Annotated in this window: 50 protein-coding genes and 3 tRNA genes (1 of these 53 only partly in view); 27 read left to right on the top strand and 26 right to left on the bottom strand. The window is 68.6% G+C overall.

The window, feature by feature from the left end; all coding sequences use genetic code 11:
- Positions 1 to 515 carry the 3' portion of an AAA family ATPase gene (locus T333_RS03155; protein WP_357245692.1) on the top strand. The gene continues 466 nt to the left of window position 1, outside the view, so only the last 515 of its 981 coding nucleotides appear in the window; its start codon lies off the left edge, out of view; the stop codon is at positions 513 to 515.
- Positions 516 to 517: 2 nt separating this feature from the next.
- On the top strand, positions 518 to 1,804 hold the full coding sequence (locus T333_RS03150) for a DUF58 domain-containing protein (RefSeq protein WP_496423620.1): 1,287 nt from the start codon (positions 518 to 520) through the stop codon (positions 1,802 to 1,804).
- Between the two features lie 651 nt (positions 1,805 to 2,455).
- Here the strand turns inward: T333_RS03150 and T333_RS03145 are convergent.
- The gene (locus tag T333_RS03145; RefSeq protein WP_354998254.1) at positions 2,456 to 3,232 is read right to left on the bottom strand and encodes an RDD family protein; all 777 of its coding nucleotides are present in this window, start codon (positions 3,230 to 3,232) and stop codon (positions 2,456 to 2,458) included.
- A gap of 44 nt (positions 3,233 to 3,276) precedes the next feature.
- On the opposite strand from T333_RS03145, the gene T333_RS03140 reads away from it, so the two are divergent.
- Positions 3,277 to 4,287, top strand: coding sequence for a stage II sporulation protein M (locus tag T333_RS03140; RefSeq protein ID WP_496423619.1), 1,011 nt, complete (start codon positions 3,277 to 3,279; stop codon positions 4,285 to 4,287).
- Between the two features lie 755 nt (positions 4,288 to 5,042).
- On the opposite strand, the gene T333_RS03135 is transcribed toward T333_RS03140, so the two are convergent.
- Entirely contained in the window at positions 5,043 to 7,223 is a 2,181-nt protein-coding gene (locus tag T333_RS03135) for an MMPL family transporter (protein WP_496423618.1), read from the bottom strand.
- Positions 7,224 to 7,290: 67 nt separating this feature from the next.
- On the opposite strand from T333_RS03135, the gene T333_RS03130 reads away from it, so the two are divergent.
- Positions 7,291 to 7,959, top strand: coding sequence for a TetR/AcrR family transcriptional regulator (locus T333_RS03130; protein ID WP_357245680.1), 669 nt, complete (start codon positions 7,291 to 7,293; stop codon positions 7,957 to 7,959).
- A gap of 303 nt (positions 7,960 to 8,262) precedes the next feature.
- Here the strand turns inward: T333_RS03130 and T333_RS03125 are convergent, their stop codons facing one another.
- The 3 genes from T333_RS03125 to T333_RS03115 all read right to left on the bottom strand — a co-directional run bounded on the left by T333_RS03125 (position 8,263) and on the right by T333_RS03115 (position 10,931).
- Positions 8,263 to 9,693 carry a hypothetical protein gene (locus T333_RS03125; RefSeq protein ID WP_496423617.1) on the bottom strand — a complete coding sequence of 477 codons (1,431 nt, stop codon included), beginning with the start codon at positions 9,691 to 9,693 and terminating at the stop codon, positions 8,263 to 8,265.
- Positions 9,694 to 9,736: 43 nt separating this feature from the next.
- Positions 9,737 to 10,504 (bottom strand): SDR family NAD(P)-dependent oxidoreductase, encoded by a 768-nt coding sequence (locus T333_RS03120; RefSeq protein WP_354998259.1) that lies wholly within the window; start codon positions 10,502 to 10,504, stop codon positions 9,737 to 9,739.
- 344 nt (positions 10,505 to 10,848) lie between these two features.
- Positions 10,849 to 10,931: transfer RNA gene (locus tag T333_RS03115), tRNA-Leu, on the bottom strand.
- A gap of 236 nt (positions 10,932 to 11,167) precedes the next feature.
- Between T333_RS03115 and T333_RS03110 the strand changes: the two genes are divergently transcribed.
- From T333_RS03110 to T333_RS03075, 8 genes are all read left to right on the top strand, one after another.
- Positions 11,168 to 12,589, top strand: coding sequence for an FHA domain-containing protein (locus T333_RS03110; RefSeq protein ID WP_354998260.1), 1,422 nt, complete (start codon positions 11,168 to 11,170; stop codon positions 12,587 to 12,589).
- Between the two features lie 204 nt (positions 12,590 to 12,793).
- On the top strand, positions 12,794 to 13,261 hold the full coding sequence (locus T333_RS03105; protein WP_067786390.1) for an FHA domain-containing protein FhaB/FipA: 468 nt from the start codon (positions 12,794 to 12,796) through the stop codon (positions 13,259 to 13,261).
- A complete protein-coding gene (locus T333_RS03100; protein ID WP_354998261.1) occupies positions 13,258 to 14,751 on the top strand; it encodes a PP2C family protein-serine/threonine phosphatase in 1,494 nt (497 codons plus the stop codon). Before T333_RS03105 ends, T333_RS03100 begins: the two co-directional genes overlap by 4 nt.
- Entirely contained in the window at positions 14,751 to 16,223 is a 1,473-nt protein-coding gene (locus T333_RS03095) for an FtsW/RodA/SpoVE family cell cycle protein (protein WP_354998262.1), read from the top strand. Before T333_RS03100 ends, T333_RS03095 begins: the two co-directional genes overlap by 1 nt.
- Positions 16,220 to 17,686, top strand: coding sequence for a peptidoglycan D,D-transpeptidase FtsI family protein (locus tag T333_RS03090; protein WP_354998263.1), 1,467 nt, complete (start codon positions 16,220 to 16,222; stop codon positions 17,684 to 17,686). The genes T333_RS03095 and T333_RS03090 overlap by 4 nt, the downstream gene beginning before the upstream one ends.
- Before the next feature lie 37 nt (positions 17,687 to 17,723).
- Positions 17,724 to 19,232: a protein kinase domain-containing protein gene (locus T333_RS03085; protein WP_354998264.1), complete on the top strand. Its 1,509-nt coding sequence runs from the start codon at positions 17,724 to 17,726 to the stop codon at positions 19,230 to 19,232.
- Complete coding sequence (gene pknB, locus T333_RS03080) at positions 19,229 to 21,136, top strand: Stk1 family PASTA domain-containing Ser/Thr kinase (RefSeq protein WP_496423616.1); 1,908 nt, start codon at positions 19,229 to 19,231, stop codon at positions 21,134 to 21,136. The genes T333_RS03085 and pknB overlap by 4 nt, the downstream gene beginning before the upstream one ends.
- Before the next feature lie 115 nt (positions 21,137 to 21,251).
- Positions 21,252 to 21,671 carry a CBS domain-containing protein gene (locus T333_RS03075; protein WP_354998266.1) on the top strand — a complete coding sequence of 140 codons (420 nt, stop codon included), beginning with the start codon at positions 21,252 to 21,254 and terminating at the stop codon, positions 21,669 to 21,671.
- Positions 21,672 to 21,792: 121 nt separating this feature from the next.
- Here the strand turns inward: T333_RS03075 and T333_RS03070 are convergent, their stop codons facing one another.
- From T333_RS03070 to T333_RS03060, 3 genes are all read right to left on the bottom strand, one after another.
- Positions 21,793 to 22,260, bottom strand: coding sequence for a deaminase (locus T333_RS03070; RefSeq protein ID WP_354998267.1), 468 nt, complete (start codon positions 22,258 to 22,260; stop codon positions 21,793 to 21,795).
- 142 nt (positions 22,261 to 22,402) lie between these two features.
- Complete coding sequence (locus T333_RS03065) at positions 22,403 to 23,089, bottom strand: RibD family protein (protein WP_496423615.1); 687 nt, start codon at positions 23,087 to 23,089, stop codon at positions 22,403 to 22,405.
- On the bottom strand, positions 23,086 to 23,730 hold the full coding sequence (locus tag T333_RS03060; protein ID WP_354998269.1) for an aminodeoxychorismate/anthranilate synthase component II: 645 nt from the start codon (positions 23,728 to 23,730) through the stop codon (positions 23,086 to 23,088). Before T333_RS03060 ends, T333_RS03065 begins: the two co-directional genes overlap by 4 nt.
- Before the next feature lie 198 nt (positions 23,731 to 23,928).
- On the opposite strand from T333_RS03060, the gene crgA reads away from it, so the two are divergent.
- A complete protein-coding gene (gene crgA / locus T333_RS03055; RefSeq protein WP_067786371.1) occupies positions 23,929 to 24,192 on the top strand; it encodes a cell division protein CrgA in 264 nt (87 codons plus the stop codon).
- Positions 24,193 to 24,283: 91 nt separating this feature from the next.
- Positions 24,284 to 24,748: a PH domain-containing protein gene (locus T333_RS03050; protein ID WP_496423614.1), complete on the top strand. Its 465-nt coding sequence runs from the start codon at positions 24,284 to 24,286 to the stop codon at positions 24,746 to 24,748.
- 52 nt (positions 24,749 to 24,800) lie between these two features.
- Here T333_RS03050 and T333_RS03045 read toward each other — a convergent pair whose 3' ends face one another.
- Positions 24,801 to 25,670 (bottom strand): rhomboid family intramembrane serine protease, encoded by an 870-nt coding sequence (locus T333_RS03045; protein WP_354998271.1) that lies wholly within the window; start codon positions 25,668 to 25,670, stop codon positions 24,801 to 24,803.
- Positions 25,671 to 25,674: 4 nt separating this feature from the next.
- On the bottom strand, positions 25,675 to 26,202 hold the full coding sequence (locus T333_RS03040; protein WP_354998272.1) for a peptidylprolyl isomerase: 528 nt from the start codon (positions 26,200 to 26,202) through the stop codon (positions 25,675 to 25,677).
- Between the two features lie 188 nt (positions 26,203 to 26,390).
- On the opposite strand from T333_RS03040, the gene T333_RS03035 reads away from it, so the two are divergent.
- Positions 26,391 to 26,603 carry a hypothetical protein gene (locus T333_RS03035; RefSeq protein WP_354998273.1) on the top strand — a complete coding sequence of 71 codons (213 nt, stop codon included), beginning with the start codon at positions 26,391 to 26,393 and terminating at the stop codon, positions 26,601 to 26,603.
- Positions 26,604 to 26,609: 6 nt separating this feature from the next.
- Here the strand turns inward: T333_RS03035 and T333_RS03030 are convergent, their stop codons facing one another.
- The 4 genes from T333_RS03030 to T333_RS03015 form a co-directional block, all read right to left on the bottom strand.
- Entirely contained in the window at positions 26,610 to 27,428 is an 819-nt protein-coding gene (locus T333_RS03030; RefSeq protein ID WP_357246577.1) for an ABC transporter permease, read from the bottom strand.
- Positions 27,429 to 27,463: 35 nt separating this feature from the next.
- The gene (locus tag T333_RS03025; RefSeq protein WP_354998274.1) at positions 27,464 to 28,516 is read right to left on the bottom strand and encodes an ATP-binding cassette domain-containing protein; all 1,053 of its coding nucleotides are present in this window, start codon (positions 28,514 to 28,516) and stop codon (positions 27,464 to 27,466) included.
- A gap of 837 nt (positions 28,517 to 29,353) precedes the next feature.
- Positions 29,354 to 30,280 carry an acyl-CoA dehydrogenase family protein gene (locus T333_RS03020; RefSeq protein ID WP_357245659.1) on the bottom strand — a complete coding sequence of 309 codons (927 nt, stop codon included), beginning with the start codon at positions 30,278 to 30,280 and terminating at the stop codon, positions 29,354 to 29,356.
- 143 nt (positions 30,281 to 30,423) lie between these two features.
- Complete coding sequence (locus T333_RS03015; protein ID WP_496423613.1) at positions 30,424 to 30,921, bottom strand: pyridoxamine 5'-phosphate oxidase family protein; 498 nt, start codon at positions 30,919 to 30,921, stop codon at positions 30,424 to 30,426.
- 79 nt (positions 30,922 to 31,000) lie between these two features.
- Between T333_RS03015 and T333_RS03010 the strand changes: the two genes are divergently transcribed.
- The 3 genes from T333_RS03010 to T333_RS03000 all read left to right on the top strand — a co-directional run bounded on the left by T333_RS03010 (position 31,001) and on the right by T333_RS03000 (position 33,847).
- Positions 31,001 to 31,426: a winged helix-turn-helix transcriptional regulator gene (locus tag T333_RS03010; RefSeq protein ID WP_354998277.1), complete on the top strand. Its 426-nt coding sequence runs from the start codon at positions 31,001 to 31,003 to the stop codon at positions 31,424 to 31,426.
- A 296-nt stretch (positions 31,427 to 31,722) separates the two neighbouring features.
- Positions 31,723 to 32,457 (top strand): YoaK family protein, encoded by a 735-nt coding sequence (locus T333_RS03005; RefSeq protein WP_354998278.1) that lies wholly within the window; start codon positions 31,723 to 31,725, stop codon positions 32,455 to 32,457.
- A gap of 37 nt (positions 32,458 to 32,494) precedes the next feature.
- Positions 32,495 to 33,847 (top strand): TIGR01777 family oxidoreductase, encoded by a 1,353-nt coding sequence (locus T333_RS03000; protein WP_496423612.1) that lies wholly within the window; start codon positions 32,495 to 32,497, stop codon positions 33,845 to 33,847.
- Positions 33,848 to 33,975: 128 nt separating this feature from the next.
- Here the strand turns inward: T333_RS03000 and T333_RS02995 are convergent, their stop codons facing one another.
- Positions 33,976 to 34,812 (bottom strand): MerR family transcriptional regulator, encoded by an 837-nt coding sequence (locus T333_RS02995; protein WP_496423611.1) that lies wholly within the window; start codon positions 34,810 to 34,812, stop codon positions 33,976 to 33,978.
- A 135-nt stretch (positions 34,813 to 34,947) separates the two neighbouring features.
- Between T333_RS02995 and T333_RS02990 the strand changes: the two genes are divergently transcribed.
- The 3 genes from T333_RS02990 to T333_RS02980 all read left to right on the top strand — a co-directional run bounded on the left by T333_RS02990 (position 34,948) and on the right by T333_RS02980 (position 38,230).
- The gene (locus tag T333_RS02990; protein WP_496423610.1) at positions 34,948 to 35,547 is read left to right on the top strand and encodes a lipocalin family protein; all 600 of its coding nucleotides are present in this window, start codon (positions 34,948 to 34,950) and stop codon (positions 35,545 to 35,547) included.
- A gap of 136 nt (positions 35,548 to 35,683) precedes the next feature.
- Positions 35,684 to 36,997 (top strand): cryptochrome/photolyase family protein, encoded by a 1,314-nt coding sequence (locus T333_RS02985; protein ID WP_496423609.1) that lies wholly within the window; start codon positions 35,684 to 35,686, stop codon positions 36,995 to 36,997.
- 45 nt (positions 36,998 to 37,042) lie between these two features.
- Positions 37,043 to 38,230 carry a DUF1444 domain-containing protein gene (locus T333_RS02980; RefSeq protein WP_496423608.1) on the top strand — a complete coding sequence of 396 codons (1,188 nt, stop codon included), beginning with the start codon at positions 37,043 to 37,045 and terminating at the stop codon, positions 38,228 to 38,230.
- A gap of 52 nt (positions 38,231 to 38,282) precedes the next feature.
- Here T333_RS02980 and T333_RS02975 read toward each other — a convergent pair.
- The 11 genes from T333_RS02975 to dnaA all read right to left on the bottom strand — a co-directional run bounded on the left by T333_RS02975 (position 38,283) and on the right by dnaA (position 52,245).
- Positions 38,283 to 38,355: transfer RNA gene (locus T333_RS02975), tRNA-Ala, on the bottom strand.
- A gap of 24 nt (positions 38,356 to 38,379) precedes the next feature.
- Entirely contained in the window at positions 38,380 to 38,487 is a 108-nt protein-coding gene (locus T333_RS02970) for a DLW-39 family protein (RefSeq protein WP_218018413.1), read from the bottom strand.
- 29 nt (positions 38,488 to 38,516) lie between these two features.
- Positions 38,517 to 38,590, bottom strand: a tRNA-Ile gene (locus T333_RS02965).
- Positions 38,591 to 38,875: 285 nt separating this feature from the next.
- Complete coding sequence (locus T333_RS02960; RefSeq protein ID WP_496423607.1) at positions 38,876 to 39,979, bottom strand: DUF3566 domain-containing protein; 1,104 nt, start codon at positions 39,977 to 39,979, stop codon at positions 38,876 to 38,878.
- Between the two features lie 40 nt (positions 39,980 to 40,019).
- The gene (gene gyrA / locus T333_RS02955; RefSeq protein WP_357245638.1) at positions 40,020 to 42,533 is read right to left on the bottom strand and encodes a DNA gyrase subunit A; all 2,514 of its coding nucleotides are present in this window, start codon (positions 42,531 to 42,533) and stop codon (positions 40,020 to 40,022) included.
- Between the two features lie 55 nt (positions 42,534 to 42,588).
- A complete protein-coding gene (gene gyrB / locus T333_RS02950) occupies positions 42,589 to 44,640 on the bottom strand; it encodes a DNA topoisomerase (ATP-hydrolyzing) subunit B (protein WP_357245636.1) in 2,052 nt (683 codons plus the stop codon).
- A 299-nt stretch (positions 44,641 to 44,939) separates the two neighbouring features.
- Positions 44,940 to 45,848, bottom strand: a complete 909-nt coding sequence (locus T333_RS02945) for an alpha/beta fold hydrolase (RefSeq protein WP_496423606.1) — start codon at positions 45,846 to 45,848, stop codon at positions 44,940 to 44,942.
- Positions 45,849 to 46,030: 182 nt separating this feature from the next.
- Positions 46,031 to 46,594 carry a DUF721 family protein gene (locus tag T333_RS02940; RefSeq protein WP_354998288.1) on the bottom strand — a complete coding sequence of 188 codons (564 nt, stop codon included), beginning with the start codon at positions 46,592 to 46,594 and terminating at the stop codon, positions 46,031 to 46,033.
- A gap of 379 nt (positions 46,595 to 46,973) precedes the next feature.
- Positions 46,974 to 48,155: a DNA replication/repair protein RecF gene (recF, locus tag T333_RS02935; protein WP_496423605.1), complete on the bottom strand. Its 1,182-nt coding sequence runs from the start codon at positions 48,153 to 48,155 to the stop codon at positions 46,974 to 46,976.
- 54 nt (positions 48,156 to 48,209) lie between these two features.
- On the bottom strand, positions 48,210 to 49,385 hold the full coding sequence (gene dnaN / locus T333_RS02930) for a DNA polymerase III subunit beta (protein ID WP_067786332.1): 1,176 nt from the start codon (positions 49,383 to 49,385) through the stop codon (positions 48,210 to 48,212).
- 832 nt (positions 49,386 to 50,217) lie between these two features.
- Positions 50,218 to 52,245: a chromosomal replication initiator protein DnaA gene (dnaA, locus tag T333_RS02925; RefSeq protein ID WP_354998290.1), complete on the bottom strand. Its 2,028-nt coding sequence runs from the start codon at positions 52,243 to 52,245 to the stop codon at positions 50,218 to 50,220.
- Positions 52,246 to 52,848: 603 nt separating this feature from the next.
- Here dnaA and rpmH point away from each other — a divergent pair.
- The 6 genes from rpmH (at position 52,849) to rsmG (ending at position 56,575) form a co-directional block, all read left to right on the top strand.
- Positions 52,849 to 52,992 carry a 50S ribosomal protein L34 gene (gene rpmH, locus T333_RS02920; RefSeq protein ID WP_005516618.1) on the top strand — a complete coding sequence of 48 codons (144 nt, stop codon included), beginning with the start codon at positions 52,849 to 52,851 and terminating at the stop codon, positions 52,990 to 52,992.
- 21 nt (positions 52,993 to 53,013) lie between these two features.
- Positions 53,014 to 53,478: a ribonuclease P protein component gene (gene rnpA, locus T333_RS02915; protein WP_496423604.1), complete on the top strand. Its 465-nt coding sequence runs from the start codon at positions 53,014 to 53,016 to the stop codon at positions 53,476 to 53,478.
- Positions 53,475 to 53,828, top strand: coding sequence for a membrane protein insertion efficiency factor YidD (gene yidD, locus T333_RS02910; protein WP_354998292.1), 354 nt, complete (start codon positions 53,475 to 53,477; stop codon positions 53,826 to 53,828). Before rnpA ends, yidD begins: the two co-directional genes overlap by 4 nt.
- 4 nt (positions 53,829 to 53,832) lie before the next feature.
- Positions 53,833 to 54,915, top strand: a complete 1,083-nt coding sequence (gene yidC / locus T333_RS02905) for a membrane protein insertase YidC (protein WP_496423603.1) — start codon at positions 53,833 to 53,835, stop codon at positions 54,913 to 54,915.
- Between the two features lie 79 nt (positions 54,916 to 54,994).
- Entirely contained in the window at positions 54,995 to 55,546 is a 552-nt protein-coding gene (locus tag T333_RS02900; RefSeq protein WP_354998293.1) for a Jag family protein, read from the top strand.
- Positions 55,547 to 55,780: 234 nt separating this feature from the next.
- Entirely contained in the window at positions 55,781 to 56,575 is a 795-nt protein-coding gene (gene rsmG, locus T333_RS02895; protein WP_496423602.1) for a 16S rRNA (guanine(527)-N(7))-methyltransferase RsmG, read from the top strand.
- Positions 56,576 to 57,671: the final 1,096 nt, after the last annotated feature.

The raw sequence follows: 57,671 nt of genomic DNA, 5'->3' as shown, positions 1-57,671 counted from the left end.
CCCAGAACCCGATCGAGCAGGAGGGCACCTACCCGCTGCCGGAGGCGCAGCTGGACCGGTTCCTTTTCAAGGTCGACATCCAATTGCCCAGCCGCGACGACGAATTCCGCGTGCTGCAACGGCACGCGGCCGGTTTCGATCCGCGCGATCTCACGGCGGCCGGATTGCGACCGGTGGCCGGGCCCGCGCACATCACCGCGGCGAGGGCCGCCATCGCCGACGTGACGATCAGCCCCGAGGTGCTGGCCTACACCGTCGACTTGTGCCGGGCCACCCGCACCGCGCCCGCCGTGCAGCACGGCGCCTCGACGCGCGGCGCGACCGCGCTGATGGCGGCCTCGCGGGCGTTCGCGTGGCTGAACGGGCGCGGTTTCGTCACGCCCGACGACGTGAAGTTCGTGGCGGTGGCGGTGTTGCGGCACCGGCTGCACCTGCGGCCGGAGGCCGAGCTGGACGGCGTCACCACCGAAGGCGTCATGTCCGCGCTGCTCGGCTCGGTCCCGGTTCCGGTCTAGCCGTGGTCGTCACCGGTCGTCTGGTCGCCGTCGCCGCGGCGCTCGGGTTGTTCGTCGCGGTCGTGCTGCCGTCCTGGTACGGGGTCGCGCTGGCGTGCGTCGTGCTCGCGGTCGCGATACTCGTCGACCTGGCCGTGGCGGGTGCGGCGGGCGACCTGACTTTGACCAGGCCGGAATTGACCACCGTGCGCCAAGGCCGCACCGCCGAGGTGGAACTCACCGTCGTGAACACCGGCGCGCGGACCGTGCGCGGTCTGCTCTGGGACGACTGGCCGCGCAGCGCGCGCACCGAGAACCGCAGGCACACGCTGGAACTCGCGCCCAACACCAAAGTCCGGCTGCGCACCTCGCTGCGTCCGGTGTATCGGGGCGACCGGGTCGCCGGTCCGGTGACGCTGCGGCTGCTCGGTCCGCTCGGCATGGCGGGCAGGCAGACCAGGCGCACCGTGCCCGCCCGGGTGCGCGCGCTGCCCGCGTTCCGCAGCGAGCGGCTGATGCGCTCCAAAGTGAAGCGGCTGCAACACCTCGAGGGACGCAACGTCGCCAACACCCGCGGCCAAGGCAGCGAATTCGATTCGTTCCGCGAGTACGTCGCGGGCGACGACGTGCGGTCCATCGACTGGCGCGCCACCGCCCGCGCCACCGACGTGCTCGTCCGCACCTGGCGCCCGGAGCGCAACCGGCACGTGCTGATGCTGCTGGACACCGGGCGGGTCAGCGCGGGCCGGGTCGGCGAGGGCACCCGTCTGGACGCCGCCATCGAGGCCGCGCTGCTGCTCGGCGGATTGGCCGCGGCGGCGGGCGACGGCGTCGACCTGCTCGCCTACGACCGCACCGTGCGCACCGAGGTACGCGGCGTGCGCGGCAACCGCCTGCAACTCCAGCTCATGCATGCGCTGGCGGGCGTCACCCCGGCGCTGGTCGACACCGATAGCGCGGGTCTGGTGCGCGCCACCATCGAACGCGCCCGCCGTCGCAGTCTGGTGGTCTGGTTCACCAGCCTGGACGGCGCCGCCGTCGAGGAGAACCTGCTCCCGGTACTGCCCGTGCTCGCGCACCGCCACCGCGTCCTCATCGTCTCGGTGATCGACCCCGACATCGCCGCGGCCGCCACCACCCGCGACGACGTCTACGCCGCGGCCGCCGCGGAAACCGTCCTCGCCGAACGCGCCCTCGTCCAGGAATCCTTGCGCCGCAAGGGCATCGCGGTGGTCTCCGCCCCTCCCGACCGCCTCCCCGAGGCCCTGGCCGACGAATACCTCGAACTCAAACAGTCCGGCTCCCTGTGAGTTTCGAAGTCCGCCTATCGCATACACGCCCCGCAGGGGTTCGAGGCCTGCGAGGCGTCGTGACCGCCGAGGACCGAGTCGGGAACGCCTGGGCGGCGCGGACGGCCCCGGTGCGGGCGGATACGTGTGAAGCGGCCATGCGACGCAACGAGGTTCAGCGCGAACGGCTGCGCACCCGACGGCTGCGCCGTGCACGAGGCGCGGCCGGGGCAGTTGCGTGTGAAGCGACTATGCGACGTGCACCAGGCCCGGCGAGCGACTGCGTGCGGGCAACTACGCGACGCCAACGAGACCCGGCGCGAGCGGCTGTATCACGCGCGACCACGCCGCCCGAGCGAGGCCCGGCGCGAGCGGCAACGTGCGGCGCTCTGCGACACGAACGAGCTCACACATCCTGTGCACGCCTCACATAGGCGGTGCCTATGTGAGGCGTGCGGTAGGGGTGTGGGGCATCACCCCTGCGCGAGGGCTGCGACGCGGATGAACCCCGGCGTGGCGATCGAATGTGAAGCGACTACGCGAACAATGAGCCAGCGCGAGCGGCTGCGTGAGAGCGACTGGCGACACGAACGAGAGGCCCGACACAAGCGGCGCATAAGAGCGACTACGCCATGCGGACGAGGCACGGGGCGGGGCGGCGCGTGAGAGCGATTACGCCACGCGGACGAGACCCTGGGCGGGCGGAGTGAGGGCGCGGCGTTGGCGTTCGGCGACAATCGCGCCGAGGATCTGCACCGGCGGGTAGCCCTGGGGTGGGGGGACGCGCAGCTGAGCGCAGAGCGCGGTGACGAGTGCGTGGCCGAGACTCGCCTCGGCGGCCGGGGTCAGGGTGCGCAGCCGGGTCAGGTACTGGCGGATGGCGAGGGCCAGATCCTCCGGAATGCCGGAGAGGTCGAGGCGAGCGGCCCAACCCGCCAGCCAAGGCGGCGCGAAAGCCAGTGCGGGGGCTGGCAGGCCGCGCTGGGCGTGCACGACGACGGTGCCCGCGAGCACGTCACCGACGCGGCGGGCGTTCGGCGAACACATCGAGGTGATCACCGCGATCGCGCCGAAACCGCCGAGCATCCAGAAGTCGACGATGGCGCCCGCCAGTCCGCGCGTCATGGCGTGCCGGAAATCGATGGGTCCGCCGTCGGTGCGCACGACCCGCAGCCCGAGCGCCAGCTTGCCGAGCGAACGGCCGCGGCTGAGCGTCTCCCACGCGACCGGGTAGCCGACGAGCACAACGACGACCGTCGCCAGCATGATCGCGTCCACCCATGCCGAGTCGGCGTCCGCGCGCACGACGACGAGGCCCGCCAGCGCCATCAGCAGCACGCCGAGGGTCAGTTGCGCCACCAGGTCGATGAGGAACGCGGTGGCGCGTGTCGGTATCCGCGCGATCGGAAGCTCGAGGGCGACCGCTTCGCCGGTGGTGAACTCAGCCATCTCGATAGCATTCTTGCGACCGGCGGTAGTGGGAGGCAACCGATATGGACGTAGACGCATACAGTTACGCGCACCGGCGGTCGTGGGACCGGCTCGACCAGCTGTCGCGCAGGCGCAAGCTGACCGGCGCCGAGTCCGACGAACTGGTGGCGCTGTACCGGCGCACGTCTCAGCAGCTGGCCCGGTTGCAATCGCACACCCCCGACCCGGAACTCATCGCCGGGCTCAGCGCCCTGCTGGCCAGGGCGCGCGGACGGGTGCTCGGCACCAAAGCCGACACCTGGGGCGAGATCGCCCATTTCTTCACCCACCGGTTCCCCGCCGCCGTCTACCGCGCGTGGCCCTGGTGGGCTTCGGTGGCCGCGCTTTTCGTGGTGGTCTCGGCCGGGTTGGCGATCTGGATCGAGGGTTCGGGCCGCGCCCGCGAGCTACTGGGCATCAGCGGTGACAATTCCGCGATCACCGCGCCGGGCGGCGCGTTCGAGACGTACTACACCGAACACCCGAACGATGCGTTCGCCGCGCAGGTGTGGACCAACAACGCGTGGGTGGCGGCGATCGCGCTGTTCACCGGCGTGCTGATCCTGCCTGCGGTGTATCTGCTCTTCATGAACGCGTTGAACGTCGGCATCACCGCCGGTTTGATGGCCGAGGCCGATCGGCTCGATTCGTTCTTCGGTTTCATCCTCCCGCACGGAACCCTGGAGCTGACCGCGGTTTTCGTCGCGGGCGGCGCGGGACTGAAGCTGGGCTGGACGCTGGTCGACCCCGGTCGGCTGAGCCGGATCGAGGCGGTCGCGAGGCAGGGCAGGGCCACTGCGACGATCGCGCTCGGGCTGGTCGGCGTGCTGTTCGTTTCCGGCCTGCTGGAGGGTTTCGTGACCCCGAGCCCGCTTCCGGCCCCGGTGCGGATCGGAATCGGCTTCGCGGCGGAGGCGCTGTTCTTCGCGTACGTGTTCGGCGCGGGACGGCGCGCGGCGCTCGCGCAGGACGCGGCGCGAACCTTGCCGATCGAGGAATCGGAACGGTGGCAGACAACCCCGGGCACACGCTGACTGGAAAGGCTTCGGACAATCGGCAGCAACGCCATGTCACGGAACGGTTGCGATATCCCCCATTTGAGTTCCGCTGGCCGCAGCGAGTCGTGCTCGAGCTGCGGCCAGCGTTACCGCCAACTGTACACAATCGTTATGCCCGCGCAACCCTCCGCGCCGGTGTCGCGCGTATAAAGCAGCGCGTCAGCAAACCCCTCTGACCACCCACTTTTTCACACCAACAGCTAACTCATGGCTGACGCTCGGGCGGTCGGTTTTCCTCCCTTCCAAGATCCCCCGCGGCGAAGTTGAAAACCACTACTGAAACCCGTCCGCGAACCGAACAATTGGCTGCGTAATGGTTAGCCGAAGCGCCTGTCGCGCATCGGTATGTATTCCGCCCGACGCATCTACCAGGCGTTTTGTCAACTCGTTTTCGGGTTGCCGCACGTTCTTGAAGCTAAAAGCGACCCAAGGTCTGTTTATAGCCGACTAAACAAGATTCCCACCCCGCCGGGACGGCATGTGGTGTACACGCATCAAGCCGATCCGGATGATTGCCAGACGCGCAATTGGCCACCCGGGCCCGAACATCACGCGATACCCCAGCACCGAAACCGCAACCGAAAGCGCCTCTGTGATCTTCGCCTCACCGTCTCGCTCAGCGGGGCGAAAGCCCAGGACGGTGCCGGTTTCCGGTATTGAAACGACAGCGTCCGGCCGAGCTCGAAAACTCGACCGGACACATCAGTCGGCGCCGAATAAAGTGGCCTGGATCACGCTTCCGCGAGACCGAGCCGCGCGTGCACCAGCCGCAGCGGGCGCGGTGCGAACCAGGCCGCCGGACCGAGCAGCCGCATCGCCACCGGAACCAGCACCCCGCGCACCAGCGTGGCGTCGATCAGGATGGCCAAACCGGCGCCGAGACCGAAGAACTGGATGAACCGCACGTCGCTGGTGACGAACGCGAGGAAGCTGATCGAGATCAGCGCGGCGGCCGTGGTCACCAGCCGGCCCGTGCGTGCGAGCCCCTCGACGACGGCGTCCCGGTTGGAGGCGCCCTTGTCGTGCATCTCCTTGATCCGGCTGACCACGAAAACCTCGTAGTCCATGGACAACCCGAAGGTGATGCAGAACAAGAGCAGCAGCATCGACACGTCCAGCGGCGCGGGCGTGAAGCCGAGCAGTCCCGACAGGTGCCCGTCCTGGAAGACGAAGACCATCAACCCGAGCGTGGCCGCGAGACTCAACACGTTCGACAGCAGCGCCCGCAGCGGCTGCACGATGCTGCCGGTGAACAGGAAGAGCAACACGAAGGTGGTGAGCACGATCCACGCCACCGCCACCGGTAGCCGCGACCCGATCGAGGCCAGACTGTCGCGCAGCTCGGCCACCTGACCGCCGACCAGCGCCGTCGCGGGCGCGGGCACGTCGCGCACCCGGTCGACCAGTTCGCGCGCCTCGGCCGAGTTGCGGTCGAGATCGGTGAGCACCGTGAGTCGCTGCGCGTCCGGCTTGGCGAACCTGGCGTCCGCGGGCGAACTCGCGGTGCGCTCGCCCCGCACGAAAGTGCCCACGCTGGAATCGACCTGAGTGACGTGGGTCACGCGCGAGAGCGCCGCCGCGTACTCGGCGAGCGGACCCGCCTCGACGCCGGAGGTGGTGACCACGGAAAGCGCGTTGCTGTCGCCGCCGCCGAAATCCTCGCGCAGCGCGTCGCCGACCTGGCGAACCTCGGTGCTCGTCGGCAGCACGCGATCGTCGGGCGTGCCGAACTGGACGTTCAGCAGCGGAGCCGCCGCGAGCAGCAGCGCCGCCACCACGGGGACGCCGGTGAGCAGCGGCCGCCGCATCGCGAAGCCCGCGACTCCCGCCCAGAACGGCGCCGAGTCACCGCGAATGCCGCGCACACCCGGCACTTTCCACGCGTCGGCCTTGGCGCCGAGCGCGACGAGCAGCGCGGGCAGCGTGATCACGGCGGCCGCCGCCGAGATGGCGACGACGCCGATGCCCGCGTAGGCGAACGAACGCAGGAAGTACTGCGGGAAGATCACCAGCGAGGAGAGCGCCGCCGCGACGGTCGCCGCGCTGAACACGATGGTGCGCCCGGCCGTGGCGACCGCGCCGACCACCGCGTCGTCGGGCGACGCGCCTGCCGCGCGCCGCTCCCGGAAACGGCTGACCATGAGCAACCCGTAGTCGACGGCGAGGCCGAGGCCGAGCGCGGTCGTCAGGTTCACCGCGTAGACCGACACGTCGGTCACCGAGCCGAGAATCGAGAGTTCGGTGAAGGTGCCGAGAATCGCGACGCCGCCCACCACCATCGTGAGCAGCGCGGCGATCACATTGCCGAAGGCGAGCACCAGCAGCGCGAGGATGAGCGGCACCGCGATGCCTTCGGCGATGCCGAGATCCTTGCCGATCTGTTCGGTGACGGCCTGGAAGATCGCGTTGCTGCCGCCGATCTGGACGTCGGCTACCGGCCCGTCCGAGCGATATTCGGCGACGATCTCCTCGGCGATCTCGGTTTCCTTGGTCGGGTCCCGCTCGGCGCCGCCCGCCAGGACGACCGCGGCCGTACCGTCCGCGGACCGCATCGCCGGAGAGCCGGTGTCCCAGTAAGAGACGACATTGGTGAGCCGGTCGTCGGCGGCCAGTCTGCGCGCGAGATCCCTGCCGAACCCGGCGGTCGCCTCGGCGTCGACGCCGCCCTGCTCGGCTCGGATCAGGAAGACGTAGTCGGTGTCGGCGCCGAACTTGTCGGCGAGTTGGACGGTCGCGGTGCTGGATTCCGCGTTCGGGTCCTCCTGCCCGCCGGGTTGCATCTTGCTGAACGCGGTGACGCCGAGCGCGCCGCCCGCGATCAGGGCGAGCACGCTCGCCACGAGTATCCAGCGAGCGTGTCGGGCCACGAAGCGGCCGAGTTGTTCGAACATGTCGAGCCTCCAGTCGAGCATGTTGGCATGTGTAAACTTTATGGGCGTTAACTTGCCATCGATGTGTGCGAGTGTCAACATCGAACGGATGACGAAATCCGAGCGGGAAGGGCCGTATCACCACGGCGACCTGCGCAATGCCCTGGTGCGCGCGGCCGCCGCACTCGCCGAGACCGGTGGACCCGAGGCGGTCACCGTGCGGGCCGCCGCGCGCCGAGTCGGCGTCACGCCCACCGCCGCCTATCGGCACTTCACCAATCACGAGCAGTTGCTCGGCGCCGCGCAGGAGCAGGCGCAGCAGAGCCTGTTCGGCGCGATGGCCGAGACCATCCGGACATTCCCGCCCGACGCCGACGCGGTGACCCGGCTGTTCGCGGTCGGACGCGGGTACATCGTCTTCGCGCTGCGCGAGCCGGGCCTGTTCCGCACCGCGTTCTGCAACCGCGAGGAGGACGACCCCGAGAACTGGAACTCCCCCGCCTTCGATCTGCTCTCGGATCTGCTCGACGAGCTCGTAGAGATCGGTTTCACCGATCCCGCCGACCGGCCGGACGCCGAGTACGCGGCGTGGTCGGCGGTGCACGGGATGGCGTCGCTGCTGGTCGAACGCGCGCTACCCGACACGGGCCCGCGAGCCAGGGATCTGGCTATCGACCGCACCCTCGCCGTGATCTCGCGCGGACTGGCGACCGGACCGAACGCCGCGGATTTCGGCCGCGATGCGCGGCGAGCAGCAATGCCGGACGCTGCGGACTGAGCGGCGCGGTGCGCACAGCCTGTGGATAAATGCGCGGAAGTCGTTGTGAGCGGGCGTTGTTCCGTGTTCCGCGTGTGTCGCGGACCGGATATCCACAGGCCGGGCACGGAATCGGCTATTCGAGAATCGGCTCTCTACCAGCCGAAATGACGCGTAGACGCGAGGCGGCCATGGCACTCGCGTTGGCGCGCAAGGATTTTCACGAACGGCGGTGGCAGTTGTCCACAGCTCGCCGCACATCCCCTGCGCCGCACACGTTTTCCACAGGAAGGGCCGGACTATCCACAGGTTCGTGCGAGGTTGTCAGCCGACCCGCAAAACGCCGGTAACCGTGCCTTGCAGCACCCGCCCGCTCGCGGTGACGAGCGGCGACATCTGGAGCGGATCGTCCACGATGGTGCCGGGCAGCGGCGAGTTCGAGACCACCGCGCCGGTGCCGGGATCGATGACGGTGAACGCGTAGCCGTCCAGCGGTGTCGTGACGTCCACACCGCGCCGGGTCACCGTGTAGACGTAGCCGTCCGCGGTGGACAGGTGCGGGACCGCCGCGCTGCGGACGGTGTTCTCCCATACCGTGCGGCAACCGCCCGCGTCATCGATGTCCACGCGGGTCATCCCGCCGACGAACGGCGCGTTCGGCGGCACCGCCGGGCCCGCGTCCTCCGGCACCGCCGGATACGGGTAGCCGTAGGTGCTCGCCACGATAACCGACCTGCCGATGCCGACCGGCGAATTCTCGCTGCCCGCACCGCCTTTCGTCAGTACCGGCTGCGAACACACCAGCTGCCCGGTGCCCGAGGCGTAGACGAGCACCCGCACCTGACCGTCGGCGTTGTCGACGATGGTCAAGTAGTCGGCGCCGGTGCGCGGGCCGAAGTAGGTCGGTGTGGAGCCGGTGCCCCAGCTCAGCTGTCCCGGTTTGCGCGCGGAGCCGCGGTCGTAGGTCGCGCGCCAGATCACCTCCGGGCGCCCGGCCGTGTCGGCGCGCAGTTCGTAGAGCGCGTGCGTGGTCGCCACGGCGATCCGTCCGCTCGGCGCCGCCGAGATGCTGTTGGCCACCAGCTCACCTGCGGGCAGCGGCGCCGTCGCTGTCGCGCCCGCGGGCGTCACCAGGCCGACGAGCCCTTTGCCCGTGGCGAACCAGACATTTCCCGACCAGTCCGGCACCAGGCCGGTCACGTTGTCGTCCGCCGGGATCGCGCCGGAAAGGTCGGTGCTGGTGTCGACCCGCAGCTGCCACCTGCCCCGTGAGTTCTCGGCGTGCGCGACGCGCAGCAGGGCGCGTTCACCGTCGACCACCACCAGGCGATCGGCGTTGTCGAGATAGGCGTACACGCCGCCGAGCAGGCTGCCCTTGGCCAGTTCCAGCGAGGCGAGCGAGTGACCGACCGGCCCGGCGCCCGGATCGAGCAGATGCACCGTCGGAGCTCGCCCGGCGATGGCAGTGCAGAGCGCGACGACGAGCCCGTCGGAGCCCTGTAGCAAAGTCGGGCACGCGGCCGCCAGCGGATAGGCGCCGACCCCGCGCAGACCTGGCCCGGGCCCCGCGAGCGGAGTGGCGTCCGAGGACCCGGCGTCACCGTGCATGGTCGACGTGCCGTGCGGCCCGAGATGCGGATTCGGCGGCGCGAGCGGCCCCCACTGCTCCGCCGCCTGCGCCTGCCCCGGCGATCCGAGCGCCAGGACACAAGCGGCGAGCACAGCGAGGGACCGCGTGCGAGAGGTGCTGCCCACGGGAGTTACGAAATCAGATTGCTTGTACGCGACGGGAACCCACTCACATCAACGCGCCGCCGTCGATGCGGATCTCGGTGCCGGTCATGTAGCGGCCGTCGTCGGAGGCGACCATCGCGACCACGCCCGCGATGTCCTCCGGCGTGCCGAGCGCCCCGCCGTTGAGCCACCCCGTCAGCCGCGCGAACAGGCTGTAGTCCACGCCCTCCGGTTGGTCCAGGATCGACTTGGTGGTGATCCCACTGGTGATGCCCGCGGGCACGATGTTCACCGCGCGCAACCCCTGCTTGGCGTATTCGAGCGCGATCGAATGCGTGAACGCGCTGACCCCACCCTTGGAGGCGGCGTACGCCGCGAGATAGGGAGCCGCGCTGTAGGCCGCGGTCGACGACAGATTGACCACCACCCCGTGCCCCGACTCCACCAACGCGGGCAGCGCGGCCTGCGTCATGAGGAAGGTCCCGGTCAGATTGACCGTGATGACCTGATTCCACGCGTCCAACGGCATCTCGTGCGTCCGCGCGGGCCGCAGGATCCCCGCCGCGTTCACCAGCACGTCCAGCCCCCCGAGAAATTCGAGCGCCGCCGCCGTCCCCGCGCGCACCGACTCCACATCGGCGATGTTCACCTCGACGGCCTCGAACCGCTCCCCCACCTCCCCCGCCTTCTCCGCGGTGACATCCAACCCCGCCCGATCGATGTCCACCCCCACCAGCTGCGCCCCCTCGTCGAGCAGCCGCAGAGCAATCCCCTGCCCGATCCCCGACCCAGCTCCGGTGACGACAACCCGACGACCCTCGTATCTACGCATGCCCAAAATTAGAACAGGTTCCTACAGGGAATCAACCCATTCGACCACCATATTTCCGGTAGCCCCCGCTGCAACCGGTTCCAGAACCACCCTCACCTGACCCAGCGCGCAACGCACACATATAGATAAGGCATCCACACCGACTGGGCACCAACCAACTAGCGCGCCTCGCGAACCAAAGCCCCACTAGGTACCTACCAAGTAGCGCCCACTCGGCACCTATGAAGCGGGGGGCTAGGGGGCAGAGCCCCCAGGCCGGGGCGTGGGGGCCGCGCCCCCACAAAACGCACGAAACGAGAAAAGGCTCATGCTCTCAGTGAGCATGAGCCTCTTATCGAGTGCAGTGGGCGAAGGGGGACTTGAACCCCCACGTCCCGAAGGACACTGGCACCTGAAGCCAGCGCGTCTGCCATTCCGCCACTCGCCCGAGCGACTCCGGAACACTATCACGGGGCCGGTCGAGAAACGAAATCGGCTGCTCAGTGGGGCTTGTGATGCGTAATGGGCATCAGGGGAACCTCCTGGGATTTCCAAGAGTTACAGGTGTGGAGGATCGTGGATATCATGCAATGAACGTGTTCGTCGGACGACACGCCATGCGCGTGTGTCGTTGTTATGAAGCTGGGAATGACATAGGAAGACGCTCACCGAAGGGAGGCCGAGATGGGCATCGTTTCGCGGTTCGAGCGTCGCCTGCAGGGCGCCGTCGGTGATGTGTTCGCCCGGGTCTTCGGGGGCAGCGTCGTGCCCCAGGAGGTGGAGGCGGCGCTGCAGCAAGAGGCCGCCGATCACGTCCAAGACGTGGGCGGTGGTCACCTGCTGGCTCCGAACAGCTATGTGATCACCATCAACTCTTCCGACCACCAGCAACTGGACGCCGATCACGACCTCACGACCCGCGCGTTCGCCAAGCATCTCCAGGACTACATCCGCGATCAAGGGTGGCAGACCTATGGCGAAGTACACGTAGCGTTCGAGGCATCACCTACGCTGCACACCGGACAGTTCAGGGCGAGCGGCCGCGTCGATCCGGACGTCGGCCGTCGAGCTGCACCCGCTCACAGCCCGGAACCCACGCCACAACGACCTGCAACCCCGCAACCAGGAGCTGGCCCCATGACGCAGAACTCTGGCTACGACCCGAGCCGTGAGCCCGCGGAGTCCGATCCACGCAATCGCGGGTACGCACCTCCGCCAAGCGGGCGGGCCGGTGGTCCCCAGAACGGTGCGTACCGCGACGAGTACGGGCGCGGCGCCGCGCCCTACGGCGCCTCCGAGTACCAGGCGCCGGATTCGCAGCAGGCGTACGGCGATTACCAGAACGGCTACGACTACCAGCAGGGCGGCCAGGGTTACGGCGGCCAGCAGGGCGGGTACGCCGATCAGGGTTACGGCGGCCAGCAGCAGGGCTACGGCGAGCGCGGCGGCTATGGCCAGCAAGGTTTCGGCGACCAGGGCTACGGCTCGCAGGGCTACCAGGAGCCCGGCTACGGCCAGCAGGGCGGCGGCTACGGCGAACAGGGTTACGGTCAGCAGGGCTACGGCCAGCAGCAGGGCTACGGTGACCAGGGCTACGCCGACCAGGGGTACGGCCAGCAGGGCTACGCCGGCCAGCAGGGTTACGGCCAGCAGGGCTACGCGGAGCCCGCCTACGGCGAACCGGGTTACACCGACCAGAGCTACGGTTCGGAGGAGCAGGCGGGCTACGGCCAGGCCTACTCGCAACAGTCCGGCTACAGCGGCCAGCAGGCGGGCTATGCCGCGCCGTCGTACAGCGGCGGCGCCGCCGCCGGTTCCGGCTATTCGGCCACGCTCCAGCTCGACGACGGCAGCGGCCGCACGTACCAGCTGCGCGAGGGCAGCAACATCATCGGCCGCGGTCAGGACGCGCACTTCCGGCTGCCCGACACCGGTGTCTCGCGCCGCCACATCGAGGTCCGCTGGGACGGCCAGACCGCTATGCTGTCCGACCTCGGGTCGACGAACGGCACGCTGGTCAACGGCTCCCCGGTGCAGGATTGGCAGCTCGCGGACGGTGATGTGATCCGCGCCGGGCATTCCGAGATCCTCATCCGTATCGTCTGATCCCGTAAGCTCGCGGTGCAGGTCACGACATGGCTCTCACGGTTTAGTCGGTCGTATCGTGATCGGAATCGACTGACAGCCCTATGATGCTGCCAACGCGCACGGCCCCGAAATCGGGGCCGGCAAGCCCGGCAGGCCGTGGGGGTGGGTCGAACCGCACCTACGGCACCGACATACCTATCGCCGAACAGGAGGTGGAACGCCGTGCAGGGACTGATCCTGCAGTTGACCCGTGCGGGGTTCCTGCTGCTGTTGTGGCTGTTCGTGTGGGCGGTACTTCGGACCTTGCGCAGCGACATCTACGCGGCATCCGGCATACGGATCCAGCCCAGGGCCGCACGCGGTTCCGCGGTGCTGCCTTCCTTCAGCCGAGGCCAGAAGGGCGCCAAATATCTTGTGGTGACTCAAGGTTCACTCGCCGGCACCCGCATCTCACTCGGCACCCAACCGGTGCTGATCGGGCGTGCGGACGATTCGACGCTGGTGCTCACCGATGATTACGCCTCCACCCGACACGCGCGTCTGTCCCCGCGTGGTGACGACTGGTACGTCGAAGACCTCGGCTCGACCAACGGCACCTACCTGGACCGCGCGAAAGTCACCACGGCCGTGCGGGTTCCGCTCGGCACTCCCGTCCGTGTCGGCAAAACAGTGATCGAGCTCCGATCGTGACACTCGTTCTCCGCTACGCAGCGCGCAGCGACCGCGGTCTGGTCCGAGGCAACAACGAAGATTCCGTCTACGCGGGCGCCCGCCTGCTCGCGCTGGCCGACGGCATGGGCGGGCACGCGGCGGGTGAGGTCGCGTCGCAGTTGATGATCGCCGCGCTGGCGCATCTCGACGACGACGAGCCCGGCGACGATCTGCTCGGCAAGCTCGACTCGGCGACGCGGTCGGGCAACGCCGCCATCGCCGATCAGGTCGAGGAGGAGCCCGAGCTCGACGGCATGGGCACCACGCTCACCGCGATCCTGTTCGCGGGCAAGAAGCTCGGGCTGGTGCACATCGGCGATTCGCGCGCCTACCTGTTGCGCGGCGGCGAGCTGGCGCAGATCACCCGCGACGACACCTTCGTCCAGTCGCTGGTGGACGAGGGCCGGATCACGCCCGAACAGGCGCACACCCACCCGCAACGTTCGCTGATCATGCGCGCCCTCACCGGCAACGAGATCGAGCCGACGCTGATCATGCGCGAGGCCCGCGCGGGCGACCGCTACCTGCTGTGCTCGGACGGTCTTTCGGACGTGGTGAGCGACGAGACCATCGCCAACACCATGCGCGAGGGCAGCACCGACGAGTGCGCCGACCGCCTGATCGAACTCGCCCTACGCAGCGGCGGTCCCGACAACGTGACCGTTGTCGTGGCCGACGTCATCGATCTGGACTACGGCCAGAGCCACCCGATCGTGGCGGGAGCGGCCTCCGGACAGGATGAGGACACCCCGCCGCCGAACACCGCCGCGGGTCGCGCCGCGGCCATGCGTCCGCCGCGCGCCGCACCGCCGCGCCGGGCCGCCGCGCCGGAACCGCCGCCGCCGGGCAAGTCGCACCGGCTGCGCTGGATCCTGCTCGCGGTCGCGCTGGTCGTCGCCGTCGCCGTCGGTCTGCTCGTCGGCTACAAGATGATCCGCAACAACTACTACGTGGGCGCGGACAACGGCCAGGTCGTGATCATGCGCGGGCTGCCGGGTTCGGTGCTCGGGTATTCGATCCACGACGTGGACACGGTCGGCTGCGTCGACCGCGACGGGGACCTGACCATCGTCAAGTCCGGATCGGATCTGCCCTCGGGCTGCCGCCAGCTGCGGGTCAGCGATCTCGAGCAGACCGGTCGGGACAAGGTCAACGCGGGCCTGCCGCCCGGTTCCCTCGGCAAGGCCGAGGAGCAGATGCGGCTGCTCGCCCAGCAGGAGTTGCTGCCGCCGTGCCCGGCGCGGGAAACGACCCCGCCGCCGCAGCCCGGCGTTCCGCAGCCCGGTGTCGTGCCGCCCGGCGAACCCGCGCCGGGTCCGGTCGCGCCGCCGAACCCCGCACCGACCACCGACCCGGGTGACACCAGGGGCACCGACGTCAACACGCCCACGAAGGTGGAGCAGGCGCCGACGACGACCCCGGCGCCGAACCCCCAGATCTCGGGGGAGAACTGCCGGGTGACGGACTGATGTCCGCACCGGCACCACCGTCCGCGGGGGCCTTCCCGAGTCCCCCGGGCGGGTTCGCTCCAGCACCGCCTCCGTCCACCAGACGCAACGCCGAACTGCTTCTGCTCGGGTTCGCCGCGCTGATCACCACCGTCTCGCTGTTCCTCGTGGAGGCCAGCCAGGAACAGTCGGTCACCTGGGACATCGCCAAGTACGGCCTCGCCTTCCTCGCCCTGTTCGGCATCGCGCACCTGGCCGTGCGCCGGTTCGCGCCGTTCGCCGATCCGCTGTTGCTGCCGATCGTCGCGCTGCTCAACGGTCTCGGTCTGGTGCTGATCCACCGCCTCGATCTCGGCGCGGCGCAGAACGCGAAATTCAATTCCGACCCGATCCCCTCCCCCGACGCCAACCAGCAGATCCTGTGGACGGCGCTCGGCATGGTGGTGTTCGTCACGCTGCTGATCGTGCTGCGCGATTACCGCACGCTGGCCCGCTACAGCTACACGCTCGGCCTGGTCGGGTTGGTCGCGCTGATGATTCCGGCGCTGCTGCCCAGCGCGTACTCGGAGACCAACGGTTCGAAGATCTGGATCCGGCTGCCCGGCTTCAGCGTGCAGCCTGGCGAGTTCGCCAAGATCCTGCTGATCATCTTCTTCGCCTCGGTGCTCGTCGCCAAGCGCGATCTGTTCACCACCGCCGGACGGCACATGCTCGGCATGGAGTTCCCGCGCGCCCGCGACCTCGGCCCGATCCTGGTGGTCTGGGTGGTGTGCATCGCGGTGCTCGTCTTCGAGAAGGACCTCGGCACCTCGCTGCTGATCTTCAGCACGGTGCTGGTGATGCTCTACATCGCGACCGAGCGGGTGGGCTGGCTGATCATCGGCGGCAGCCTGCTCGTCATCGGGTTCGTGTTCGCCTACCAGGCGTTCAGCCACGTGCGGGTGCGCACCAACACCTGGCTCGACCCGTTCGCCGACTACCACAACACCGGTTACCAGATCTCGCAGTCGCTGTTCGGCCTGGCCACGGGCGGGCTCGCGGGCACCGGCCTCGGCAGCGGACGGCCGAACCAGGTGCCGTTCGCCAACACCGACTTCATCGTCACCACCATCGGCGAGGAGCTCGGCCTGATCGGGCTCACCGCGGTGCTGATCCTCTTCCTCGTCTTCGTGGTGCGCGGTCTGCGCACCGCGCTCGCCGTGCGCGACAGCTTCGGCAAGCTGCTGGCGGCCGGGCTCTCGTTCACCATCGCCGTCCAGCTGTTCGTGGTGGTCGGCGGCGTCACCAAGCTGATCCCGCTGACCGGTCTGACCACACCGTTCATGTCGTACGGCGGTTCCTCGCTCTTGGCCAACTACGCGCTGCTCGCGCTGCTGATCAAGGTCTCCGACGCGGCCCGCGCACCGGCGCCGGCGCGCAAGAAGGACCCGGCGCCGATCGCGGACGCACCGACCGAGCTGCTGCGCCGCTCGGAATCGAGGCCGCAGGAATGAACACTCCCCTCCGGCGGGTCGCGGTCGCGGTGATGGTGATGGTCGTCGCGCTGCTGGCCAACGCCACCTATGTACAGGTCATCAAGGCCGACGACTATCGAAGCGATCCGCGCAACTCGCGGGTGCTGCTCGACGAGTACTCGCGCCAGCGCGGCCAGATCTCGGCGGGCGGCACCGTGCTGGCCAGCTCGATCGAGACCGACGACCGCTACAAATACCTGCGCACCTACCCGACCGACCCGCAGGCCTACGCGCCGGCGACCGGCTTCTACTCGATCCAGTACGGCAGCGCCGGACTCGAGCGCTCCGAGGACCAGGTGCTCAACGGATCGGACAGCCAGCTGTTCGGCCGCCGCCTCATCGACCTGGTCTCCGGCCGCGATCCGCGCGGCGGCAATGTGCTGACCACCCTCAACCCGGTGATGCAGCAGGTCGCCTACGAGCAGCTCACCGCCAAGGGCCACACCGGTTCGGTGGTGGCCATCGAGCCGAGCACCGGCAAGATCCTGACCATGGTGTCCACCCCGAGCTACGACCCGAACCTGCTGGCCGGGCACGACGGCGCCGCGACGACGCGGGCGTGGGAGTCGCTGAGCCGGGATCCGGACCAGCCGATGCTGAACCGGGCCGTCTCGCAGACCTATCCGCCCGGCTCGACGTTCAAGGTGGTGGTCACTGCGGCCGCACTCGCCAACGGCGTCGCGACGCCGGACGACCAGTTCACCGCCGCGCCCAACATCACCCTGCCAGGAACGAGCACCACCCTGGAGAACTACAACGGCTCGAACTGCGGGTCCGGCCCGACGGCCTCGTTGACCGAGGCGTTCCGGCTGTCCTGCAATACCGCGTTCGTCGAACTCGGCATCAAGGTGGGCGCCGCGAACCTGAAGGACGAGGCCGCCGCGTTCGGCATCGGCCCGCACCGCGGCATCCCGATCCCGGTGGCGGAGAGCACGGTCGGCACCATCTCCGACAACGCCGCGCTCGGCCAGAGCAGCATCGGCCAGCGCGACGTGGCGCTCACCCCCCTGGACAACGCGGTGATCGCCGCGACCATCGCCAACGGCGGCGTTCGGATGGAGCCGTACCTGGTAGATCAAACGCAGGGGCCGGATCTGAGCGTGCTGTCCAAGACGAAGCCGGTCTCGGTCGGACAGGCGGTGAGCGCCCAGGTAGCGTCTCAGCTGACCTCCTTGATGGTCGCCTCCGAGGAGAACACCGTCGGATCACGCCAGTCCCGATACACGATCGCGTCCAAGACCGGAACCGCCGAGCACGGCAGCAACCCGCGCAACACGCCGCCGCATGCCTGGTACATCGCCTTCGCGCCCGCGCAGAACCCCAAGATCGCCATCGCGGTGATCGTGGAGAACGGCGGAGATCGGGCGCTGGCCGCCACCGGCGGTTCGGTGGCCGCACCCATTGCCAGGGCCGTGCTGGACGCCGGTCTGCAGGGGGGCTGAACGATATGAACGAACGAGTTGAAGTTCGGGGGCCCCGATGCTGAACAACGGTGCGCTGATCGCCGATCGCTACCGCCTGCAACGTCTGATCGCCACCGGCGGCATGGGTCAGGTGTGGGAGGCGCTGGACACCCGCCTGGACCGCCGGGTCGCGGTGAAGGTGCTCAAGGCGGAGTTCTCCGCCGACCCGACCTTCCGGCACCGGTTCCGCACGGAGGCCAAGACCACCGCGCAGCTGAACCACTCCGGCATCGCGGGCATCTACGACTACGGCGAGACCTACGACCCGAGCGCGGGCGAGACCGCCTACCTGGTCATGGAGCTGGTGCAGGGCGAGCCGCTCAACACCGTGCTCAACCGCATGGGCAGGCTCTCGGTGCTCCAGGGCCTCGACATGCTCGAGCAGACCGGCCGCGCGCTCGATGTCGCCCATGCCGCCGGCGTGGTGCACCGGGACGTGAAGCCGGGCAACATCCTGGTGACGCCGACCGGTCAGGTGAAGATCACCGACTTCGGCATCGCCAAGGCGGTCGACGCCAGCCCGGTGACCAAGACCGGCATGGTGATGGGCACCGCGCAGTACATCGCGCCGGAGCAGGCCGTCGGCGAGGACGCGACCGCCGCGAGCGATGTGTACTCGCTCGGCGTGGTCGGTTACGAGGCGCTGGCCGGTCAGCGGCCGTTCACCGGCGACGGCGCGATCACCGTGGCGATGAAGCACGTGCGCGAGAATCCGCCGCCGATGCCGGAGGATCTGCCGCCCAACGTCCGCGAGCTCATCGAGATCACGATGGCCAAGGACCCGAACATGCGCTACGCCACCGGCGGCGAGTTCGCCGACGCGGTGGCCGCGGTGCGCGCGGGTCACCGTCCGCCGCCGCCGCTGAGCGCCGGCTCCGCCGCGGGTCCGCTCACCGCGGGCGCCACCCGGGTACTGCCGCCCGGCCCGACCGTCATCCTGCCCGCTGGTCAGGCCGACGGTGCGACCGTGCGGTACAGCGCGCCCGCGGCCGCTGCCATCGGCGGCGCGGCGGCGAGCGCGCCCGCGACCATGATGAACACGGGCGGATCGAACGCCGAGCCGCCCGGCAAGAGGCCCTGGACCACGATGCAGAAGGCGCTGGCCGGTCTCGGCGCGGGCGCGGTGCTGCTCGGCGGCGCGGCGATCTGGCTGCTGTTCGGCGGCGACACCAACCCGGACCCGGTGCGCGACCCGGTCCCCTCGTCGGTGGCCCCACCGCCCGCGCAGATCACCACGACGGTGCCGCAGACCACCACCAGGTTCGTGCCGCCCCCGCCGCCGGTCACGTCCGACGAGCCGTCACCGACCACCACCGAGCCGCCGACGACGACTCCGGAACCCACGACGACGGCGCCGCCGAGCACCACGGCGCCGACCACGACGAAGACGACCAAGACGACGAGTCCGACCACCACGCGCACCCTGTTCCCGACTTTCGACTTACCATTTCCGGAGAATCCCGGTGCTTCGGGCCCCGGTAACACTCGCAGCGCGCCCGCTACTCCTTCACAAGGACAACGATGACGACCCCGAAGAATCTCTCTTCCCGCTACGAGCTGGGCGAGATCATCGGCTTCGGCGGTATGTCGGAGGTCCACAAGGCGCGCGATCTGCGGTTGAGCCGGGATGTGGCGATCAAGGTGTTGCGCGCCGATCTGGCCCGCGATCCCACGTTCTACCTGCGCTTCAAGCGTGAGGCGCAGAACGCCGCCGCGCTGAACCATCCGGCCATCGTCGCGGTCTACGACACCGGCGAGGCCGAGGTCGACGGCGGTCCGCTGCCCTACATCGTCATGGAGTACGTGGACGGCGAGACGCTGCGCGACATCGTGCGCGGCAAGGGTCCGCTGCCGCCACGGCGGGCGATGGAGATCATCGCGGACGTCTGCGCCGCACTGGATTTCAGCCACAAGGCCGGGATCGTGCACCGCGACATGAAGCCCGCGAACATCATGATCAACCGGGCGGGCGCGGTGAAGGTGATGGACTTCGGCATCGCGCGCGCGCTGGCCGACAGCTCCAACCCGATGACCCAGACCGCGGCCGTCATCGGTACCGCGCAATACCTTTCGCCCGAGCAAGCCCGCGGCGAGACCGTGGACGCACGCTCGGACGTGTACTCGGTGGGCTGCGTGCTCTTCGAGATCCTCACGGGCGAACCGCCTTTCACCGGTGACTCACCGATCGCCGTCGCCTATCAGCACGTGCGTGAGGACCCTCGGCTTCCCTCGCACGTGTACTCGGGCGTGCCACGCGAGCTGGATTCCGTGGTGCTCAAGGCGATGAGCAAGAACCCGGCCAACCGGTACCAGACCGCCGCCGAGATGCGCGCGGACCTGATCCGGGTTCTCGGCGGCCAGAAGCCGAGCGCGCCGATGGTGATGACCGACGAGGATCGCACCACCGTCTTCGGCAACAACGAGCCCGCGCCGCGCAGCTTCCGCACCGTCGAACGCAACGACGACACCGCCGAGCAGGAGCCCGCCGAACCGGGCGGCTCGCGCCGCACCGCCTATCTCGGATTCGGCGCCGCCGCGGCGCTCGCCGTGGTGTTCGCGCTGTTCTGGGTGCTGATCGGTCCGGGAAGCAAGCCGGATCAGGTGACCGTGCCCGACCTGTCGAACAAGTCGCTCGCGCAGGCGCAGGACGCGCTGGAGAAGCTCGGCTTCACGGTGGCCATCCAGCAGAAGCAGGACAGCAAGGTGGCGGACGGCAACGTCATCGCGACCCAGCCGCTCGGCGGTTCCCGCATCGACGAGGGCAGCACGGTCACCCTGCAGGTCTCCACCGGGCCCGACCAAGTGCCGGTGCCGCGGTTGGACGGACTGACCTTGCAGCAGGCCGAGCAGGAACTCAATTCCCTCGGCTTGCGGATGGATCCGAACGTGGTGCGCAAGGCGTCCAGCGCCCAGGATCTGGACAAGGTGATCGGCACGGAGCCCGCGGCGGGCGCGCGAGTCGACGTGGACCAGGCGATCGTGGTCTGGCTCGGCAAGGGCCCGGAGAAGGTTCGGGTGCCGAGTCTGGTCGGGCAGGATATCAGCGTGGCCCAGCCGAACCTGGTGGACAGCGCCGGATTCAAGATCGTCATCGAGGAGGTGCAGTCCTCCAAGCCGAAGGGTGAGGTCATCGCGACCAGCCCGGCGGGCGGCACCAACGCCGACAAGGGCTCGACGGTGACGGTCCAGGTGTCCAGCGGCGACCAGATCGCCATGCCGTCCGTGGTCGGTCTGACGCCGTCGCAGGCGGTGGAGAAGCTGCGCCAGGCCGGCTGGACCGGAAGCACCAGCCAGATCGACCAGAACACCGTCGGCACCTTCGACGCCGGCAGCGTGGGGCGGATCGTCAGTCAGCAACCGTCGGCCGGTTCGTCGATTTCCAAGACCAGCACGATCACCATCACCACCGGGGTGCTGGGCCCGCCCTGATCCGGTGCCGCCCGATCGATCGTTATCCGAAAGAGGCGACCGGTCGGTGTGATCGGCGCGAGAATGGGGCTGCTCCATCCGAACCCAGCAACAGCATGGAACAGGAGGCAGCCCCATGACCACTGCCAGGGACATCATGAAGCCCGGCGCTCAGTGGATATCCAAGGACGAGACGGTCGGCAAGGCGGCGCGCATGATGGCCGAGCTCGGCGTCGGATCGCTCGTCATCGCGGACGAGAACGAACGGATGTGCGGCATCATCACCGACCGCGACATCGTCGTGAAATGCGTGGCCCAGGGCCGCGCACCGGCCAACACCCGCGCGGCCGAATTGTGCGAGGCGACCCCGCGGTGGGTCTCGGCCGACGCCGATGTCGAGGAAGTGCTCGAGGAGATGGAGAGCCATCGCATCAAGCGCATGCCGGTGATCGAGAACAAGCGGCTGATCGGCATGATCAGCGAGGCCGATCTGGCCAGGCACCTCGACGACAACCAGCTCAGCGAATTCGTGACGGCGGTCTACGGCAGGCCGTGACCCGGTAGCCGCCTCGAATCGGAGTAACGCCCGTCGTCCGGAGCCGCAGACTTCCGGGCGGCGGACGGAAAACGTTCCTCACATCGCTCGAAGAGTCGGCCGTTCGGCGCCGACGGCCCTATTACGACAGGTCCAGGTGCCGATTCATCGACATGGCCTCGTCGGCCAGATCCGGCAGTTCGACCACCTCGACGCCGTGCTGCCGTAGCTTCTCCACCCCGACACAGTTCACCACGAAGGTCGTCGGCTCCCGCCAGGCGATGACGACACGGCCGATCCCGGCGCGCAGGATGCGATCCGTGCACGGCGGCCTGGTCGCCGTCGCGCGCTGCGAACACGGCTCGAGGGTGCTGTAGATCGTCGCCCGTGCCAGCCGCGGATCGTCGGCGGGCAGCTTGTTCAGCGCGGATTCCTCGGCGTGCACCTTCTCGTCGGTCTCCCGCGAGTACCCCGTCGCGATCTCCGCGCCGTCGACCACGACGACCGCGCCGACAGAGAACGCGGTGTCGCTCGGCGGGCACTGGCGCGCGAGGTCGATGGCCCTGCGCATGAAGCGGTGGTCGGCCTCGGACCGCTCGCCGCCGTTCATGTCGCGGCTCCGGCCCCGACGATGTTCTGCTGCCGACCGGACGCCGCCGCGCCACCGGACCGACTGCTCACGACGCGGCGCCGTTCCCACGACTCCCGCACCGACGATGTCCTGCCGACGGCACAGTCGGGCCAGCCGTTCACTACCCGGCTCCGTTCCCGGGACGGAGGAGGTAGCGCAGCACGGCCATGTCGCCGACCTGCTCGACCTCGGCGAGCGTCCGGCGGCGGGTCGATCCGCCGGGGAATCGAGCGTCCGCGAGGAACCGCGGCGCGGCCGAATCGCCGACGACGATCGGCGCGACGGCCAGGTGCAGTTCATCGGCCAGATCGGCGGACAGGAACGCCGTGTGCATCCCGGTGCCGCCCTCGACCATCAGACGTCCGATGCCGCGGCGGCCGAGATCGTCCAACAGCGCCCCGAAGTCGAGCTCCGCGCCGAGCGCGACCACGTCGGCGATGCCGACCAGTCGATCGGCGAGCCGCGCCGCGCCGGAATCGGTCGTGTAGACGACCTTCGCCCCGCCGTGGTGCCAGAAGTTCAGCTCACGGTCCAGGTCGCCGCGCGCGGTGACGGTGACCTTGAGCGGAAACTCCGGCTTGCCCGCCGCCACCCGCGCTGCCCGGCGCTCGGCACTGTCGACCAGCAGCCGGGGATTGTCGCGGCGCAACGTCTCGGCACCGACCAGGATCGCGTCGGACTCGGCGCGCACCCGGTCGACCCGATCGAAATCCGCCGCGTCCGAGAGCAGCAGCCGCTCGGGACCGGCGTCATCGATGTAGCCGTCCAGGCTGACCGCCACCGAGAGCAGCACGTACGGCCTGGTCACTGCAACACCAGTGCCGCGACCTCCGCCTCGAGCATCTCCACCAGACCCTCGGCGGGGCGCTCGCCGCAGACCTCGAGCCAGTTCGCCAGCATCCGGTGTCCGCCCTGGGTGAGGACTGATTCGGGATGGAACTGCACGCCGTGGATCGGCAGGGTGCGGTGCCGCATGGCCATCACGATCCCGGATTCGGTGCGGCCGAGCACCTCGATGTCCTCGGGCAGGGTGTCCTCGAGCACGGTGAGCGAGTGGTACCTGGTCGCGGTGAACGGATCGGGCAGACCGGCCAGCACGCCCGAGCCGATGTGGAACACCGAGCTGGTCTTGCCGTGCAGCAGTTCGGGCGCCCGGGTGACGGTCGCGCCGAAGGCCTCGCCGATCGCCTGGTGCCCGAGGCAGACGCCTAGCAACGGCGTGCTGCTGCGGGCGCAGGCGTGCACGAGGTCGATGCTCGCGCCCGCTCGGTCGGGCGTCCCGGGGCCTGGGCTGATCAGGATGCCGTCGTAGTCGGCGATAGCGGCGTCCACGTCGGCCAGTTGCGGATCGTCGTTGCGCCAGACGACGGCCTCGGCTCCCAGCTGGCCCAGGTACTGCACCAGGTTGAAGACGAAGCTGTCGTAATTGTCGACGACCAGTACACGCATGGTTCGAGATTACGTGGCGACGCGGGAGACCGTCGCATCCATTACCTGTTGGGATAGCCTAGGGGGAACACCGGAGGGCTTCCGAGCCTCGCCCGGGCCGTCCGCGCTGCCACCGGAACGGCCGCGGCGAAGTCGCTCGGCACAGAGTCAACTGAATCAGCCGCCGGTACCGACCTGCACGCCGAATACGAGGACGTCATGCCCAAGTCGAAGGTCCGCAAGAAGACCGACTACACGATCAACCCCGCCAGCCGGACCCCGGTGAAGGTGAAGGCGGGCCCGTCGCCGGTCTGGTACGTCACGATCATGCTCGGCTTCATGCTGGCCGGTCTGGTCTGGCTGCTGGTCTACTACCTGGCCGCCGAGCAGATCAGCTGGATGAACGACCTCAACGCCTGGAACTTCCTGATCGGCTTCGGGCTCATGGTCGTCGGACTGATCATGACCATGCGGTGGCGCTGATCCACCTCCTTCGGGATTACAGACGTGTCATTCATGCACACCTGTGGATGACCCTGTGGACAACTCGAGGACCGATTGGGGAAAGTGCCGCGTGAACCCTGAATCCCCCTCCGTGGAACCGCGTCTCGCGTGGACCACGCCTACCCCCGCGCTCGTCGCGGTGGCCGTCGGCGGTGTGATCCTCGCTGGTGCGGCGTTCTTCGCCGCGGACGCCGCGAGCCGGCTGCTCATCGGGCTGGCCGCGGCGGGCCTGCTCGCCCTGGCGGGCCTGGGTTTCCGCCAGCGGCCGCGCCTGTCCATCCAGACCGGCGCCGATCCGCGCCTGGTGGTGCGCGGCCTGCTCGGCCCGGCCGAGTACCGGCCCGAGCAGATCGTCACGGCGCGGGTGGTGAGCTACCGCCGCCTCGGGCGCAAGTCGCCGATGCTCGAGATCGATGTCGAGCACGAGGGCCAGGAGCGGCTGTTGATCTTCGGCCGTTGGAACCTGGGCACCGCGCCGCAGGATGTCTTCGAGGCGCTGGTCGCGCATCGGATCGCGTATTTGCCGTCGGAGTAGGCATACCTCGGCATTCGCTCCATGTTTCACGTGAAGCGAGCCGAAAACCGGCTCAGGACACCAGTGCCGCCGCGACGCCGATGAGCGCGACCGAGACCGCGCCGACCGCGCCGATGGCGGCCCACCCGATGGTGCGTGCGGACTCCGGCGATTTCGCGCGCACCCACTGCGGCAGGAACAGCACGCCCATCGTTGCCAGCGTGCCCGCGACGAGTCCGCCCAGGTGCACCCACAGCGAGACCCCGCTCAGCGAGAGGCTGAGCAGCACGTTGATCGCGATGATCACCAGAATCTGGGTGGCGTTCATCCGCAGCCGGATCAACAGGACCGCGACCGCGCCGAACATCCCGTACACCGCGCCGGACGCGCCTGCCCCGATCGTGTTCACCGGCTCGAGCAGCATCCCGCCCGCCGAACCGCCGACCAACGCGACCATATAGATGGCGAGCATCCGGGTCCGCCCGAGGAACGGCTCCAGCTGGATGCCGACGATGTAGAGGGCGAACATGTTCAGCGCCAGGTGCAGCGGGCCCCAGTGCAGGAAGCCCGAGCCGATCACCCGGAACCACTCACCGTCGGCCACCAGCTGCGGAATCAGCGCCCAGCGCAGGAAGAGGCTGGACCGGTAGTTGTCGGCCAGGCTGCTCGCTTGAACCGCGGTGATCGCGTAGAACAGCACGTTCAACGCGATCAGCCCGTATGTCACGAGCGGGGTGGTCGAGGCGACGACCGGTGCGCCCGCGACCGTGCGGACCGGACGGACCTGGGCGCCCGCCTCCCGCACGCAGTCGACGCAGTGCTGCCCGACCGCGGCGGGCCGCAGGCAGTCCGGGCACGCGGGCCGCCCGCAGCGCGTGCACGCCAGGCCGGTCGGACGATTCGGATGGCGGACGCACGTCGGTGCGGGCGGCTGAGGGTTCATCGGTTCAATCGATCGTGACGGTGGAGATGCGGACGGGCTCTTTGGGACGGTCGTTGCGATCGGTCGGCGTCGCCGCGATGGCGTCGACGACCTTGCGCGAATCCGGGTCGACGACCTCGCCGAAGATCGTGTACTTGCGATTCAGGTGCGGCTGCGGGCTCACCGTGATGAAGAACTGCGAGCCGCTGGTGCGGGCGCCGACGTTCGCCATGGCCAGGAGGTAGCCGCGGTCGAAGCGCAGCTCGGGATGGAATTCGGCGGCGATGTCGTAGCCGGGCCCGCCGCGACCGGTGTCGCCGGGATCGCCGCCCTGGATCATGAAGCCCTCGATCACCCGGTGGAAGGCGGTGCCGTCGTAGAACGGGCCGGAGGTGCCCCCGCTCGCGTTCTCGGTGGTGTACGCCGCCGAGCCGTCGATCAGCCCGAGGAAGTTCCGCACCGTCTTCGGCGCGTGATAGCCGAAGAGCGCGAGCTTGATATCGCCGTGGTTCGTACAGAGCGTCACACCGGCGGTCTGAATCGGTGAGGTCACGCCCGCAATGCTAGAACAGCGCCGCCGGACGAAGTCCGCAGAACACCCGCGCATGGCCGGAGCGAACGCGGAGGCACGCCTGACGATCGCGCGGGTCCGATCCTGCACACTGCCCGGGCCGGCCCGCGGCGCGTCCAGACCGGTCGGCACTTACTGCGCAGTTCACTCCGCTGTGCCAAAGTGGTCGAATGAGCTTGGGGCGTCTACGCGTATCCGCACGTTCTCGTAACCGGCTGATCGCCGGGGGTCTCGCCGCGCTGGCGGGTGGCGTGGCCTGGCTGGTCCGCAGCAAACGACCGCTGCCGCCGCAGCCCGCACCGGAGCCGCCGCGCATCGGCTACTCCCGAAACGGCTCCGCGCCGACCCCCGTCGCGGGAGCCGGCGCGGAGAACAACCGCTGAGCGCGTTCAGCGGCTGACGGCGCGCTTGTACTGGCGCAGGGCCAGCGGCACGAACACCACCAGGATCACGACCACCCAGATCAGCGTGGTCGCCACCGGATGCTGCATCGACCAGGCGTCCGAGACCGGCACCATCGCGCTGGTGTTGCCGAACAACTCGCGGGTCGCCTGTGTCAGCGCGGAGACCGGGTTCCATTCGGCGAACACCTTCAGCACGGTCGGCAGGTTTTCCATCGGCACGAACGTGTTGGCCAGGAAGGTCAGCGGGAACATGACCATGAAGCTGGCATTGTTGAACACCTCGGGCGCCCGCACCAGCAAACCGACGACGGCCATGATCCAGGACACCGCGTAGGCGAACAGCAGCAGCAGGACGTATGCGAGCACCGCGTCCAAGAAGGAGCCGCGGATCCGCCAGCCGACGACCAGGCCGGTCAGCGACATGACCACCAGGCTGACCACGTTGATCACCACGTCGCTGACGGTCCGGCCGACCAGCACCGCCGACGACGCCATCGGCAGCGAGCGGAACCGGTCGATGATGCCCTTCTGCATGTCCTCGGCGAGACCCGCGCCGGTGAACGAGGAACCGAACACCACGGTCTGCGCGAAGATGCCCGCGATCAGGAACTCGCGGTAGCCGCCCTCCATGCCGGGCACCTGGATCGCGTTGCCGAAGACGTACGCGAAGAGCAGCACGAACATGATCGGCGACAGCGTCGAGAAGATCAGCACGTCGGGCACGCGCTTGATCTTGATGATGTTGCGCTTGGCAATGGTCACGCTGTCGCTGACCACGATGGAGAGGCGTTCACCGAGACCCATGCGGGGCGGTGCCTCCACAACTGTCGTCGTCGCGGTCATCGGGACTTTCCTTCCGTAGCTTCGAGTCGTTCGGCGGCTTTCGCTCCGCCGGAGCCGTTCGCCGCGACGTCTCCCGCGCGCTTGTCCACGGCATCGCCACCGACGAGTTCCTCGGCCTCGTGCCCGGTGAGCGTCAGGAACACGTCGTCCAGCGACGGACGACGCAGGCCGACGTCGTGCACCTGCACGTCGCTCGCCGCGAGCAGGCCGATCGCGTCGACGAGCGCCTGGGAGCCGTTGCTGACCGGCACCGTGATCCGGCGCAGGCCGGGTTCGAGGTGAATCTCCCCGTCCGCGAGGCCCTTCAGCGCCTGCTGCGCGACGGCGAGCTTGTCGACGTGGTCGACGGTGAATTGGACGCGATCGCCGCCGACCAGGGTCTTCAGCTCGTCGGCGGTGCCGCGCGCGATGACCTTGCCGTGGTCGATCACGGCGATCGAGTCGGCGAGCCGGTCGGCCTCCTCCATGTACTGGGTGGTGAGCAGCAGCGTGGTGCCGCCCGCGACCAGCTCCTCGATGACGTCCCAGAGGTCCAGCCTGGCCCGGGGGTCCAGGCCGGTGGTCGGCTCGTCCAAGAACAGCACCGGCGGATTGGCCACCAGGGCTCCGGCCAGGTCGAGCCTGCGGCGCATGCCGCCGGAGTAGCCGCGGACCGGCCGGTCGGCCGCGTCGCTGAGCCGGAAGCGTTCCAGCAGCTCGCGTGCGCGCTCCTTACTGCGCTGCACGCCCATGTGATAGAGCCTGCCCACCATCTCGAGGTTCTCGAAGCCGGTGAGGTATTCGTCGACGGCGGCGTACTGGCCCGACGCACCGATCCTGGACCGCAGCGCCTGCGGATTCCGGAGGACATCGAGTCCCGCCACCGTCGCCCGGCCCTCATCGGGAACGAGCAGGGTGGTGAGCACCCGGACCGCGGTGGTCTTGCCTGCGCCGTTGGGGCCGAGTAGCGCGGTGACGGTGCCTTCCGGCACCGTCAGGTCGAGTCCATCGAGGGCGACCAGCTGGCCGTAGCGCTTGACCAGACCCTCGGCGACTATTGCGTCGGGCATGATTCTCCTGACGTTGGTGAATACTCGATGTCGAACGGCGTTCGACGCCCCTCATCCGGGCGTCGAGGCGTTGTCAGCGGGTCGGACAACCGACCGATACGGGGGTCAGTATTGTCCTGACTCCGGTTGTGCGCATCCCCTTTGTTCGGGGACGTCTCGCGTCGGGCCGGACAGCGAAAGGCCGCATCCCGGTCCAGTCGGTGCTCGGGGGTACCGGAACGGGATGCGACCGGTTCGATGGTCCCGCGCGCGGCCCTCTCGGGTCGTGCGTAGCCGACTACCCGTTTCCCGCGCGCGCGGTACTCACTCCGCACCGTGCCGCGGGCGGCGGTCGAACCAGTCCGAGTGACCACCGGCACATACTCGCACCGGGGTACGACAGATTTCGGTCGTCGCCCGACATGCCCAGCCCGCCGCGACACGCGACAAACCCGGCAGAATCGAGCCCGCTCGCGGTCCGGTGGAGGGATTCGCGCCACACTGCGACCACTCGGAATGTTTCCGGTCGGAACCGCTTTTCGTGCCACCGCGTCGAAATTGTGGTGGAATGAGCTGCACCGCAACGTCTTTGACAAACGCCAGGTCACGGACCTGCCGCAGGACCTCCACGGGCGGCCGGTCGACGCCGTGATCGAGCAATCGCACCGCGTGCCACCGCGCCAAATTTCTTCGAAAGTGGCTACCCCCATGCGCACACAATCACAAATCTTCGCGTAGGATCAGTCACGTCGGCCCCTCCCCCCCGGGCCGACCTTACGCGGGCCTCGGCTAACTCCCCCCCTTCGCCGAGGCCCGCTCCCCATTTCCGGACCCTTTTCACGAGGTCCGTTCTCGCCTTCAGCCGGTGGTCTCGGTGTCGAAGCCGACCGCCCGCCAAGCGGTTGCCAGCCGCTGCGCCCGCACCCGTCCCGCCGTGCCGAACAGCGGGCGATCCCGCTCCCAGCGGTCCCTGGCGACCGGATCGGCGGTCCGCCAGAGCGGCGCGAGCTCGTCGACGACCCGGCCGAACTCCTCGAAGACGCCACCGAGTGCAACATGCACGCCGGGCGACCCGGGCTGGTCCAGATCCAACCCGCGCACCGCGGCCACCAGCGCGAGCAGGCGCTGAAGCACCGGACGCGGCCAGGACGACTCGCGCGCGACGCGCACCAGCCAGCCGAGCGCGGCGGCGAGCACGTGCACGTCCTCGATGGTGCGGAACGGCTTGAGGAAATCGGTGTAGCCGTCGCCGGGCAGCACGGTCGCGGGCGCGTCGGTGAAAGTGACGGTGGCGTGCGGGATCTCGGGGGCGAACGGCGGCTCGGGCAGATCCGTCACCGCGACGCCCGGCGCCGAGGTTTCGACGAGCGCGGCCCGCAGGATGTTGCGGCCGTCGTCGGCGACGCCCGCGCTGGCGACGACCAGGAGCCTGCGCGCCAGACTGCCCAGCGTGGTGAAGGTCTTGGTGCCGCTGATCGTCGCCGCGCCGTCGTGCTCGGTCAGCGCGGTGCGGATGGCCGAGGGATGCGCGCCGCCCGCCTCGGTGGCCGAGACCGCGACGGCGTCTTCGGCAGGCAGCTCGGGCAACAGGGTGCGCAGCGCCTCCTGGTAGCCGGAGAGGAAGGCGTAGCCGAGCCGGTCGGCCGCGAAACCGCCCGCGATCGCGGCGTCCACGTGTGCCGCGAAACGGGCCGCGACCGCGCGGTGCCCGGCCCAGGCGGCCGTCACGGAGTCGACCGGTGCGCCGGGCGGTTCGGTCAGGAGATAGTCGAGCACAGATTCCACTCCTGCACGCTAACCCGCGCGGAGCTCATGCCCGACCGACTCGGGCCTAGCTGATCTCTACCCGCAGTCGGCCACGGCGAAGGTCCGGAAAATAGGCGTTGCCGGACGAAGTTCGCCCTGAGCCCGCCCGGAGCCGAGGCCACCTAACCGGTCCGGGCGACCTCGACCGCGGACTGCCAAATCCGGCTGCGCAGATCGGCGCCGCGAATCACCTGGATGCGCCACGGCTCCAACCGCATGATGTGCAGCGTCGGATCGTCGGGCGCGCGCCAGAACTGGCCGAGGTGATAACCCGCGCCGGGCGGACTGGTCTGCGCGTACAGGTCCCAGACACGTTGGCGCGTCGGGAGATCGTCCACCCACTCGACCGTCGCGTCCACCGCGACGGAGTTGTTGCCGCGCGACCAGTAGGAGAAGTTGACGTGCGGGTTCCGCGCGATGTGCGCCGCCTTGACCGGCGTCTTGTAGGTGGCGAGCCAGCCGAGCGGAACCCCGTCGACCCGCTCCCAGACCGGGATGAGCACCCGGGTGCGCGGCCGGTTCTTGCTGTCGACGGTCACCATCGTGGCGTACACGATGTGCCCCACGTAGGCGTTGAACTCCGTCTCGATCTCGTCGAAATCCTCGACCTTCTGCGTCATGCCGAAGTCCTTCCGGTTCCCGCTGCGACTGTCGGTTACTTCTTGTAACCAAGGGCATCATCGGACACCATGGACAGCTATGGAAGACGGCACTTCTGAGTCACCCGGTTACTGCGGAGATACCGAGGACTACACGGCACGCCAGTGGGACACCCGCGAGGACTGCGATGTACGCCAGATCCTCGACCGCATCGCCGACAAGTGGTCGCTGCTGACCATCGCCCTCCTCGCGGAACGCACCATGCGGTTCACCGAACTGCGCCGCGAGATCGACGGTGTCAGCCAGCGCATGCTGACCCGTACGCTGCGCCACCTCGAACGCGACGGCCTGGTGCGGCGCACGGTGCATCCGGTCGTGCCGCCGCGGGTCGACTACGAACTGACACCGCTGGGCGGCAGCCTGCACGAGACCATCCAGGCGCTGGTCACCTGGACCGAGGATCATCAGCGCGAGATCGCCGAGGCGCGCACCGCGTACGACGCGGCCGCCGCGGTGCCGGTGTGATCCGAGGGTCGATCCCCAGCCGGCGGCGCAGCCGGGTGGCGGCTTCGACAACACAACCGGTGACGGCACAGACAACACCGTCGCGGTGACGGCACCAGCAACACGAGCCGGTGACGGCACCAACAGCACCGCCGGGGTGGCGGCACAGACAACACAGCCGCAGTGACGACACCGACAGCACAGCGCGGATGTGAGCTCGGCAAACAACCGGACACACCCAGCATCTGGTCAGCTGATTCTCAGGGCGCGCGGGTATCACTGATTGGGTCGCATCCGCCGCGTGAGGAGCCTGACCTGTGAAACAGCCGGACGAGAGACGGAGAAGGGAACTCTTCGACGCCGAGGCCCGGCTCTCCTGGGTGCTCGCGGCGCTGGCCGGGATGATCGGCGCGGCGGCCTTCATGCACACCGCCGGCTACTTCGTCACCTTCATGACCGGCAACACCGAGCGTGCCGTACTCGGCGCGTTCCATGATGAGCCCGATCTGGCCGTCGCCGCCGCGCTGCTGCTGACCGCGTTCCTGTCCGGCGTGGTCGTTGCCTCTTGGTGTCGCAGGCACTACTGGTCGGGTCATCCGCACGGGCCCACGCTGCTCACAACCGTGTGCCTCGCGCTGGCCTCGATCATCGATATCGCGCTCTACTCCGTGACAGATACCAGCCGGATCGATTTCGTCCCCATCCTGTTCGTCGCCTTCGGCGTCGGCGCGCTGAACACCTCGTTCGTGAAGGACGGCGAGGTCTCGGTGCCGCTCAGTTACGTCACCGGGACGCTGGTCAAGCTGGGACAGGGCATCGAACGCCACGTCAGCGGCGGTGACTACGCCGACTGGCTCGGCTATTTCCTGCTGTATCTGTCCTTCGGGCTCGGCGCGCTGCTCGGCGGTCTGCTGAGCTTGCTGGTCGCGGGCTGGGCGATGCTCATCACGGCGACGGTGGTGTGCACCCTCGTCACCGGCTACACGTATCTGCATCTGGACAGGCACGGTCCGCTGCCGATCGAGCGACCCGGCCGGTCGAACGACGCATAAACGTTTCATCCCAGCCCTGCGCGACTACAGTCGAGACATGGCCATCGAGTGCTCGAGCGTCGTCGCCGCGCCCCGATCCGAGGTCTTCGCCTGGTACGCGCGTCCCGGCGCGTTCACCAGACTCGCGCCACCGTGGCATCCGGTTTCCCCGCTCGCCGAGGCCGATTCGCTGGCCGACGGGCGCGCCGTGCTCGGCTTGCCGGGCGGGTTGCGCTGGGTGGCGCGGCACGATCCCGCCGGTTATCTCCCGCCGCAACGTTTCGTCGACGCGGTCGCCGCGAAGGGACTCGCCTCGCTGCCCGCCGCGCGGCTGCTGCGCTGGCGGCACGTGCACGAATTCGAGGAGGTCGACGCCCGGCACACCCGGGTGATCGATCGAGTGCGGACTCCGATTCCGGAATTCGTGCTGCGCCCGATGTTCGACTACCGATACCGCCAGCTGGCCGACGACCTACTCGCGCACCGCCGCGCCGCCGAGCACGGCTTCGGCCCGGCCACCGTCGCGGTGACCGGTGCGTCCGGCCTGGTCGGCACCGCGCTGTGCGCCTTCCTGAGCACCGGCGGCCACCGCGTCCTGCGCTTGGTGCGTCATCCGGCCCGCACGCCCGGCGAACGCCGGTGGGACCCCGCCGCTCCCGACCCCGAACTGCTCGACGGCGTGGACGCGGTGGTGCACCTGGCCGGCACGTCGATCGCGGGACGGTTCACCGAGGGGCACAAGCGGGCGATCGCCGACAGCCGGATCCAACCGACGCGCAAGCTGGCCGAACTCGCCGCGCGATCGAGTCTTTCGACCTTCGTCAGCGCCTCCGCCATCGGCTTCTACGGCTACGACCGCGGCGACGAGACGCTCACCGAGGAGGCGAGCTGGGGCGACGGCTTCCTAGCCGATGTGGTCGCGAACTGGGAGGCGGCGACCCGCCCCGCCGAGAAAGCCGGAGTGCGGACGATCCGAATTCGTACCGGCATCGTGCAGTCCCCGAGCGGCGGCACACTGCGGCTGCTGCGTCCGTTGTTCACCGCGGGTCTCGGTGGGCGGATCGGGGACGGCCGTCAATGGCTGTCCTGGATCGCGCTAGACGACCTGGTCGATGTCTACCACCGCGCGCTGTGGGACGAATCCCTCGCGGGACCGATCAATGCCGTTGCGCCGCACCCGGTCCGCAACAGCGAATACACCGAGGTGCTGGCCCGCGTGCTGCACCGCCCCGCGCTCCTTCCGGTGCCCGACTTCGGCCCGGCCCTGCTGCTCGGCAAGCAGGGCGCGCGCGAACTCGCCGCCGCCGGCCAGCGCGTGCTGCCGACCCGGCTGGTCGCGGCGGGGCACACGTTCCGAACTCCCGGCCTCGATGCGGCGCTGCGTCACCTGCTCGGCCGGACGAGGCACTGACAACCTGGGGCGCGACACTCGCTCGGTGCACGGGACAGCGGCTGAGAACCCACCGCGACGCGTCCACCGGCGGTGCCACGGCCGGACCTTCCCGCGAAGCGACGGCATCCGTTCGGGCGCCGAGAAATTCAGCGCAGCCGGTCGACGGCGTCCGCCAGACTCTCCACCTGCACGGCGGCCGCCGGCAGGATCACGTCGTCCCATCCGGGCCCGCCGAGGAACACCCGAGCCCCCGCCCCGAGGCAGGCACGAACGGCCGAGGTCAACGCCGTGGATTCGCGCTGCGACCAGAGCAGGACCGCAGCCGGATCCCGCTGCCTCGCAAGCGCGTCCACCAATGCCGCGGTCGGAACATCGGGGCCGAGCATCCGCGCGCCGACGCCGCGTTCGGCCAGCGCGGCACGCAGCACGTCGAGCGGCAGCGAATGTGTTTCACCGCTCGTGCAGGCGAGCACGGTGCCCGCGGGCCCGGTGGGCGGATTCGTTCGTTGCATGGCGGCCGCGACACACCAGGAGAGCAGGTGTTCGACATCGACGCACCCCTCGCCACTGCCCTGCCGATCGACGATCTCGGCAAAAGCGGGACGGCACAGGCGTTCCCAGGTGTCGACGACGCCGTAGGCGCGAACGTGCGATTCGACCAGGGCGGTGACCGTGCCGGTCTCCAGGGCGAACGCGGCGGCGAGCAGCGCGGTCCGATCGCCGAGCGCCAGCACGGGCCCGCGTGCTGTCGCGGCGGCGCCCGCCGGGCTGGCGCCACCGCGGATCAGCTCGAGCATCCGTTCCAGCAGCGCGATGTCGGATTCGGTGTAGAGGCGGTGACGGCCGGGCCGATCCTGCGCGGGCCCGATCTCGTAGCGGCGGTTCCAGCTGCGCAGGGTCGCCGTCGGAATGCCGAGACGCTCGGCCACCGCGCGCACCGTGAAACCGGCCGCGTCGGGAGCGGAGGCGGAACCGGCGGGCATCGTCTCATTCTGCCCGGTCGAGTCCGTCCGGTTCCGCACGGACGCCCGGATTCGGAGCGTGTCCGGCAAAAATATGCATCGTTTATGCATCGTTGACTGATATCATGGCGAGAGTCGCCGACCCGAGGAGGTCCCATGGACTCGCACCGGACAACACGATGGTGTGCGCGTCTCGCGACCGCTGTCGTCGCGGCGGCGAGCGTCGCCGCCGGTACCGCGACGGCCGAACCGCCCGCCCCGGTGCCCAAACTGGATCTGGATCGCTACCTCGGCCAGTGGCGCCAGCTCGCCGCGATACCGCAGTACTTCAACCTGGCCTGCGCCCGCGACACCACCGCCGACTACGCGCTGGACCCGCGCGGCGACATCTCCGTGCACAACCGCTGCATCACTTGGACCGGCACGGTCAACGAGATCCGCGGCACCGCGCGGGTGAACGACCGGGTGACCGGCGCGCAGCTGCATGTCAGCTTTCCCGGCGTACTCACCCAGGATCAACTGGACGGCCCGACGAACTACATCGTCACCGCGCTCGGCCCGGACTACTCGTGGGCGCTGGTGACCGACCCCAACCGCACCTCGGGCTTCGTGCTCGCCCGCGAACCCGCGTTGGATCCACAGTCCTGGTCGGACGTGCGTGCGGCGATCGTCGCGGCGGGCCAGGACTCCTGCCTGTATCTCACCTCGCCGACGACTGGCGGAATGTCCACGATCGGACCGCTGTGCACTACGTGAACCTCGACAGCGTGCGGGCTCCGCGAGGGTCGCGTTCGCGCCGGTACGGAAGAGCCGCCCGTGCCCGCGCGGCGCGACCCTCGTGGGGCCCGCATCGGTCGCGTCGCTCCCCCTGGCGGCCACACGGAGCCGACCGATGACGACCTCGGTGGCGCTGTTCACCCGCGACCTGCGGGTGCACGACAATCCCGTGCTCACCGCGGCGCACCGGGCGGGCGACGCGGTGGTGCCGCTGTTCGTCGTCGACCGCGACCTGGTGCCGGACCGCTGCCCGCCCAACCGCGCCCGCTTCCTCGCCGCCGCCCTCGCCGAACTCGACGACGAACTCCGCGCGCTCGGCGGGCGACTCGTGCTGCGCCGCGGTGACGTGGTGGACGAGGTCGACCGCGTGGTCGCCGAAACGGGCGCCGCCAGCGTGCATCTCGCCGAGGATGTGAGTGGATACAGCCGCTCGCGAGCACTGCGATTGCGAGAACGGCTGCGGGAGCGTGACTGTCGGGTCGACGAGCACACCGCCACGATCACGGCGGCCGACCCGGACCTGCTCGTGCCGTCCACCGGTCGCGACCACTTCGCGGTCTTCACCCCCTACTTCCGGCGGTGGACGGAAGCGCACCGACGCAAGCCACTCGGCAAACCACGCGCCCTGACCCTGCCGCGAATATCGGGTGACCCGCTGCCGAAGCCCGACGACCTGTGTTCGGACGAATCCTCGCCGCACTTGACCGTCGGCGGCGAGACGACGGGCCGGAAACTGCTGCGCGACTGGCTTTCCGGTCCGCTCGCCGACTACGCGAAGCTCGGCGACGATCTGGCCGCCGACGCCACCTCCCACCTCTCGCCCTATCTGCACTTCGGCTGCCTGTCCCCCACCGAGGTGGTGCACCGGGTCGACATGTCGGCCGAGGGCGGTCACGCCTTCGCCAGGCAGCTGGCCTGGCGCGACTTCCACCACCAGCACCTCGCCGCCCGGCCCGAGGCCGCCTGGCACGACTACCGCGCGCGGCAGATCCAATGGCGCGACGATCCGCGCGCGGTCGAGGCCTGGCGAGAAGGCCGCACCGGCTATCCGATCGTCGACGCGGGCATGCGCCAGTTGCGCGCCGAGGGCTGGATGCCCAACCGCGCACGACTGATCACGGCCAGCTTCCTCACCAAATCCCTTCGGGTGCATTGGCGAATCGGCGCGGCCCACTTCTTGCACTGGCTCGTCGACGCCGACCTCGCCAACAACCAGCTCAACTGGCAGTGGGTGGCGGGCACCGGCACCGACACCAGGCCGAACCGCGTGCTCAACCCGCTGCGCCAAGCCAAGCGCTACGACCCCGACGGCGATTACGTCCGGCGTTGGATACCCGAACTCGCGCACCTGGAGGGGCCGCGGATTCATCTGCCGTGGCGCGCGGACGTCGACTACCACGCCCCGATCATCGACTTCGTCGGCATGTGAATACACCGGGCTGCGCTTGTCGGTGCGGGTGATTACGTTGGCCGAGTGGACAACTCACGAACACCAACGCCGAGCGAGTTCGCCGCGCTGGTGCGCCGCCAGCTCGACGACCTCGGCATCGAGGGCGCCGAATACCAACCCGGGGAGTTCTGCTTCGAACTGCCCGACGGCTTGGTCATCAATCTGCACAACATCTTTCGCGACACCGCCGAGCTGACGGCCGAGGAACGATCGGAGCGCGTCACCGGGTTCCTGTCGGCGTTGCGCGCCGACGAGGAACTCCCCGCCGACTGGGAAAGCGCACGTCCCACGCTGTTTCCGGTGCTGCGCCCGGCCACCTACGGCGGACAGGGCATACGTCCACTCTCGCGCCCGGCCTTTCCCTTCGTCGACGAGCTGATCGCGATCGATATGCCCGACAAGCGCGTCCTCGTCACCACCGATCACGTGACGGGTTGGGGCGTCACGATTTTCGAGGTGTTCGAAGCCGCGCGCGAAAACCTCGCCGCGAAACCACCTTCGATCTCCCTGTCGGACGACGGGTACACGCGCATCGTCGACACCGGCGACTACTACGCGACTTCCTGGCCCTTGCTTCCCGGCTGGCTCGCCTCGCTCGCCGCCGAAGGCAGACGCGCGGTCGCCTTCATCCCCGAAGACGACGCCCTCATCCTCACGCTGGACGAGCCCGAACTCCTCGAGCAGCTCTTCGACGCCGTGGAGGACCAGTACGTCACCGCGGTGCGCCGCCTCTCACCGCAGGCCTACACCACCAACGGGAGCGGCGCGGTCGTCCCGTTCGACCTGGCAGGTCCGCATCCCCAGCTACCCGCCGCCCACCGGGCGCGCTGTGGCCTGGCCACCACCGAGTACCAGGCCCAGCAAGCGCAGCTCATCGAGGCGCTGGACGACGAAGACGGCTTCGCGCCCTACGGTATCGACTTCGCCTATCCCTCCCAGCTGAACTTGGCCAGCGGCGACAACGGTTTCTTCACCATCGCCCCGTGGGCCGAAGAGATCGAGACCCTGCTGCCGGAAGCCGACTACATCGACCTCTGCCTGACCGACGAGAACGACGAGATCATCGAAACCCTGGCGATCCCCTTCGCCACCCTCGCGGCCCACATCGACCTGGTCCCGGTCCGCACCCTGTCCCCACGCCGCTACTTGGCCAAGAACTGGCCCGACGCCCCGACCCTCACCCGCCTGCGCGCCGCCGCCGTCGACCTCTAGCCCGGTAACGAGAATCGGCGCGTGCTCTGAACGAGCACGCGCCGGTTGAAAGTGGAGCCTAGGGGAATCGAACCCCTAACCCCTGCCTTGCAAAGGCAGTGCTCTGCCAATTGAGCTAAGGCCCCGAGTCCCCGAGGGTGGGGTGAGTTTCAGCGAGTGGTGACCTCGTGCCACAGGTCCGCTTCGTCACGCTTGCGCAGCTTGGTGATTCCGAAGAGAACCGCGACCACGACGCCGACCGTGAGGAGAATCTTCATGGTTCCCACCCTACTGTCATGTTCGGGAGTGGGCCTAGGAGGACTTGAACCTCCGACCTCTTCGTTATCAGCGAAGCGCTCTAACCGCCTGAGCTATAGGCCCGTGTTCGGCTCTCGCACCGTAGTGGGCGAGCCGAGGCTAGACATTACCAAACTTGACTCAAAACAAACAAAACAGCTGGTAGCGGGCCTAGACCGGCCTATTCGGCCCATCTCTCCGACCCCTGCCAGCCGACCTAGCCGCCAGCGATCCCGTCGCCCGAACGGAAACGGCCGGTATTCCCTGGAACGGGAATACCGGCCGCCGCCGAGAATTTCACGGACTGGGCGATCCACCGACGCTCCAGCCATGATGGAGCGATCGACGGACACCGTCCGAGCCGAGTTCCTAGTCCGGGTCCGCCAGAGTCACCTGGATACCACCGACCAGGTCGCAGCACTGGTTGTAGATGAAGGTGCCGACCGTGCCGAGCGCGGTGAACAGCACCACGTTGATCAGCCCGATGACGCCCGCGTAGCCGAACACCGTGCCCGCGTCGATCAGGCCCACCGAGCCACTGTCCTGGGACACCATGTCGGTGAAGGTGTTGTTCAGCCGCTCCCACACGCCCATGCCCTCGAGCACGATGTAGAGCAGACCGACGGCGAGCATCCACACGAAGAACAGCGCCACGCTGATCACCAGCGAGATCTTCAGCGTCGACCAGGGGTCGATGCGGCGGATCTGCACGGTGGCGCGCAGCGGCTCACCGGAAGCCACGGCCGCCGCGACCGCGACCGGAGCCGCGGGCGAGACGTGCGCCTGCGGGTTCATGCCGACGGGCTCGGGGTGCGGTAGTGGGTGCCGGATATCGGACAAATCGGGCATGTCCTTGATCAGCTCCGGCCGCGCGATGCTGCGGGTGGGTCCGTCGATGCCGACCGACTTCACCATCGCCGCTTCCTTGCGCGCCGCCTTGGCCGCGAGGTCGGCCGTGGTGCGCGCGTTGGTGACGCCGCCGTTCAAGCCGACCGCCGCGTTGCCGCCCGCTCCGGCGCCGAGCCCGGCGCCGCCGTCCGCGGGCGGCCTGCCCGCCACCGGCGCCTGGCCGGGGCGGTACAGGTTCGACTGCGGCTCGCGCTGCGGCAGCTGCGACCAACCGTCCTTGTACTGCGACTGACCGCCGCCCGGCGTGGGTTTCGCGCCATCGGGGCCGCCGGATTCACCGGGCGAACCCATCCGAACGGTCTCCTGATCGAACCCTTCTTTGCCGCCACCGGGCTCCGGCGCACCTTTGGGCGCGCCCTGCTTGGGTCCGCCCTGCCCGGGCCCGAAATCGCCCTGCTGGCCGACGTTCTGTTGCGGCTGGCCACCCTGCTGGCCCCCGCCCGGCTGTCCGGTTTCGCCCGCGCCGGGCCGGGGGATCGGCCGCGGCGGAATCGGAGACGGTGCGATCCGTTCGGTCACACCGTTCGTCTGGTGTCCGTCATTCGGCTGATTCGGAGTGGTCAATGGGAATCCTTAGATCCGTTCGTTGCCGCCGCTTGGAGGGTCACTGCTGAGAGGAACCGATTTCGTCGCCACCGTCGACCTGATCGGGTTCGTCGGCGTTGCGCGCGATAGCAAGCAACGTACTTCCCTCTGCGAGGTTCATCAATCGCACGCCCTTGGTCTGTCGCCCAGCCTTACGAACCTGCTTTGCCGCCGTCCGGATGACTCCACCGCCGGAGGTGATCGCGTAGAGCTCATCCTCATCGTCGACGATGAGCGCACCGACCAGAGTGCCACGCCTGGCGTCGAACTGGATAGTCAATACACCTTTACCGCCGCGTCCCTGCGCGGTGTACTCCTCGATCGCGGTGCGCTTCGCGTAGCCGCCCGAGGTCGCCACCAGCAGATACGTCTCGGGTCGAACGACGTTGAGCGACAACAGTTCGTCCTCGGCGTTGAACCGCATGCCCTGCACGCCGGAGGTGGCGCGACCCATCGGGCGCAGCGCCTCGTCGGTGGCCGAGAAGCGGATCGACTGGCCCTGCGCCGAGACGAGCAGCAGATCGTCGTCGGCGGAGCAGAGCACGGCGCCGACGAGTTCGTCCTCGTCGCGCAGGTTCACCGCGACGATGCCGCCGCTGCGGTTGGAATCGAAGTCCGAGAGCCTCGACTTCTTCACCAGACCATTCTTGGTGGCCAGCACCAGATACGGGGCGTCTTCGTAGGATTTGATCTGAATGATCTGGGCGATTTTCTCGTCCGGCTGGAAAGCCAGCAGGTTGGCCACGTGCTGACCGCGCGCGGTGCGGTTGGCCTCGGGCAGCTCGTACGCCTTGGCGCGGTAGACCCGGCCCTTGTTCGTGAAGAACAGCAGCCAGTCGTGAGTCGAGGTGACGAAGAAGTGCTTGACGATGTCGTCCTGCTTGAGACCCGCGCCCTGCACGCCCTTACCGCCGCGCTTCTGCGAGCGGTAGAGGTCGGTCTTGGTGCGCTTGGCGTAACCGGTCTCGGTGATGGTGACGACCACGTCCTCGCGGGCGATCAGGTCCTCGTCGGCCACGTCGCCGTCGGCGGCGATGATGCGGGTGCGCCGCTCGTCGCCGTACTTGTCGACGATCTCGGCCAGCTCGTCGCGCACGATGGCGCGCTGACGTTCCGGTTTGTCCAGAATGTCCTTGTAGTCGGCGATTTCGCTTTCGATCTTGGCCAGATCGTCGATGATCTTCTGCCGCTCCAGCGCGGAGAGGCGCCGCAGCTGCATGTCGAGAATGGCGGTGGCCTGGATCTCGTCGATCTCGAGCAGCTGCATCAGGCCGGTGCGGGCGGTGTCGGTGTTGGCCGAACGCCGGATCAGCGCGATGACCTCGTCGAGCGCGTCGAGCGCCTTGACCAGGCCGCGCAGGATGTGGGCCCGTTCCTCGGCCTTGCGCAGCAGGTAGCGGGTGCGCCGGACGATGACTTCCAACTGGTGATCGACGTAGAGCCGGATCATCTGGTCCAGGCGCAGCGTGCGCGGCACGCCGTCGACGATGGACAGCATGTTGGCGCCGAAGCTGGTCTGCAGCTGGGTGTGCTTGTAGAGGTTGTTCAGCACCACCTTGGCGACGGCATCGCGCTTGACCGTCACCACGATTCGCATGCCCGCGCGGTCGGAGGACTCGTCGTGGATATCCGAGATACCCGCGATCTTGCCGTCCTTCACCTGCTCGGCGATCGAGTTGATGAAGTTGTCGGTGTTGACCTGGTAGGGCAGCTCGGTGATGACGATCGTGGTGCGACCGCGGTTGTCCTCTTCGATCTCCACCACACCGCGCATGCGGATCGAGCCGCGACCGGTGGTGTAGGCGTCGTTGATGCCCTGGTTGCCGACGATCAGGCCGTGCGTCGGGAAGTCCGGGCCCTTGACCCGCTCCATGCACGCGGCGAGGGTGCTCTCCTCGTCGGCGTCGTGGTTGTCCAGCGCCCAGTAGATCGCCTCGGCGAGCTCGTTCAGGTTGTGCGGCGGAATGTTGGTCGCCATACCGACCGCGATGCCGTTGGAGCCGTTCATCAACAGGTTCGGCACCCGGCTGGGGAGAACCACCGGCTCCTGCGAACGACCGTCGTAGTTCGGCGCGAAATCGACCGTCTCGTGGTCGATCTCGCGCAGCAGCTCCATCGCGAGCGGCGTCAGGCGGCACTCGGTGTATCGCATGGCGGCCGCGCCGTCGTTGCCGCGGGAACCGAAGTTGCCCTGGCCGTCGACCAGCGGGTAGCGCAGCGACCACGGCTGCGCCATGCGGACCAGGGTGTCGTAGATCGACGCGTCACCGTGCGGGTGGTAGTTACCCATGGTCTCCGCGACCGGGCGCGCGGACTTCACGTAGCCGCGGTCCGGGCGGTACCCGTTGTCGTACATCGCGTAGAGCACGCGCCGGTGCACCGGCTTGAGGCCGTCGCGCACGTCGGGCAGCGCGCGGCCCACGATCACGCTCATCGCGTAATCGATGTAGCTGCTCTGCATTTCGTTCTGGATGTCGACCGGCTCGATCCGGTCGCCTGCACCGCCGTTCGGGGGCAGCGTTGTCTCAGTCATGCGGTCTCCTTAGCGGGGCGTGAAAAGGCTGAACTGCAGCGGGTTCTCACGCCGGCTACACGTCGAGGAAGCGAACGTCCTTGGCATTGCGGGTGATGAAGCTGCGACGCGCCTCGACGTCCTCGCCCATCAGAACGGAGAACAGCTCGTCGGCCGCGGCCGCGTCGTCGAGCGTCACTTGACGAAGCACCCGCACCGCCGGGTCCATCGTGGTCTCCCACAGCTCTTTGGCGTTCATCTCGCCCAGACCCTTGTAGCGCTGGACGCCGTCGTCCTTGTTGATCTTCTTGCCCGCCGCGAGACCGGCCTCGAGCAGGCCGTCGCGCTCCCGGTCGGAGTAGGCGAACTCCGGATCGCTGCGCTGCCACTTGAGCTTGTACAGCGGTGGTTGCGCCAGGTAGACGTGGCCGTGCTCGACCAGCGGGCGCATGAAGCGGAACAGCAGCGTCAGCAGCAGGGTCGAGATGTGCTGGCCGTCCACGTCGGCGTCGGCCATCAGCACGATCTTGTGATACCGCAGCTTGGCGATGTCGAACTCGTCGTGGATGCCGGTGCCGAACGCGGTGATGATCGACTGGACCTCGTTGTTCTTGAGAACCCGGTCGATACGCGCCTTCTCGACGTTGATGATCTTGCCGCGCAGCGGGAGGATCGCCTGGTACATCGAGTCGCGGCCGGACTTGGCCGAGCCACCGGCGGAGTCACCCTCCACGATGTAGATCTCGGACTTGCTCGGGTCCTTGGAGCGGCAGTCGGCCAGCTTGCCGGGCAGACCGCCCAGGTCGGTGGCGGACTTGCGGCGCACCAGCTCGCGCGCCTTGCGTGCCGCGACGCGCGCCTGCGCCGAGGAGACGGCCTTCTGCACGATGGTCTTCGCGTCGGCCGGGTTGGCCTCGAACCAGTGCGCGAGGTGCTCGTTGCATGTGCGCTGCACGAACGACTTGACCTCGGTGTTGCCGAGCTTGGTCTTGGTCTGGCCCTCGAACTGCGGGTCGGAGATCTTCACGCTCACGATCGCGGCGAGACCCTCGCGGATGTCGTCGCCGGTGAGGTTGCCGTCCTTCTCCTTGAGGAGCTTCTTGTCCTTCGCGTACTTGTTCACCACCGTGGTGAGCGCGGCGCGGAAGCCCTCTTCGTGGGTGCCGCCCTCGTGGGTGTTGATGGTGTTGGCGAAGGTGTGGACGGATTCCGAATAGCCGGAATTCCACTGCATCGCGACCTCGAGCTCGTGCCCGGTGCCCTTGCCGGTGAAGCCGACCACCGAGTTGTGGATCGGCTGCTTGGTCCGGTTGATGTGCTTGACGAAGTCCTCGAGTCCACCGGGATAGTGGTAGGTGCGGACCTTGACCTTGGCCTTCGGCTCCTCGACGGCGGGCGCGTTCTCGTCGAGGTGCTTGGGCGCCTCGGCGGTGTCGCTGACGACCTCGTCGGTGACCTCGCTCTCGGAGACCCGCTCGTCGGTGAGGGTGATGGTGAGCCCCTTGTTCAGGAACGCCATCTCCTGCAGACGCCGCGCGACCGTCTCGAAGTTGAAAGTCGTGGTCTCGAAGATCTCCGGATCCGGCCAGAACCGGATGGTGGTTCCGGTGCGCTTGGTGGCCTCGCCCTGCAGCAGTTTGCCGGGTTTGGAGTCCTTGTACTCCTGGGTCCAGTGGTAGCCGTCGTTGTCGACCTCGGCCTCGAGCCGGCTGGACAGCGCGTTCACCACCGAGATGCCGACGCCGTGCAGACCACCGGACACCGCGTAGGCGTCGGAGTCGAACTTGCCGCCCGCGTGCAGCTGGGTCATGACCACCTCGATGGTGGGGATGCCCTGCGCGTGCATGCCGGTCGGGATGCCGCGGCCGTCGTCGACCACCTCTACGCCGCCGTCGGCCAGCAGCGTGACATCGACGCGCGTCGCGTAGCCCGCCATCGCCTCGTCGACGGAGTTGTCGACGACTTCCCAGATCAGGTGGTGCAGGCCGCGCTCACCGGTCGAACCGATGTACATGCCCGGGCGCTTGCGGACCGCCTCGAGTCCCTCGAGGACGGTGATGGAGGAGGCACCGTAGTCCTGCTTGCCCGATGTCGCCTTGGTCGAATCGTTGGAGTCCTTGGCAGCCACTGGTCGGTAGCTCTCCTTACTTGCTGACCCCGGTGCAGCGATCGCCACAGCGCAAGCGCGGCCCGGTCTTGACAGGTCGAGATTCACGGGCCCACGCGGGGGCTGTGCGGAACGCACCGAAGGGTTCGCCGCTAGTTACGTCACCATCCTACTGGTAGCCCCGCGCCACAACGCACCTACGACACCCCTGACGGCTTCATGGCTGCGAGAAATCGACCGGCGACGAGTCCGGTCTCCCTCGAAACCGTTTCAGGGTCTCTCAGATGTGCTCAGCACGCCGTGCCGGATGGTCGCCACGATCACCCGGAGACCGCGACCCGATCCACGAATTCGGCGGTGCGGTCGGCGAGCGCCTCCGGGTGCGAGATCGGCGACCAGTGCCGGGCCGCGATCTCGGTGCGGGTCAGGTTGCCGACCCACTGCTCGGCCTCGGCGTGCACCACCGGACGCACCGCCCGGTCGCCGGTCGAGACGATCAACTGCACCGGGACACCGATCGGGCGCGGACGCGGATTGCGCAAGTGCGCACGAATATTGGCACGATAGAGCTTGAGGTTGTTGATCATATCGGCGCGCAGCGTCGGCGCTGTCTGCACCAGTGCGGGGTCCAAGCCGTCGAAGAAGGCGAGGAAGCGCGGCCAGCGGCGGGACAGCGCGCGCAGCACCGGATTGGGCAGGCCGGGAATCTGGAAGGCGACGGTGTACGCCGAGGCGATGCCCTGCGCGAGCGCCCCGCGCAGCCGGGCCGACGAGAACGGGCCGCGCAGGTACGCCCCGAGGAAGTCGAGGTTCGGGCCGGAGACGGAACTGAACGACGCGATCCTGTTTTCGGCGTCGGGATCGCTGACGAGCTCCCAGCCGATCACCGAACCCCAGTCGTGCCCGAGCACGTGCACGCGCTGCCCCGGAGCCACCGCGTCGGCGACCGCGCGCACGTCGGCGGCCAGTTCTTCGATGCGATAGGCCGAGACCTGGGTGGGCACCGTGCTCTCACCCGCGCCGCGGTTGTCGAAGGCGATGACGCGATAACGATCGGCCAGGCGGGCGGCGACGCGATTCCACAGGATGTGAGTATCGGGCCAGCCGTGCACGAGCAGGATGGGTATGCCCGCGGGATCGCCGCATTCGAACACCGCGAGTTCGACGTCGCCCCGGCGGACGGTGGTGGTGGCCGTGGCGGGGAACGGGCCCGCGGTGCTGATCGTCATCGATCCGTTTCTCCTGTGCATATTCGATCCGGGCCGGTGGCGCGGCCTCGGGGCGTTCCACGGTGAATCCGCAGGTCCCGAGGCTGGGGACTGTGGAGATACCTGTGGATATGTGGATAAACGTAACACCAGGTATCGGGTAATTGCCAGAGCGTCTGGGTCACCCGATCCGCGCCCGTCGATCAGCCGTAGGTGTCGCGTGGACCGCGGCCCTTGATGTGCCGCTCCCCCTTGCGCCAGCTCGGCGCGGCCGGGCCGGAGATCTTCAGCTGCGTCACCACGCCATGACCGACCGCGGCGTTGATCTTCGCCAGGATCTGGCCCTGCAACATGCGCAGCTGGGTCGCCCACGCGGTGGACTCGGCGGCGATGCTCAGCACGCCGTCCTTGAGCGCGATCGGGGTGGCGTGCGAGGCGATGTCCTCGCCGACGACGCCCGCCCAGCGCCCGAGCACCGTTCCCTCGGAGACCTTGCCGTCCCAGCCCCTGCTCTTGGCGATGCGGGTGGCGAGCTGGGACAGCAGCTGGGGATCGCGATCGTCCGGTCGCGCGCCGGACCAGCCCGTGCGCCTGCGGGCCCCGGTGCGCAGCTTCCGCACCGGCGAGGCACGGCCCTGACCGACCGACTTTCCGCTGGCCTTCGCCGCGGCGCGGGCCTCTTCCAGTGCGCGCCGGGCCAGATCGATGCCGCGCAACTGCGGCTCGCCGCCGGGCTGCTGTGCGCCCGGTTCGGGCTGGTCGGTCATCGTCCCGCTCCGTTCGACCCTCGGGTTTGTCCCCAGATCTTGCTCTGTTGTCCCCAACCGGTGCGCGGCCGGGGTCCGGCGCCGAAACGCCCGGTCAGCATGATCGCCGGACCGGCGTCGAACGCCTGTTCGTAGCGTTTTCCGGAACCACGGCGGTGACTGTCGAACGATCACCGCAGCACCGTGGGAAAACACCTCGGGGGTGACGTTCTCCACAGGTGCTGGGGATGAATCGACGGCTCCGTTCCGGCCCCGGTGCAGGGCAACTGTACGGGAGCCCGCCGACGAACTGTCACACGCGTCGTGGCTCTTCCGCGTCGGCGTTCCCCACCTGTGCACAACCCGGCGGGCTACCTGTGGACACCTCTGTCCGCGCGATTCAAGCGAACCCGGGCGCGGGCTCGACGATGCGTGAGGCGCGGTGCGTGGCCTCGCCGGTGGTCTCCACCCGCAGGGGTACCGCGGCCAGCTCGGCGGGCACGTCCTCGGGGACGGCGGCGGTGATCAGCACCTGTTCGGCGCCTGCCGCGACCTCGGCGAGCGCGGTGCGGCGGCGACGGTCCAGTTCGGCGAAGACGTCGTCGAGCAACAGCACCGGCTCCGCTCCGGTGGTGCGCAGCAGCTCGAACGCGCCGAGCCGGAGGGCGAGGGCGAAGGACCAGGACTCGCCGTGGCTGGCGAATCCCTTCGCGGGTGCGTCACCGAGCACCAACTCGAGGTCGTCGCGGTGCGGGCCGACCAGGCAGACGCCGCGGTCCAGCTCCTTGGACCGCGCCGCGGCGAGCTCGCGCAGCACGATCCCCTCCAGCGCGGCGGCGTCGTCGGCCTGCGGCTCCCTGGCCGGATCCAGGAAGTCCGGCGGAAGATACGAGCTGCGGTAACCGATTGCGGCGGGACGAGATTCGGGCGCGATCGACCGATAGGACTGTGCCAGATGGGGATACAGGTCGTGCACCAGCCGGAGCCGCTCGGCGAGCAGCACGGAGGCGTGCTCCGCCAAATGCCCGTCCCACACGTCGAGTGTTCCCAGGTCGGACCTCGATCTGGCTTGCCGCCCAGCGGTTTTCAACAGGGCGGAACGCTGCCGCAGCACCCGCTCGTAGTCCGAGCGCACACCCGCCAACCTGGGGAGCCGGGCTGTGCACAACTCGTCGAGGAATCTGCGGCGCTCCCCGGGGTCGCCCCGCACGAGCGCCAGATCCTCCGGCGCGAACAGCACCGTCTGCAGAATGCCGAGGATCTCCCGCGTTCTGCGCACCGGCGATCGGTTGATCTGCGCGCGATTGGCCGCGCCTTGATTCAGCTCGACATCGATGCGCAGTTCGCGGCCGGTGTTGACCACCGTCGCACCGATCCGTGCCCGCTGCGCGCCCATCCGGATCAGCGGCGCGTCGGCGGCCACCCGGTGTGAACCAAGGGTGGCCAGGTAGCCGATCGCCTCGAGCAGGTTGGTCTTTCCGTTGCCGTTCGATCCCAAGAAAACCGTTCGGCCTGGGGATAATTCGAGTTCCGCGTGCTCCCAGGAGCGGAAGTCGCGCAGCGACAGCGCTCGGATGAACATTCGCTACACCGCCCCGGTCACCGCGGGAGACGGCACCCGATCACGCACAGATGCTCAGCCTGGGAGCCGGACCGGCATCAGCAGGTAGATGTAGGAGCTGGCCAGCGCGGCGAAGGCGCCGGAGTCGAGGACCTCGGGCTCCTCCTCGCTCGCCGGGAGCAGCACCGCGGGACGGCTGGGGGTGGTGAACCCGAAGGTGACCCGGTCCGAGTGCAGCGCGGACAGGCCGTCCACCAGGTAGCCGGGGTTGAAGGCGATGGTCAGCGCCTCACCGCGGAAATCGGCGGGCAGCCATTCCTCGGCGCGACCCGCGTCGTCGCCGCCCGCGGACAGCAGCAGGCCCTCGCTGGAGAACTCCAGACGAACCTGCGCGCCGCGCTCGGCGACCAGGGCGACGCGCTTGATGGCCTCGGTCAGCGCCGCGACTTCCAGCGTGGCGATGGAGGTGTGCTCCTTGGGGAGCAATTGGCGGAACTTGGGGAATTCCGCGTCGAGCAGTCGCGTGGTGGTGCGGCGGCCCGCGTTGACGATGCCGAGCAGGCCGTCCGAGCCCGCACCCGTGCCCAGCGAGAGCTGCACGGGCGCGTCCGAGGGGCCCAGCGTTTTGGCGGCTTCGGAGAGCGTGCGGGCCGGGATCAGCACCGCGGTCTCGATGTCGGTGCGGGCGGGCTGCCACTCGATGTGGCGCACGGCCAGTCGGAAGCGGTCGGTGGCCGCGAGAACGACCTGGGGGCCTTCGATCTCGACCCGAATGCCGGTGAGCATCGGCAAGGTGTCGTCGCGGCCCGCCGCGACGGCGACCTGACCGACGGCCTCGGAGAAGACATCCACACTCAGTTCACCGGTCTGCTGCGGCACCTCGGGCAGCTGGGGATAGTCCTCGACCGGCATGGTGGGCAGCGAGAACTTGGCGCTGCCGCAGGAGATCAGCACGCGCGTGCCGTCGACGGAGACGTCCACCGGCTTGTTGGACAGCGCCTTGGTGATGTCGGCGAGCAGGCGACCGGAGACAAGGACCTCGCCGGGACCGGCGACCTCGGCCGCGACGCGCATCTGCGCGGAGACCTCGTAGTCGAATCCCGAGACGGTCAGTCCGTCCTCACTCGCCACCAACAGCACGCCGCCGAGGACCGGCACCGGAGGCCGGGACGGCAGGCTGCGCGCGACCCAGGCGACGGACTCCGCGAAATCCTCCCGGGCGACCCGAAACTTCATGCTCGCAAGCTCCATCGCCCGATCTGTCCTCTCCCGGTTCCGTGATCCGTGTGTGGCGTCCGTCCGAGCACTGTTGGCTCGACAGCGTGTTGGCTCGACAACGTGTGGTTCTCGTCAGGGGGTGCTGGATCGGCCGCGCCAGCAGTCTGGCACAGGCGACCGACATAAAACGTACCCGTGTGTGGCCCGGGTACCTAGTCCGACCCTCGATTCGCGCTCGCGTGTCCGAAACGGGTGTCGGTATATCCGAGAGCGCCCATCCCCTCTTCTCCTTGCCTGTGTAGACGCGTGGCTCCAGACCGGACACTCCCCGACCGACTTTCCACACACCCTGTTTTGAAGAGAGATCTATAAGAAGAAGAACTGAAGTAGTAGTAGGCACTGTGGAATCTGTGGACTGAGCCCGTTTCCGCTGGTCCGGGGGTGTGGTGCCGTGGGGATGGCCGTCGGGTGACTCGAGGATGAACCGGAGGCGTCTGTGGAGGTTCGAAAACTGTCCCACGTTCATCCTCGAGCCGTCCTCGAGTTGTTCCACCGGATTCACCCTGTTGTTCACACGTGTGCACCGAATGGTGGACAGCTCGAGGAATCCTCGAGGACTCCACACGGACTCCTCGAGGATTCCACAAGCGCCTGACCGAGACGTGGCTGGTCAGACCCTGTGGGCAGAGATCGATGGGGATGATGTTGATATCCGGCTGTGAGCGACTCCGCCGCGAGCCTGTGCACGAATCGGTGCACAAACCGGTGGATTCCTCGAGGACTCCACAAGGAATCCTCGAGGAATCCACAACGCACAAAAAAGCACCGCCCCTGGTCAGGGGCGGTGCGGGGTTGTGGAGAGCGCTCAGCGCGAGCGCTGTTTGATACGGGCTGTGAGTTCTTGAACCTGGTCGTAGACGCGGCGGCGCTCGGTCATCTCCTTGCGCACCTTCTTCTCCGCGTACATGACGGTGGTGTGGTCGCGGCCGAAGGCCTGACCGATCTTGGGCAGCGATAGGTCGGTGAGTTCGCGGCAGAGGTACATGGCGATCTGCCTGGCCTGCGCCAGCGGCCGCGCCTTGCCGGGGCCGGTGAGCTCCTCGAGCGTGGTGTTGAAGTACTCCGCGGTCACGGCCATGATCGTCGCCGCGTTGATCTCCAGCGCCGCGGTGTCTGGCATCAGATCGCGCAGCACTACTTCGGCCAGCGGCAGATCCAGCGGTTGACCGTTGAGCGAGGCGAACGCGGTGACCCGGATCAGCGCGCCCTCCAGCTCACGGATGTTGCGCTCCACCCGGCTGGCGATCAGTTCCAGCACGTCGTGCGGCACGTCGAGCCGGTCCATCCGCGCCTTCTTGCGCAGGATGGCGATGCGGGTCTCCAGTTCCGGCGGCTGCACGTCGGTGATCAGGCCCCACTCGAACCGGGTCCGCAGCCGCTCCTCGAGGGTGGCCAGCTGCTTGGGCGGACGGTCGGAGGAGACCACGATCTGCTTGTTCGCGTTGTGCAGCGTGTTGAAGGTGTGGAAGAACTCCTCCTGGATGCCTTCCTTGCCCTCGATGAACTGGATGTCGTCGACCAGCAGGATGTCGGTCTCGCGGTAGCGCCGCTTGAACGCGACCTTGCGGTCGTCGCGCAGGCTGTTGATGAAGTCGTTGGTGAACTCTTCGGTCGACACGTACTTCACCCGCATGCCGGGAAACAGCCGCTGGGCGTAGTGACCCGCCGCGTGCAGCAGGTGCGTCTTGCCGAGACCGGAGGCGCCCCAGACGAACAGCGGGTTGTAGGCGCGGGCCGGCGCCTCGGCGATGGCCACCGCCGCGGCGTGCGCGAAGCGGTTGGACGCGCCGATGACGAAGGTCTCGAAGGTGTACTTCGCGTTCAGGCTCGCCGAGGAGTTCGCCGGAGCCGGCGTCTCCTGGCTCTTGGTGAAGTAGGTCGGCCAGTTGTTGCGGACGTTGACGACCGGTTCGTCGTCGGGCTGCTCGGTGCGCAGCGCCTCACCGGACTCGCGGACCGAATCGTGCGCGGCGGCGGGCGCGGCCTCGCGCAACGGCATCCGGGCTGGTCCGCGCATCGGAGCGGGCTCGGGCGTGAACAGCGACTCCTGGCCGGGCGGGGTGGAATCCCGGCGCGAACCCATTCCTGGCTCACGCCGCGGCGCCGTCGACACCTCGGGCACGGCGGCGGAGTCGGGGTAGTCGCCCACGCCAGGCGCGCGATAGGCGGCGGTCGGATAGTCGTCGGCCGGGTAGTCGACGCCGGACTGGTATTCGGCCGGGTAGTCCGAACTCGGCGGGTACTCGGGCGCTGGGGTGTACTCGGGCGCGGGGGCGTACTCGGCGGCGGGCGGGTAGTCGGCGGACTGGGGATAGTCGGACGTTCCCGGATACTCCGGCGCGGGCGCGTAGTCCTGCGGTGCGTACCGCGGGGCCGGGTAGTCGGTGCGGCTCGGCGGATCGGCCGGGTAACCGACGGGACCGCGCGACGCCTCCCTGGTGCGCTGCGTGTCCCGGTTCCGCTGGGCCGCCTCCCTGCTTCGCTCCGGACGACTGGTCATCCTGGCGTGCCGTGGGTTGGCCGCGGAACGATCGGTGCTCGGCGTCGCGGGCGCCGCGATGCGCACGCCGAGGCCCTCGACCTGGGGACCGAGCCGGCGGGCGAGGGAACGCAGGATGGGTTCGCGCAGATCGCGTTCGATGGCCTCCTGGGCCAGCGACGAGGGCACCGACAGCAGGGCGAAGCCCTGCGCGACGGTGATCGGCTTGACGAGTTTGAGCCAGGCCTGTTGTGCTCGGGTCACCGCCGGGATGGATCCGTCGTCGGAACCGGTGGTGAGCTCGGCAATCACCTCGGGCCACACGGTGGCCAGCACGTTCTGCTCGTCGTCCATGCAGTTTCCTCCCCGGAAGTAGGTCGATAGGAGCAGACGGCCGGGGTACGCGAGCAGGTTCGTGGATGGGCTATCCTGTGATCCCGCGTACGTCCGTAGCCGTGTGGACGCTGCTCGGATTCCCCCGTACCAAGTCAGCGGCGTTGGCGCCGTCGGCCTACGAATATGCCACTCCAGGGGTCTTTCCACACAATTATCCACAGATGTGGAAAACCCTGGGGAAATGTGAAACGGGCTCGAAGTTCGCGGGGATCACGCCCCGACCTGCGGATCTGTAGCAACCATCTGGCAACGCCTCGCTCGCGGGCCCGCTCGGCACGCCTAGGGGTGTGGACGAAGTCACGAAGAAGCCCGGGCGCGTCGCACCGGTGCACCGGATTCGCCTGGGGGCCGAGTTTGACCCGTCTCGGGCTGATCAGTACCCTCGTACAGTCACCCCTTGGTGCGGTGGCGGTCCCGTGCTGACCGCGTTAGGTCGTTTGACGACCGTGTGCGCCAGGACCGACGCGCGCCGATGATGACATCGCGATTCATCGCGCACATACGTATCACCGACAAGCTTCGGGCGCCGAACGGCGCCCACCAACTCGAGGAGTGTTGACCGTGGCCAAGGGCAAGCGGACGTTCCAGCCGAACAACCGTCGTCGGGCGCGGGTTCACGGCTTCCGCCTCCGGATGCGCACCCGTGCGGGTCGCGCCATCGTTTCGGCGCGTCGCCGCAAGGGCCGCGCCGAACTCACTGCCTGATCCTCGCTCTCGGACGCTCGGGTGTTGCCTGAGCCGTATCGGTTGCATCATCGTGCCGACTTCTCCCGGACGGTGCGCCGCGGCCAGCGAATCGGGAGGCGAGATCTGGTCGTACACGCGCTCGTGCACGGGTATGACGGAGTCGTGGGCTCTGATGAACGACACAGTGCTCCGGTAGCCACCGGAGCGCTCGTTCGCGTCGGCGGGCCGAGGTTCGGATTGATTGTCAGCAAGGCGGTGGGCTCCGCGGTGATTCGACACTGGGTGGCCCGCCGCCTGCGTCATATGTGCGCCGAGGTGATCAGCGACCTGCCCGCCGAGGCCGACATCGTCATCCGGGCGCTGCCCGGCGCCGCGAACGCGGAATCCGACGAACTGCTGCGGCAGTTGCGCAGCGGGTTGCGCAAACTCGGTATCGCTCAGGCTCCCGCCCGGACCGGCACACGGGCTCGACCCGTCGCCGTCGACGCGGACGTTTCGTCGTGAGATTCGCCGCCGTCCTGGCCCGGCTGCCCGCCCGTACGCTGATCTTCCTGATCGAGCTCTACCGGACCTATGTCTCCCCCACCCGCATGCCGGTGTGTCGTTTCACCCCGACGTGTAGCGAGTACGCGGTCACCGCGTTGCGCACCCGAGGACTGTTCGTCGGCCTCGGATTGACGGTCGTGCGATTGGCCAAATGCGCGCCCTGGCACCCTGGTGGGTGGGACCCCGTTCCCGAGCGCAGAAATCGCGCACGGAACGAGGCTGCGGCCGACGCCTCGTCGTCGGCGCCACACGCTTGTAAAGGATCGCCGCATGCGGTGATCGGCGATACGAACGACGGGAGTGCATAGAGCCGTGCTCGACTTCATCTACTACCCGGTGTCCTGGATCTTGTGGTTCTGGCACCGTGCTTTCGCGGCCATCCCGGGCCTCGGCAAGGAGAACGGCCTGGCCTGGGCGCTGGCGGTGGTGTTCCTGGTCTTCACGCTGCGCGTCGTGCTCTACAAGCCGTTCGTGAAGCAGGTGCGCACCACCAAGCAGATGCAGGAGCTGCAGCCCCAGATCAAGGAGCTGCAGAAGAAGTACAAGAACGACCGCCAGAAGATGGCGCTGGAGATGCAGAAGCTCCAGAAGGAACACGGCTTCAACCCGCTGATGGGCTGCCTGCCGATCCTGGCGCAGGTGCCGGTCTTCCTCGGTCTGTTCCACGTCCTGCGTTCGTTCAACCGCACCGGCCACGGGTTCGGCCAGCTCGGCATGACGCCCGAGGAGAACGCGAACACCGCGAACTACGTCTTCAACGCGGCCGACGTCCAGTCCTTCCTGAGCGCCCGTATCTTCGGCGCGCCGATCTCGGCGTTCATCACCACCCCGGCCAACGAGCTGCTGGCCTTCGCCGACTACGGCGGCATCCCGAGTCGGGTGAGCATCGCCCTGGTCGCCATCCCGCTGATGGTGATCGCCGGTCTCGCTACCCACTTCAACGCCCGCGCCTCGGTCGCGCGGCAGACCCCGGAGGCCGCGGCCAACCCGCAGGCCGCGCTGATGAACAAGCTGGCGCTCTGGGTGTTCCCGCTCGGCGTGCTCGTCGGTGGTCCGTTCCTGCCGATCGCCATCCTGATCTACTGGGTCTCCAACAACATCTGGACCTACGGTCAGCAGCACCTCGTCTTCGGCCGGATGGCGAAGGAAGAAGAGGCCAAGAAGCAGGCCAAGCTCGAGCAGCGCGCGCAGAACGCGCCGAAGCCGGGCGCCAAGCCGGTGAGCACGAAGAAGAAGCCCGCGGCCACCGCCGTCGACGCCGAGCCGTCCGATGCGGAACCGTCGGCGAACGGCACCTCCAAGACCGCGGCAGGCAAGGCCGCCGGACAGCGCAAGGCTGGTGGGCAGAAGCGTTCGGGTCAGCGCGGCCGGGCCAACCAGAAGCGTCGCCGCTGACCGCCGAGCAATCCCGTGATCGCGCAACCGCCCGGCGTCGAGCGTCCGGCGCGCGCGATGGACAGATGAAGGAATTCAAATGACTGTTGAGACCGACGGAGGGGACGCCACCGTGGCGACGAGTGTGGTGAACGCCGGAACGGATGCCGGCGATGTCGTGAGCGATGCCGAGGAAGCCCTGATCGAAGAGGGCGAGATCGCGGGCGACTACCTCGAGCAGTTGCTCGACGTGCTCGACTTCGACGGCGACATCGACCTGGACGTCGAGGGCGACCGTGCCGTCGTGAGCATCGACGGCGGCCGCGACCTGTCGAAGTTGGTGGGTCGCAACGGCGAGGTGCTCGACGCGCTCCAGGAGCTGACCCGGCTCGCGGTGCAGCAGGCGACCGGCGTACGCAGCCGCCTGATGCTCGACGTGGCGGGTTGGCGGGCCAAGCGCCGCTCCGAGCTCAGCGCGCTCGGCACCGAAGCCGCCAAGCGGGTGCTGGAATCCGGCGCCCCGGAATCGCTCGATCCGATGACGCCGTTCGAGCGCAAGATCGTGCACGACGCCGTCGCCGCGGTCGAAGGAGTCAGCAGCGAGAGCGAGGGTGTGGAGCCCAACCGCTTCGTGGTGGTCGTTCCGGGCTGATCGCCCGGCTTCCCCAGGGGACGGCGCGTTTCGTCACGCTGACGATTCATGCCCGGGCGCTGCTCCGCCTTCGCTCCGGCCGTGCGCGGTCCGAGGGCGGACGGCCGTCCGATAGTGTCGTCTAGGCCTCCGGTCTTCGGACCGGGGGCCTTCTCCATGCCGGGGCGTCGCCGCCCGTGGCCGAGGCGGACACCCCTCCGCTGTCTTGCAATTGGTGACCTCGAGCTCGGAAGGATGTTTCACGTGGAACGAGAACTCGGTGGAAGCGCCGCGCTGCCGACCGAGCTGGAGCCGCCCGCGGCGGCCGCCACCGTCTTCGGCGATCGGCTCGACATCGCCCGCCGCTACTGCGCCGCGCTCGCGACCGCAGGCGTCGAGCGCGGTCTCATCGGACCCCGCGAGGTGCCGCGGCTCTGGGATCGGCACATCCTCAACTGCGCGGTGGTTGCGGAGCTCATGCCCGAAGGAACGACCGTCGTCGATATCGGTAGCGGCGCGGGTCTCCCCGGCATCCCGTTGGCCATCGCCCGTCCCGACCTACGCATCACCTTGGTCGAGCCGCTGCTGCGCCGCACCGTCTTCCTGAGCGAGTTCATCGAAGCAGCCGGACTCGACATCACCGTCGTCCGCGGCCGCGCCGAACAATCCGGCGTGATGAAGGAAGCGGGCGGCGCCGACGTCGTCACCTCCCGCGCCGTCGCCCCCCTCGCCAAACTCGCCCAGTGGTCCCTCCCCCTCCTCCGCGACCACGGCCGCATGCTCGCCCTGAAGGGTGTGAGCGCAACCGAAGAACTGGAACGCGACGGCGAAGCATTGGCCCGCGCGGGCGCCGGCAACTTCGAGGTCCTCGAATGTGGTGTCGGAGTCCTGGATACCCCGACAGTCGTGATCAGCGCCGAACGTCTCCCCCGCGCGGAACGCGCGCCCCGCCGCCGCACGGAGAAGGTCGGAAGCCGCCGTGAGGGCGGCCGCTCCGAGGGCGGCGTCCTCCGCCGCAGCACCGAACGCCGTCGCTCGGGCGGGAAGTAGGCCGAGACCCTTTCCCGCCCGCGAGGGCTGCGTGCTGTTTCACATGAAACAGCGCCGCGATCTCCCGACCCTCCCAGATGCCCCGTTGGCACCGCCCGACGACCCGGCCGGATCCCCCCAACAGCAGACCGGCTAGGCCCTGCCTCGATGTTCCGACGGTGCGGTCTGACGACCCGCTTCCCGCTCCATTGGGAGGACGGCTTGGCTCGTTGGCGCGTATCCGTTGGTGCGGGCCGATGGCTCAGCGGAACGGCTCGATCGATGACGTGCCCGATGGCTCAATCCGACCGGACCCCTCAATCTCGTCCATCGTCGATCGGCTCCGTGCCAAAGCATGGCTGGATGGAGCCCCGGAGCCGGTCCGCCGCACGGCTGCCTCGACGTTCCGACGGCTCCGCCCGACGGCGCGGTTCCGATCCTTCGGTCGGAAGGGTTGGCTCGATAGCGCGCACCACGGTGTGATCGACGGTCCCCTCCAGACCGATACTTCGTTAGCCGCCGAGCGCGTCGATGAGCGCCATAGAAGGCAGGAAGGCGTGGGGCTAGCGGGTGGCCGTTCAGGCGTCCCGACGGCTCGGCGGAACGGCTGGAATAGATGGCACTCGACGGCTGGTCCAACGGCGCGGCCGGATGGTGCTCGACCCAATGCCACCACGACGGCTCAGCCTGGTGGCGCGTCTCCAATGGCTCCGCGCTACGACGCGGCCACGCAACGCGCTGGACGGTGGGCGCAATGGCACAGCCGGGTGGCTCGGCCCCACGGCCCAACTCGATGGCGTGCCCGATGGCTCAGCCCCACCGGACGGCCGGATGGCTAGGTTTGTTGCCGTCACGATGACCCGGACTCACGCCGACATCGACGCACGGCCCCGGTCCCGCAGCGCGGCGGGACGGGGACCCAATGGCTGCGGTCGAATGGTTCGGCCACAGCTCGACTCGACGGCGTCCCCGACGGCTTGGCCTGCTGACATGTCCCCGATAGCTCGGCGCACGGGCACGGCTACGAGCGCGGCAGAAGGCCGGGTCCGGCGGCGCGGCCGAGTGGCTGGCGGGGCCTTCCGACTGAACTCGATGGCGTGGCCCACGGCCGAGTCCG

This window comes from Nocardia sp. CNS-044, from assembly GCF_059570515.1.
This window is presented reverse-complemented; position numbering and strand designations above follow the sequence as displayed.

What these genes read in the sequence shown, in the direction of transcription:
- T333_RS03145 (WP_354998254.1), bottom strand. Translation starts at nt 3,232, where the DNA reads ATGGCTGAGTTCACCACCGGCGAAGCGGTCGCCCTCGAGCTTCCGATC.
- T333_RS03085 (WP_354998264.1), top strand. Translation starts at nt 17,724, where the DNA reads ATGCTGAACAACGGTGCGCTGATCGCCGATCGCTACCGCCTGCAACGT.
- T333_RS03130 (WP_357245680.1), top strand. Translation starts at nt 7,291, where the DNA reads ATGACGAAATCCGAGCGGGAAGGGCCGTATCACCACGGCGACCTGCGC.
- T333_RS02990 (WP_496423610.1), top strand. Translation starts at nt 34,948, where the DNA reads ATGGACTCGCACCGGACAACACGATGGTGTGCGCGTCTCGCGACCGCT.
- dnaN (WP_067786332.1), bottom strand. Translation starts at nt 49,385, where the DNA reads ATGGAGCTTGCGAGCATGAAGTTTCGGGTCGCCCGGGAGGATTTCGCG.
- T333_RS03095 (WP_354998262.1), top strand. Translation starts at nt 14,751, where the DNA reads ATGTCCGCACCGGCACCACCGTCCGCGGGGGCCTTCCCGAGTCCCCCG.
- T333_RS03045 (WP_354998271.1), bottom strand. Translation starts at nt 25,670, where the DNA reads ATGAACCCTCAGCCGCCCGCACCGACGTGCGTCCGCCATCCGAATCGT.
- T333_RS03075 (WP_354998266.1), top strand. Translation starts at nt 21,252, where the DNA reads ATGACCACTGCCAGGGACATCATGAAGCCCGGCGCTCAGTGGATATCC.
- T333_RS03060 (WP_354998269.1), bottom strand. Translation starts at nt 23,730, where the DNA reads ATGCGTGTACTGGTCGTCGACAATTACGACAGCTTCGTCTTCAACCTG.
- T333_RS03135 (WP_496423618.1), bottom strand. Translation starts at nt 7,223, where the DNA reads ATGCTCGACTGGAGGCTCGACATGTTCGAACAACTCGGCCGCTTCGTG.
- T333_RS03025 (WP_354998274.1), bottom strand. Translation starts at nt 28,516, where the DNA reads ATGCCCGACGCAATAGTCGCCGAGGGTCTGGTCAAGCGCTACGGCCAG.
- T333_RS03120 (WP_354998259.1), bottom strand. Translation starts at nt 10,504, where the DNA reads ATGCGTAGATACGAGGGTCGTCGGGTTGTCGTCACCGGAGCTGGGTCG.
- T333_RS02970 (WP_218018413.1), bottom strand. Translation starts at nt 38,487, where the DNA reads ATGAAGATTCTCCTCACGGTCGGCGTCGTGGTCGCGGTTCTCTTCGGA.
- T333_RS03070 (WP_354998267.1), bottom strand. Translation starts at nt 22,260, where the DNA reads ATGAACGGCGGCGAGCGGTCCGAGGCCGACCACCGCTTCATGCGCAGG.
- T333_RS02940 (WP_354998288.1), bottom strand. Translation starts at nt 46,594, where the DNA reads ATGACCGACCAGCCCGAACCGGGCGCACAGCAGCCCGGCGGCGAGCCG.
- T333_RS03110 (WP_354998260.1), top strand. Translation starts at nt 11,168, where the DNA reads ATGGGCATCGTTTCGCGGTTCGAGCGTCGCCTGCAGGGCGCCGTCGGT.
- T333_RS03000 (WP_496423612.1), top strand. Translation starts at nt 32,495, where the DNA reads ATGGCCATCGAGTGCTCGAGCGTCGTCGCCGCGCCCCGATCCGAGGTC.
- T333_RS02995 (WP_496423611.1), bottom strand. Translation starts at nt 34,812, where the DNA reads ATGCCCGCCGGTTCCGCCTCCGCTCCCGACGCGGCCGGTTTCACGGTG.
- T333_RS02900 (WP_354998293.1), top strand. Translation starts at nt 54,995, where the DNA reads ATGACTGTTGAGACCGACGGAGGGGACGCCACCGTGGCGACGAGTGTG.
- T333_RS03015 (WP_496423613.1), bottom strand. Translation starts at nt 30,921, where the DNA reads ATGACGCAGAAGGTCGAGGATTTCGACGAGATCGAGACGGAGTTCAAC.
- T333_RS02945 (WP_496423606.1), bottom strand. Translation starts at nt 45,848, where the DNA reads ATGACGATCAGCACCGCGGGCCCGTTCCCCGCCACGGCCACCACCACC.
- pknB (WP_496423616.1), top strand. Translation starts at nt 19,229, where the DNA reads ATGACGACCCCGAAGAATCTCTCTTCCCGCTACGAGCTGGGCGAGATC.
- rsmG (WP_496423602.1), top strand. Translation starts at nt 55,781, where the DNA reads ATGTTTCACGTGGAACGAGAACTCGGTGGAAGCGCCGCGCTGCCGACC.
- T333_RS03030 (WP_357246577.1), bottom strand. Translation starts at nt 27,428, where the DNA reads ATGGGTCTCGGTGAACGCCTCTCCATCGTGGTCAGCGACAGCGTGACC.
- T333_RS03010 (WP_354998277.1), top strand. Translation starts at nt 31,001, where the DNA reads ATGGAAGACGGCACTTCTGAGTCACCCGGTTACTGCGGAGATACCGAG.
- T333_RS03090 (WP_354998263.1), top strand. Translation starts at nt 16,220, where the DNA reads ATGAACACTCCCCTCCGGCGGGTCGCGGTCGCGGTGATGGTGATGGTC.
- dnaA (WP_354998290.1), bottom strand. Translation starts at nt 52,245, where the DNA reads ATGGACGACGAGCAGAACGTGCTGGCCACCGTGTGGCCCGAGGTGATT.
- recF (WP_496423605.1), bottom strand. Translation starts at nt 48,155, where the DNA reads ATGTTCATCCGAGCGCTGTCGCTGCGCGACTTCCGCTCCTGGGAGCAC.
- gyrA (WP_357245638.1), bottom strand. Translation starts at nt 42,533, where the DNA reads ATGACTGAGACAACGCTGCCCCCGAACGGCGGTGCAGGCGACCGGATC.
- T333_RS03140 (WP_496423619.1), top strand. Translation starts at nt 3,277, where the DNA reads ATGGACGTAGACGCATACAGTTACGCGCACCGGCGGTCGTGGGACCGG.
- T333_RS02985 (WP_496423609.1), top strand. Translation starts at nt 35,684, where the DNA reads ATGACGACCTCGGTGGCGCTGTTCACCCGCGACCTGCGGGTGCACGAC.
- T333_RS03035 (WP_354998273.1), top strand. Translation starts at nt 26,391, where the DNA reads ATGAGCTTGGGGCGTCTACGCGTATCCGCACGTTCTCGTAACCGGCTG.
- crgA (WP_067786371.1), top strand. Translation starts at nt 23,929, where the DNA reads ATGCCCAAGTCGAAGGTCCGCAAGAAGACCGACTACACGATCAACCCC.